The sequence below is a fragment of the Silvibacterium sp. genome, assembly GCF_047605705.1.
Taxonomy (GTDB): domain Bacteria; phylum Acidobacteriota; class Terriglobia; order Terriglobales; family Acidobacteriaceae; genus Silvibacterium.
Window position 1 is genome coordinate 1 of sequence record NZ_JASGFD010000022.1, and the last position, 56,542, is coordinate 56,542.

At 62.3% G+C, this 56,542-nt stretch carries 53 protein-coding genes; 20 read left to right on the forward strand and 33 right to left on the reverse strand.

From position 1 onward, the window contains the following. On the reverse strand, window positions 1–203 hold a 203-nt coding region (locus QM649_RS09775), incomplete at its 3' end, for a hypothetical protein (protein ID WP_415198848.1). A 224-nt stretch (window positions 204–427) separates the two neighbouring features. On the opposite strand from QM649_RS09775, the gene QM649_RS09780 reads away from it, so the two are divergent. Then, the gene (locus tag QM649_RS09780; RefSeq protein ID WP_415198849.1) at window positions 428–2,551 is read left to right on the forward strand and encodes a CocE/NonD family hydrolase; all 2,124 of its coding nucleotides are present in this window, start codon (window positions 428–430) and stop codon (window positions 2,549–2,551) included. Window positions 2,552–2,590: 39 nt separating this feature from the next. Here QM649_RS09780 and QM649_RS09785 read toward each other — a convergent pair whose 3' ends face one another. After that, a complete protein-coding gene (locus QM649_RS09785; protein ID WP_415198850.1) occupies window positions 2,591–2,758 on the reverse strand; it encodes a hypothetical protein in 168 nt (55 codons plus the stop codon). Window positions 2,759–2,886: 128 nt separating this feature from the next. Continuing rightward, on the reverse strand, window positions 2,887–3,759 hold the full coding sequence (locus tag QM649_RS09790) for a helix-turn-helix domain-containing protein (RefSeq protein ID WP_415198851.1): 873 nt from the start codon (window positions 3,757–3,759) through the stop codon (window positions 2,887–2,889). A gap of 127 nt (window positions 3,760–3,886) precedes the next feature. Here QM649_RS09790 and QM649_RS09795 point away from each other — a divergent pair, with 127 nt between their 5' ends. After that, window positions 3,887–4,339, forward strand: coding sequence for a hypothetical protein (locus tag QM649_RS09795; protein ID WP_415198852.1), 453 nt, complete (start codon window positions 3,887–3,889; stop codon window positions 4,337–4,339). 139 nt (window positions 4,340–4,478) lie between these two features. On the opposite strand, the gene QM649_RS09800 is transcribed toward QM649_RS09795, so the two are convergent. Then, window positions 4,479–5,354 carry a bestrophin family protein gene (locus QM649_RS09800; protein ID WP_415198853.1) on the reverse strand — a complete coding sequence of 292 codons (876 nt, stop codon included), beginning with the start codon at window positions 5,352–5,354 and terminating at the stop codon, window positions 4,479–4,481. A gap of 236 nt (window positions 5,355–5,590) precedes the next feature. Between QM649_RS09800 and QM649_RS09805 the strand changes: the two genes are divergently transcribed. From QM649_RS09805 to cobA, 3 genes are read left to right on the forward strand one after another with little or no spacing between them, the layout of a single operon-like run. Beyond that, window positions 5,591–7,297 carry a nitrite/sulfite reductase gene (locus QM649_RS09805; protein ID WP_415198854.1) on the forward strand — a complete coding sequence of 569 codons (1,707 nt, stop codon included), beginning with the start codon at window positions 5,591–5,593 and terminating at the stop codon, window positions 7,295–7,297. 5 nt (window positions 7,298–7,302) lie between these two features. Beyond that, on the forward strand, window positions 7,303–7,932 hold the full coding sequence (locus QM649_RS09810; RefSeq protein WP_415198855.1) for a precorrin-2 dehydrogenase/sirohydrochlorin ferrochelatase family protein: 630 nt from the start codon (window positions 7,303–7,305) through the stop codon (window positions 7,930–7,932). Then, window positions 7,929–8,699 carry a uroporphyrinogen-III C-methyltransferase gene (cobA, locus tag QM649_RS09815; protein WP_415198856.1) on the forward strand — a complete coding sequence of 257 codons (771 nt, stop codon included), beginning with the start codon at window positions 7,929–7,931 and terminating at the stop codon, window positions 8,697–8,699. Before QM649_RS09810 ends, cobA begins: the two co-directional genes overlap by 4 nt. An 11-nt stretch (window positions 8,700–8,710) precedes the next feature. Here the strand turns inward: cobA and QM649_RS09820 are convergent, their stop codons facing one another. From QM649_RS09820 to QM649_RS09855, 8 genes are all read right to left on the reverse strand, one after another. Further along, window positions 8,711–9,160, reverse strand: a complete 450-nt coding sequence (locus QM649_RS09820; protein ID WP_415198857.1) for a YraN family protein — start codon at window positions 9,158–9,160, stop codon at window positions 8,711–8,713. 74 nt (window positions 9,161–9,234) lie between these two features. After that, on the reverse strand, window positions 9,235–11,811 hold the full coding sequence (locus tag QM649_RS09825) for an AMP-binding protein (RefSeq protein ID WP_415198858.1): 2,577 nt from the start codon (window positions 11,809–11,811) through the stop codon (window positions 9,235–9,237). Between the two features lie 10 nt (window positions 11,812–11,821). Next, complete coding sequence (locus QM649_RS09830; protein WP_415198859.1) at window positions 11,822–13,294, reverse strand: RNB domain-containing ribonuclease; 1,473 nt, start codon at window positions 13,292–13,294, stop codon at window positions 11,822–11,824. A 62-nt stretch (window positions 13,295–13,356) separates the two neighbouring features. Continuing rightward, complete coding sequence (locus QM649_RS09835; protein ID WP_415198860.1) at window positions 13,357–13,716, reverse strand: hypothetical protein; 360 nt, start codon at window positions 13,714–13,716, stop codon at window positions 13,357–13,359. A gap of 29 nt (window positions 13,717–13,745) precedes the next feature. Continuing rightward, window positions 13,746–14,408, reverse strand: a complete 663-nt coding sequence (locus QM649_RS09840; protein WP_415198861.1) for a PspA/IM30 family protein — start codon at window positions 14,406–14,408, stop codon at window positions 13,746–13,748. Window positions 14,409–14,480: 72 nt separating this feature from the next. Continuing rightward, a complete protein-coding gene (locus QM649_RS09845) occupies window positions 14,481–15,908 on the reverse strand; it encodes a flotillin family protein (RefSeq protein ID WP_415198862.1) in 1,428 nt (475 codons plus the stop codon). Window positions 15,909–16,003: 95 nt separating this feature from the next. Next, a complete protein-coding gene (locus QM649_RS09850; protein ID WP_415198863.1) occupies window positions 16,004–16,588 on the reverse strand; it encodes a hypothetical protein in 585 nt (194 codons plus the stop codon). Beyond that, on the reverse strand, window positions 16,585–17,109 hold the full coding sequence (locus QM649_RS09855; protein WP_415198864.1) for a helix-turn-helix domain-containing protein: 525 nt from the start codon (window positions 17,107–17,109) through the stop codon (window positions 16,585–16,587). The genes QM649_RS09850 and QM649_RS09855 overlap by 4 nt, the downstream gene beginning before the upstream one ends. 210 nt (window positions 17,110–17,319) lie before the next feature. On the opposite strand from QM649_RS09855, the gene QM649_RS09860 reads away from it, so the two are divergent. The 3 genes from QM649_RS09860 to QM649_RS09870 are packed head-to-tail and all read left to right on the forward strand — an operon-like array spanning window position 17,320 to window position 19,848. Continuing rightward, window positions 17,320–17,664, forward strand: coding sequence for a PadR family transcriptional regulator (locus QM649_RS09860; RefSeq protein WP_415198865.1), 345 nt, complete (start codon window positions 17,320–17,322; stop codon window positions 17,662–17,664). 11 nt (window positions 17,665–17,675) lie between these two features. Continuing rightward, window positions 17,676–18,311, forward strand: coding sequence for a hypothetical protein (locus QM649_RS09865; RefSeq protein ID WP_415198866.1), 636 nt, complete (start codon window positions 17,676–17,678; stop codon window positions 18,309–18,311). A gap of 40 nt (window positions 18,312–18,351) precedes the next feature. Beyond that, window positions 18,352–19,848, forward strand: a complete 1,497-nt coding sequence (locus tag QM649_RS09870; RefSeq protein WP_415198867.1) for a hypothetical protein — start codon at window positions 18,352–18,354, stop codon at window positions 19,846–19,848. Here the strand turns inward: QM649_RS09870 and QM649_RS09875 are convergent. Next, window positions 19,835–20,743: a DUF72 domain-containing protein gene (locus QM649_RS09875; protein WP_415198868.1), complete on the reverse strand. Its 909-nt coding sequence runs from the start codon at window positions 20,741–20,743 to the stop codon at window positions 19,835–19,837. The genes QM649_RS09870 and QM649_RS09875 overlap by 14 nt on opposite strands. A 253-nt stretch (window positions 20,744–20,996) precedes the next feature. On the opposite strand from QM649_RS09875, the gene QM649_RS09880 reads away from it, so the two are divergent. Beyond that, window positions 20,997–21,380: a hypothetical protein gene (locus QM649_RS09880; protein ID WP_415198869.1), complete on the forward strand. Its 384-nt coding sequence runs from the start codon at window positions 20,997–20,999 to the stop codon at window positions 21,378–21,380. Between the two features lie 51 nt (window positions 21,381–21,431). Here QM649_RS09880 and QM649_RS09885 read toward each other — a convergent pair whose 3' ends face one another. Further along, window positions 21,432–22,487 (reverse strand): family 43 glycosylhydrolase, encoded by a 1,056-nt coding sequence (locus QM649_RS09885; protein WP_415198870.1) that lies wholly within the window; start codon window positions 22,485–22,487, stop codon window positions 21,432–21,434. A gap of 135 nt (window positions 22,488–22,622) precedes the next feature. On the opposite strand from QM649_RS09885, the gene QM649_RS09890 reads away from it, so the two are divergent. From QM649_RS09890 to QM649_RS09900, 3 genes are all read left to right on the forward strand, one after another. Next, window positions 22,623–23,417 (forward strand): glucose 1-dehydrogenase, encoded by a 795-nt coding sequence (locus QM649_RS09890; protein ID WP_415198871.1) that lies wholly within the window; start codon window positions 22,623–22,625, stop codon window positions 23,415–23,417. A gap of 26 nt (window positions 23,418–23,443) precedes the next feature. Then, entirely contained in the window at window positions 23,444–25,177 is a 1,734-nt protein-coding gene (gene treZ, locus QM649_RS09895) for a malto-oligosyltrehalose trehalohydrolase (protein WP_415198872.1), read from the forward strand. 154 nt (window positions 25,178–25,331) lie between these two features. Beyond that, on the forward strand, window positions 25,332–26,174 hold the full coding sequence (locus tag QM649_RS09900; RefSeq protein ID WP_415198873.1) for a hypothetical protein: 843 nt from the start codon (window positions 25,332–25,334) through the stop codon (window positions 26,172–26,174). A gap of 20 nt (window positions 26,175–26,194) precedes the next feature. Here QM649_RS09900 and QM649_RS09905 read toward each other — a convergent pair whose 3' ends face one another. The 4 genes from QM649_RS09905 to QM649_RS09920 all read right to left on the reverse strand — a co-directional run bounded on the left by QM649_RS09905 (window position 26,195) and on the right by QM649_RS09920 (window position 31,891). Next, window positions 26,195–26,722: a VOC family protein gene (locus QM649_RS09905; protein ID WP_415198874.1), complete on the reverse strand. Its 528-nt coding sequence runs from the start codon at window positions 26,720–26,722 to the stop codon at window positions 26,195–26,197. Window positions 26,723–26,827: 105 nt separating this feature from the next. Further along, window positions 26,828–27,199 (reverse strand): 50S ribosomal protein L20, encoded by a 372-nt coding sequence (rplT, locus tag QM649_RS09910; protein WP_129206979.1) that lies wholly within the window; start codon window positions 27,197–27,199, stop codon window positions 26,828–26,830. A gap of 172 nt (window positions 27,200–27,371) precedes the next feature. Next, a complete protein-coding gene (rpmI, locus tag QM649_RS09915; protein WP_415198875.1) occupies window positions 27,372–27,569 on the reverse strand; it encodes a 50S ribosomal protein L35 in 198 nt (65 codons plus the stop codon). Window positions 27,570–27,730: 161 nt separating this feature from the next. Further along, entirely contained in the window at window positions 27,731–31,891 is a 4,161-nt protein-coding gene (locus QM649_RS09920; protein ID WP_415198876.1) for a beta strand repeat-containing protein, read from the reverse strand. 312 nt (window positions 31,892–32,203) lie between these two features. Between QM649_RS09920 and QM649_RS09925 the strand changes: the two genes are divergently transcribed. Next, window positions 32,204–33,097, forward strand: coding sequence for a TIGR03435 family protein (locus QM649_RS09925; RefSeq protein ID WP_415198877.1), 894 nt, complete (start codon window positions 32,204–32,206; stop codon window positions 33,095–33,097). 93 nt (window positions 33,098–33,190) lie between these two features. Here QM649_RS09925 and QM649_RS09930 read toward each other — a convergent pair whose 3' ends face one another. Further along, on the reverse strand, window positions 33,191–33,748 hold the full coding sequence (locus tag QM649_RS09930; RefSeq protein ID WP_415198878.1) for a DUF2393 family protein: 558 nt from the start codon (window positions 33,746–33,748) through the stop codon (window positions 33,191–33,193). 255 nt (window positions 33,749–34,003) lie between these two features. On the opposite strand from QM649_RS09930, the gene QM649_RS09935 reads away from it, so the two are divergent. Continuing rightward, on the forward strand, window positions 34,004–34,135 hold the full coding sequence (locus tag QM649_RS09935; protein WP_415198879.1) for a hypothetical protein: 132 nt from the start codon (window positions 34,004–34,006) through the stop codon (window positions 34,133–34,135). Window positions 34,136–34,157: 22 nt separating this feature from the next. Here QM649_RS09935 and holA read toward each other — a convergent pair whose 3' ends face one another. The 4 genes from holA to QM649_RS09955 form a co-directional block, all read right to left on the reverse strand. Beyond that, on the reverse strand, window positions 34,158–35,291 hold the full coding sequence (gene holA / locus QM649_RS09940; RefSeq protein WP_415198880.1) for a DNA polymerase III subunit delta: 1,134 nt from the start codon (window positions 35,289–35,291) through the stop codon (window positions 34,158–34,160). A 43-nt stretch (window positions 35,292–35,334) separates the two neighbouring features. Further along, window positions 35,335–35,853, reverse strand: a complete 519-nt coding sequence (gene lptE / locus QM649_RS09945; RefSeq protein WP_415198881.1) for an LPS assembly lipoprotein LptE — start codon at window positions 35,851–35,853, stop codon at window positions 35,335–35,337. A gap of 126 nt (window positions 35,854–35,979) precedes the next feature. Next, the gene (locus QM649_RS09950) at window positions 35,980–36,252 is read right to left on the reverse strand and encodes a DUF4242 domain-containing protein (RefSeq protein ID WP_415198882.1); all 273 of its coding nucleotides are present in this window, start codon (window positions 36,250–36,252) and stop codon (window positions 35,980–35,982) included. Between the two features lie 399 nt (window positions 36,253–36,651). Further along, a complete protein-coding gene (locus QM649_RS09955) occupies window positions 36,652–37,731 on the reverse strand; it encodes an aldo/keto reductase (RefSeq protein WP_415198883.1) in 1,080 nt (359 codons plus the stop codon). A 104-nt stretch (window positions 37,732–37,835) separates the two neighbouring features. On the opposite strand from QM649_RS09955, the gene QM649_RS09960 reads away from it, so the two are divergent. Both QM649_RS09960 and QM649_RS09965 read left to right on the forward strand, forming a co-directional pair. Next, complete coding sequence (locus tag QM649_RS09960; RefSeq protein WP_415198884.1) at window positions 37,836–38,120, forward strand: type II toxin-antitoxin system RelE/ParE family toxin; 285 nt, start codon at window positions 37,836–37,838, stop codon at window positions 38,118–38,120. Window positions 38,121–38,152: 32 nt separating this feature from the next. Next, window positions 38,153–38,500 (forward strand): HigA family addiction module antitoxin, encoded by a 348-nt coding sequence (locus tag QM649_RS09965; protein ID WP_415198885.1) that lies wholly within the window; start codon window positions 38,153–38,155, stop codon window positions 38,498–38,500. A 218-nt stretch (window positions 38,501–38,718) separates the two neighbouring features. Here QM649_RS09965 and ftsH read toward each other — a convergent pair whose 3' ends face one another. From ftsH to QM649_RS10000, 7 genes are all read right to left on the reverse strand, one after another. Further along, the gene (ftsH, locus tag QM649_RS09970) at window positions 38,719–40,635 is read right to left on the reverse strand and encodes an ATP-dependent zinc metalloprotease FtsH (protein WP_415198886.1); all 1,917 of its coding nucleotides are present in this window, start codon (window positions 40,633–40,635) and stop codon (window positions 38,719–38,721) included. Window positions 40,636–40,994: 359 nt separating this feature from the next. Continuing rightward, on the reverse strand, window positions 40,995–42,500 hold the full coding sequence (locus tag QM649_RS09975; RefSeq protein WP_415198887.1) for a hypothetical protein: 1,506 nt from the start codon (window positions 42,498–42,500) through the stop codon (window positions 40,995–40,997). Between the two features lie 66 nt (window positions 42,501–42,566). After that, the gene (locus QM649_RS09980) at window positions 42,567–43,361 is read right to left on the reverse strand and encodes a glycosyltransferase family 2 protein (protein WP_415198888.1); all 795 of its coding nucleotides are present in this window, start codon (window positions 43,359–43,361) and stop codon (window positions 42,567–42,569) included. A 334-nt stretch (window positions 43,362–43,695) separates the two neighbouring features. After that, complete coding sequence (locus QM649_RS09985) at window positions 43,696–45,096, reverse strand: acetyl ornithine aminotransferase family protein (protein ID WP_415198889.1); 1,401 nt, start codon at window positions 45,094–45,096, stop codon at window positions 43,696–43,698. A 176-nt stretch (window positions 45,097–45,272) separates the two neighbouring features. Then, window positions 45,273–45,452 (reverse strand): hypothetical protein, encoded by a 180-nt coding sequence (locus tag QM649_RS09990; RefSeq protein ID WP_415198890.1) that lies wholly within the window; start codon window positions 45,450–45,452, stop codon window positions 45,273–45,275. A gap of 384 nt (window positions 45,453–45,836) precedes the next feature. Further along, entirely contained in the window at window positions 45,837–46,781 is a 945-nt protein-coding gene (gluQRS, locus tag QM649_RS09995; RefSeq protein WP_415198891.1) for a tRNA glutamyl-Q(34) synthetase GluQRS, read from the reverse strand. A gap of 231 nt (window positions 46,782–47,012) precedes the next feature. Next, window positions 47,013–48,350, reverse strand: a complete 1,338-nt coding sequence (locus QM649_RS10000; protein WP_415198892.1) for a DNA polymerase Y family protein — start codon at window positions 48,348–48,350, stop codon at window positions 47,013–47,015. A 244-nt stretch (window positions 48,351–48,594) separates the two neighbouring features. On the opposite strand from QM649_RS10000, the gene QM649_RS10005 reads away from it, so the two are divergent. Both QM649_RS10005 and QM649_RS10010 read left to right on the forward strand, forming a co-directional pair. Beyond that, window positions 48,595–48,765, forward strand: coding sequence for a hypothetical protein (locus tag QM649_RS10005; protein ID WP_415198893.1), 171 nt, complete (start codon window positions 48,595–48,597; stop codon window positions 48,763–48,765). Window positions 48,766–49,089: 324 nt separating this feature from the next. After that, window positions 49,090–50,838, forward strand: coding sequence for a S53 family peptidase (locus QM649_RS10010; protein WP_415198894.1), 1,749 nt, complete (start codon window positions 49,090–49,092; stop codon window positions 50,836–50,838). Window positions 50,839–50,888: 50 nt separating this feature from the next. On the opposite strand, the gene QM649_RS10015 is transcribed toward QM649_RS10010, so the two are convergent. Together QM649_RS10015 and QM649_RS10020 are read right to left on the reverse strand one after the other, a co-directional pair. Further along, window positions 50,889–51,782 carry an MBL fold metallo-hydrolase gene (locus QM649_RS10015; RefSeq protein WP_415198895.1) on the reverse strand — a complete coding sequence of 298 codons (894 nt, stop codon included), beginning with the start codon at window positions 51,780–51,782 and terminating at the stop codon, window positions 50,889–50,891. 2 nt (window positions 51,783–51,784) lie between these two features. After that, entirely contained in the window at window positions 51,785–54,052 is a 2,268-nt protein-coding gene (locus QM649_RS10020; protein WP_415198896.1) for a DPP IV N-terminal domain-containing protein, read from the reverse strand. A gap of 299 nt (window positions 54,053–54,351) precedes the next feature. Here QM649_RS10020 and QM649_RS10025 point away from each other — a divergent pair, with 299 nt between their 5' ends. Continuing rightward, window positions 54,352–55,119 (forward strand): zinc ribbon domain-containing protein, encoded by a 768-nt coding sequence (locus QM649_RS10025; protein ID WP_415198897.1) that lies wholly within the window; start codon window positions 54,352–54,354, stop codon window positions 55,117–55,119. Window positions 55,120–55,165: 46 nt separating this feature from the next. Further along, on the forward strand, window positions 55,166–55,711 hold the full coding sequence (locus QM649_RS10030) for a 5' nucleotidase, NT5C type (RefSeq protein WP_415198898.1): 546 nt from the start codon (window positions 55,166–55,168) through the stop codon (window positions 55,709–55,711). Window positions 55,712–55,763: 52 nt separating this feature from the next. On the opposite strand, the gene QM649_RS10035 is transcribed toward QM649_RS10030, so the two are convergent. Then, entirely contained in the window at window positions 55,764–56,537 is a 774-nt protein-coding gene (locus QM649_RS10035; RefSeq protein WP_415198899.1) for a helix-turn-helix domain-containing protein, read from the reverse strand. Window positions 56,538–56,542: the final 5 nt, after the last annotated feature.

Sequence of the window (56,542 nt, forward strand, 5' to 3'; positions counted from 1 at the left end):
TAGGTCGAGTTGCCGATCGGCTCGAGGAAGCTGCCGAAGATCGTACGCGGAATCCTGTAATCGGCTGTCTTCGCCGCATCCACGTGCACAGTCACCGTGGAAGGCACCGGCGCGGTCTCCGTCACCTGCGCAAAGAGCGTCAGCGAAAGCGAAGCCACAGCGACTGCGGCCATCGACGCACGAAACCAGCGGGGAATCGTCATACCGTCTCTCCTGAAAAACAGAGGCATCCAGAAACCAGCTCGAATCCGACATCTGCGCGGGCAAAAGCGGAGACCAAACGCTCGCGATTGTAACCGCTTTCAAAATCCTTCGTAAACCTCGCGCTTTTGCGTCGAAAAGCATGCAGGTCAAAACACAACGTCCATTTAGACTGGACCTTCTTCGTCGCCCGCCTGCCATCGCTTATCCAAGGAGCCATATCCTAATGCACGACTGCCCTCTGTCGCGCCGCGCTGCCCTCGCCTTCACCGTCGCCGGCCTGCTCTTCTCCCATGCGTACTCTTTCGGGCAGAGCAGCCTCGACCGCTTCGCCGGACAGTACAGCGAAGCCTCCGAGCCGGAGATCGTCTACTCCATCTTCGCTGCGGGCGATCACCTCACGATCGAGACGCCGCGCACCGCTGCGATGACGCTCACGCCCGCGGGCGGTGATGCTTTCACGGCGGAGAACGGCAAGCTGCGCTACGAGTTCGTTCTCTCCGGCGACAAGGCCACGGCCATCCACTGGACACACAGCGTGCGCGGCATCCCCACCCCCTCCGAGGCCCTGCGCGTGGGCGATAGGCCCGAGCATAACCACTTCCGCCCCTATGTGCGGCAGGATGTAATGATCCCCATGCGCGACGGCGTGAAGCTGCATGCTGCCATCCTCCGGCCCACGGACACGAATGAGCCGCTGCCCTTCATGATGCAGCGCACACCTTATGGCGTGGACGGCTACGTACCCGATCGCATGAACTCACAGTTCACCGAACTGGCGCAGAGCGGATACATCTTCGTGATGGAGGACATTCGCGGTCGGTACGAGTCGCAGGGCAAGTTCGTCATGATGCGGCCCATCGCGGCGCACCATGATCCGCAGTCGCACGACACGAAGGACACCGACGAGAGCACGGACACCTATGACACGGTCGCGTGGATTCTCAAGAACGTCCCGAACAACAATGGCCGCGTCGGTGTGGCCGGTGTCTCCTATCCCGGATTCCTCGCAGCCGAGGCCGGCATCGATCCGCACCCTGCAGTGAAGGCGATCTCACCCCAGGCGCCGATGACGGATGTATGGATCGGCGACGACTTCTTCCACAACGGAGCCTTTCGCCAGACCTATGGCTACGACTATATACTTGGCATGGAGTCGAGCAAGGAAGCCACCTTCCAGCCGCTCAAGGAAGATGCCTACGACTTTTTCCTGAAGGCCGGATCGTTCGCGGCCGCAGGCAAATCCGGAGTGGATGATCTGCCGACTGGCAAAGCCTTCATCGAACACCCTTCGTATGACGACTTCTGGCAATCGCGCGCGGTGCAGCCGCATCTGGACCGCGTGACCGTGCCTACGCTCGAGGTCGGCGGCTGGTGGGACCAGGAGGACATGTGGGGACCGCAGGCCGAGTACGCCGCGCTCAAACCGCATGATGCGAAGAACGAAGTCTACATCGCGCTCGGCCCCTGGAACCACGGCCAGTGGACGCTCACCACGCGCAAGCTGGGCGCAGTGGACTTTGGATCGGCGACCGGCGATTGGTTCCGGCAGCACGTCGAAGCGCCATTCTTTGCGCACTACCTCAAGGATCAGCCCGGTTTCGATGCCGAGAGCGCCATCAGCTTCCAGACCGGCTCGAACGTATGGAAGCAGTATCCAGTGTGGCCGCCGAAGCAAGGGATCACAGCGCGGAAACTCTTTCTCGAAACAGATCACACGTTAAGCTTTGACAAGCCTGCGTCCGAGACGGCCTTTACCGCCTACACGTCCGATCCTGCTTCCCCCGTGAACTATCGCAAGCGGCCTATCGAGGCGACCTATGCGCCAACCGGATCGCACTGGTACTACTGGCTGGTCGAGAACCAGAAGCCCAATGAGACGCGCAGCGACGTAGCCACATGGAAGACGCCGATCCTCGATCACGATGTCACCATCACCGGTGACATACTGGCCGACATTGTCGCGTCGACGTCAGGCACCGATTCCGACTGGGTCGTGAAGCTTATCGACGAGAACCCGGACGATGCGGGTCTGGGCGACATGGCCGGCTATCAACTCATGGTAGTCGACGAGATCTTCCGCGGCCGCTATCGCACCGGATACGAGCACCCGGAGGCGATTCCGGCAAACAAGCCCGAAGAGTACAAGTTCAGCCTGCACGGCGCGGATCACGTATTCAAGAAGGGGCACCGCATCGAGGTGCAGGTGCAGAGCAGCTGGTTCCCGCTCTATGACCGCAACCCGCAGACCTTCGTACCGGACATCATGAAAGCGAAGCCTTCGGACTACAAGGCCGCCGAGCAGCACATCTATGCGGGCTCGCATATCGTGCTGCCGGTGGCCGAATAACACTCGCGGGGCAAGAGCGGCTACCGCTTGTGGCCGCTCTTACGAGCGCTTTCCGTTCTTCTGCTCGATCCCGAGGAACTGCTGCTTGAAACGCGTCCGAAACTGCTCCATCGTGGTGGGCTTGCGCAGCCCGAACCACAGGATCAAAGCCCCCATCACCATCAGGTGAGACAACACGATCAGCGCGCCAACAATCTCCAGAGCCATGGCGATCTTCCTCTCTTTCGCCGGCCAGGGCGGAGTGAAGTCCGTCCTGCCATGCCTCTGTTATAGGCCGCATGCATGGGCGCCTGTGTCTGTTCCTGCGGTGTTGTATCGATTCCTGCGAAATATCCTCAGCCGCGCTGCTGACGCCATGCCGTCGGACTCAGGCCGGTAATTCCGCGGAAGGCGCGCGCGAAGTGCTGCGATGTCGCGAAGCCGGTCTCCGCTGCAATCTCGGCCATGCTCTGCGAACCGCGCTCCAGCAGGATCCGCGCGCGACGGATGCGCTCTCCCATCACGTAACGATGCGGGGTAAGCCCGGTAGCCTCGCGAAAGCTTCGGGCAAAATGGAAGACGCTCATTCCGGCGATCTCGGCCAGTTGCTCCAGCCGCAGCGCCGCGTGGCTGTGCTCATGGATGAAGTCGATCACGCGCCGCATCTGCCGGTTGGAGACCCTGGGTACAGCAGTATGAGCCGCACCATATTTGCGCAGCAGCGCGACCGTGAGTGACATGCCGAGCAGATCGCCGTAGAGCGCTCCGGTCTCCCAGCCCGAGGACATCTCGCGATCGATTTCCGTCAGCAGCAGGCGCAGCTGGCGATCCTCGAAGTTCCAGCGATTGGCGAAGCCGGTCGATATCGGCATATGCAGTTCCTGCGCCGCGCGTTGCACCATTGCAGGGTCTACCGTAACCACCAGGCGGCGTGATCCGGCAGCCCAGCGCAGCCGATCGCGCGTGCCAGCATCGAGCAACATCAGGGAACCGGGACCGGTGCGCTCCTGGCCATGCCTGCCGTCACTCCACCACTCCATCTCCACCGGGCTGCTGGTCTGCATGTGGAGGCACAGCGAAGTGTGCTCGTGCTCGGGAATTTCAACCGCGCCGACGATATGCTTCTCTGCATTGAGGCCACGCCATGCCAGGTGCGCGCTGCTCTGCTCCGGACGCCCCGGAAGCAGCGGCACAACCCGATCCTGTCGGATGACTGAGATGCGACTCACGCGCGACTCCTCTCTTCCATCATGCACCCGAAGCGGCATCGCGAGGAGATCTCTTCCGGAAAGAGCGGTGCTATGCTGGTGCGCAATTGCCACTTGCTGTCCAGCCTGATCCGTCTGGAGTTCCTGCATGAAGCCGCTCGCACGTCCTGCAGCCTTCGCCCTCGTTGCCTCGTTCGCCCTTTATGCCACCGCGCAGTCTTCTCTGCCCAAGGCTGTATTTACCGCGAAGACGATTGCCATCATCAACGATACGAAGACGGGCGAGGTCTCCGACGGAGCGCTCGATCAGCTGAATCGCTGGGGACACTTCAAGATCATCGACGATCCGGAAACTGCCGACATCGTACTGCGCTTCGACCACAAGAATGAGCGCGACGGCCGCAACACGCAGAAGACCGACGACACCGGTAAAACCACGGACTGGGGCTACACCATGACCTTCTCATCGGAGGTCCACATGCACGCCTATCTCAAAGGATCAGACACGGCGTTCTATTCAACGAAGAGCAGTGACGGAAAGAAGAAAGGCGGACAGGCCTGCGTCAGCAGCTTCGAGGATGCCTGGCTGGCCCAGCGCTAACTGCTGCTCCGCGCAGGGTGACCCGCTTCGGCACCCACCCCCCGCTGGTCGCGATCTACATCGAAACACGCGGAACCGAACGAGATACGTGACACCGAATCTCTCTCTTTCCATGCTTCGCGCGGGAAGAAAGCGAAACTTAAATCTCGGTCACTTCAAGCACAGCCCGCTCGATATTACCGCTCATCACCTCGAGCGGCAGGTCGTTGAAGTCCGTCCCGAAGGGATTTTCCAGCTCGCTGGCCAGCGTCTCGAGCGCGATAAACGTGTACGCGATGAAGGTCGCCATCACCGGCGTCAGCAGCCCGATCGTATCGAGCAGGCCAAAGGGCAGCAGCGCGCAGTAGATGTAGACCGTCCGGTGGATGATGACCGAATACCCATAGGGAATCGGCGTGTTGGCGATGCGCTCGCAGCCGCCAATGATGTTCGCCAGCTCGTCCAGGTTGCGGTCGAAGGCGGACAGCGTCATCTCGCCAAAGCGTTCCTCCCGCTGACGCGCAACCACCCATTCCGCCATCCGCTCTGTCAGTGCGATAGGCCGGAAGCGCGCGGCCTGCAGTCGCGCGCAGGTCTCAGGCAAGAGCAGACGCCCCAGCTCCGGCATGGCATCCGTGCCGCGCAGCTGGTGCTCGAGCGCATGTGGACAGGCCGTCAGCAACGCCGCCCACTCTTTCAGCCTGTCGTCATCGGGATCAAGCCCCGCAAGCGTTCTTCCCTGCCTCGCCAGGGCGCGCAGAGTGTTCATCAGCGCACCCCACAGCTTGCGGCCCTCCCAGAAGCGGTCGTAACTGGCACTGTTACGAAATCCGAGGAAAATAGAGATCGCCACGCCGATCAGCGTGAACGGCGCCACGTTGAGATCGATATGAAAGCGGCCGAGGCGGCCGCCGGTGTAGACCACCGCACACGAGTACAGGAACATGATCCCCAGCCGGGGAAGAATCTCCCTAAGAACCGAGCCCTGCCACTCGAAGAGCATCAGAAACCAATGCTGTTTCCCCTGCCGTTTCATCGTGGTACCGATTTTAACGGGCGTTGGGATCTCTTCGCGCCCGCGTCCCCGCTTGCCGCTGCCTGCTGGCGCAGTTATCCTTGGAGTATGCGGATCCATATCAACCCGGCTTGTCTCTGTCCTGCATGTTGTCCTGTGCCGAGCCGGACACGCGTGTAGCTGCACCCGAATCGCCACACGCTCCGCCCGGCCCACCGCAACGGTGGGCTTTTCATTTTTGAGAACAAAGAGACGAGATGACGCAGACGACACCGACCCCGCAGGCCGCACCGAAAGAGACCAAAGCCCAGCGCATGGAGCGCCTGAAGCGCGAGAAGAACCCCTGGGAGGTCTTCGATGAAGTCCGCACCTTCGCCCGCGAAGGCCGTTCGAGCGTCGTGCCCGAGTGGGCAAACGCCTACTTCAAGTGGTGGGGCATCTACACGCAGGGCGACGGCGCAGGCGTGACCGGCGGCAAGGGCGGCGAAGGGCTGACCACCGAATACTTCATGCTGCGCATCGGTATCCCCAACGGCATACTCAGCTCGCACCAGCTGCGCACCATCGCCGATCTCACGAAGAAGTACGCACGCAATCTCGCCGACATCACCACGCGGCAGAATATCCAGCTGCACTGGCTCACAATCGAAGACATCCCCGAGATCGTCGACACGCTCGACAAGATCGGCCTCTCGCCCAAGGGCGCTTGCGGCGACGTGGTCCGCAACGTGACCGGCTGCCCGCTCGCCGGTGTCGATCATGAAGAGATCGCCGATGCCTCCGGTCTGGCCGTCGAACTCGCACAGGCGCTGGTCGCCAACCCCGAGTTCTACAACCTGCCGCGCAAGTTCAAGATCTGCGCCACCGGGTGCCCGGTGTGGTGCTCGTACCCAGAGATCAACGACATCGCCTTCACCGCCGTGAAAAATGACGTGGGCGAGGTAGGCTACACCGTGCGCGTGGGCGGCGGGCTCTCCAACGAGCCGCATCTTGCCGTAAAGCTGAACGCATTCGTTCGTCCTGACCAGGCTGTCGCTGTCGCCGGTGCGATCACCTCCATCTTCCGCGACCAGGAAGTGCTGCGTGAGAGCCGCGACCGTGCACGCATCAAGTACCTCTTCATGCGTGAGAACTGGACCGCCGAAAGCTTCCTGGAGGAGATTGAGCGCCGTCTCGAAACCAGGTTTGAGCCTGCCGCACCCGAAGTGCTGCCGCAGGACACGCTGCGCGACCACGTGGGCATCCACGCGCAGAAGCAGCCCGGCCTCAGCTATGTGGGCGCATCGGTGCTGCGCGGACGCCTCACGGGCGATCAGCTTGCCGCCGCAGCCGACCTCGCCGAGCAGTACGGCAACGGCCAGCTCCGCGCGACCATCATGCAGAACCTGATCTTCGTGAACATCCACACGTCCGAGGCCGGCAAGCTGGCCGAGGAGCTGGGTAAGATCGGCCTGCAAGTGGACGGCACCAACTTCTGGCGTGGCACCATCGCCTGCACCGGCACCGAGTTCTGCAAGCTCGCCATCAGCGAGACGAAGAGCTTCTCGCGCTGGCTGGTGGAAGAGCTGGAAGGCCGCCTGCCCGGTTTCGATCAGCAGCTCAAGCTGCACGTGACCGGCTGCCCCAACAGCTGCGGCCAGCACTGGATCGCCGACATCGGCCTCGAAGGCAAGAAGGTAAAGCACGAAGGCAAGATGGTCGACGCGTTCTACTTCTGCGTCGGCGGAGCCGTCGGCGCACACGCCGCAATCGCGCGCCCGGTGGGCTATCGTGTCCCGGCGACCGAGGTTCCCGACGCGCTCGAGCGCCTGCTCAATACCTATCTGAACGAGCGTAACGAAGGTGAGAATCTGCGCAGCTACTTCTCACGCCACGAAGCAGACGCCATCCGCGCCCGCCTCGCAGGCGAAGTCCTCGCTCCGGTAGAACGCGACACCGCAACCCGCGCCGGATACGGCGAATAAGCGCTATGAATCTTCTGCCGATTTTTCTTAAGCTCGACCGTCGCCCATGCCTCGTCATCGGCGCGGGCACGGTCGCGCTGCAGAAGATTCCGGCACTGCTGCATGCCGGGGCGATTGTGCGCGTCGTCGCGCCGCAGGTTCATCCTGAGATTGCCGCACTGGCCGCAAGCGGCCACATCACGCTCGAAGAGCGCGGCTATCGCCCGGAAGATCTCGACAATCTCTTTCTCGTCATCGCCGCTACCAACGATTCCGCGGTCAACACGGCCATTTACGAAGAGGCCCTGCGCCGTAACCTGCTCTGCAACTCGGTCGACGATCCGCCGAACTGCGATTTCTACTTCGGCTCAATTGTCACGCGCGGAGACCTGCAGATCGCCATCTCGACCGCGGGCGAAAGTCCAGCCTTCGCGCAGAGGCTGCGCAAGGAGATCGACGCACAGCTCCCGCCAGACATCGGCCCGTGGCTGCGCGACATCGGCGAGCAGAGGCGCGAGATCCTTGAACATTACGAACCCGGGGAAGACCGCAAGCTCCTGCTTCATCAGCTCGCCCAGCGCCCCACCTGCGAGCCTGCTACCTGCCCGGCGCAGAAGCTTGCGCTCGCAGCGAAGCGGGAGGAGGTCCGCGCATGAGGAACGGCCGCGTCTCTCTCATCGGCGCCGGTCCCGGCGATCCTGACCTGCTCACAGTAAAGGCTGCACGTCTGCTGGCCGCCGCAGACGTCGTGCTCTACGACGATCTCGTGCCTGCCGCCATCCTTGCGCTCGCCAACCCGGACGCACTCAACATAAGCGTGGGCAAGCGCTGCGGCACCAAGAAGATCACACAGGAAGAGATCAACCAGCTGATGGTCGAGAAGGCGCAGGAAGGGCTCTCTGTCGTGCGTCTCAAGAGCGGAGATCCGCTGGTATTTGGCCGCGCCGCCGAGGAGATGGATGCGCTCCGCGCGGCGGACATACTCTTCGAAATCGTTCCCGGTATCACTGCGGCCTTTGCCGCAGCAGCCGCCCTGCAGTGCTCGCTGACGGACCGCCGCGCTGCCTCGGGTATCGTCTTCCGCTCCGGTCACCATGCGCCGGACGCCACCCTGCGGCACATCCACGACCCCGCCGCAGCCACACGCATCGTCTACATGCCGGGCCGCGACTTCAACGCCATCGCAGCGGAATGGCGTGCCGAAGGCCTGCCGCCGGAATTTCCGTGCGTCGCGATCTCCCGCGCCGCACAGCCGGATCAGCAGATCGCCGTGAGCACACTCGCCACGCTGCCTGCGACCGAATCCGGCCCCGCGCCGGTACTGTTGCTCGCCGGATGGGTCTTCGCTGAACTGAGCGCGGACGCCTCCGCCATCGAGCCCCTGATCCAGAGCGCGCTCGCGGAGATCGAAACCCCTGCCTAGCGATATCGCGTTCAGCGCCAGCCGAAGGCGCCGCGAAAGTGCTCGAACTCCGGCGACTTTCCCGGCTCGCTGTACACCGACACCACGTCGAAGCGCACCGGGACATCTTCTTTCTGTAACTGCTTCAGATACTCAAAGGCCAGCCGCGAGAGCGTCTTCTGCTTGTCATGATCGACCGCTGCTTCGGCAGGCGCCACGGTGCGCGTCGTCCGCGTCTTCACCTCGATAAAACAGAGCGTATCCCCATCCCATGCCACCAGGTCGAGGTCTCCCCGCGCGCGCGAAGAGCGCCATCGCCGCGCCGTAACGACAAAACCCTGCCGGCGCAGGTGAAAGAAGGCATCCCGCTCACCACGCTCACCCGTCGCCAGGTGCTGCGTCCGCTGTTCGCTCTCCGCGCGCCGCTGCGCAAGCCGCTCGAGCGACGAGAGAGAGCAATCAAAAAGGTCTAGGAGAAACACGCCGCCATTCTGAATGAACGGCGGCGAATCTCATACAGTACTTTGGTTATGGCGCTGTGGAATTTCGCGCCAGCCTAGCGCAGCAAGCGCTCGATCTCTGCGCGCAACTGTTCGGTGATCTCTTCCGCCGAGAGGCCCGGCTCAAAGCGCAACGGCGTGCCCACCACCACCCGCAAGTTCCCGGAGCGGAACCACCGCTCACGCCCAGCCTTCATCGCCCCAAGGCCCGCCAGGGCCACCGGAAGCACCGCGGTCTTCGACTCCTGTACCAGCAAGCCGATGCCGGGCCGGAAGCGTTGCAACGTGCCGTCTGAACGATGCCCCTCTGGAAAGACAAGCACATTGAATCCCCGGTCAAGAGCCTCACCCGTATGCGCGAAACTGCGGCGAAAGCCTGCGCTCCGCGGCAGGGGAAACACATTGAACACCGCCGTCACCACGAGATACGTAAGCGGACCCAGCGTATCGAGAAACACATTTCCGAAACCTCGCCGCGCGCGCCAGTCCTTCAGCATATTCGCTGCCATCGCCGCCGCCATCCGCCGCCGCATCGCGCCCGGTAGCGCGTAAAGAACCAGCGGCATGTCATAAGTGCTCACATGATTGGCAATCAGTAACAACGGCTGTGACGAATAGAGCGGTACCGTCCGCTTCACCTGTGGCGCAGCCAGAAGCCATACCAGCGGGCGCAGCACCGCTTCGATAAAGAGAGCCCGGCCCAGGCGCATCGGCAAGGACCACGGCCAATGCGGATAGAGATCGCGTTCGCGATGCGAAGCTGCCGCCACCGAAGTAGCGGGTTCGGCATCACCTACGGCAGGAACAGCTTCTACTGCAGCCACAGGCGCTGTCCCCGCGACTCCAAGCAGCCTCCGCAGCTCTCCCAGCGTCTCCACCTGCTCCAGCTCCTGGTCGCCCAGAGCTATTCCGAAGCGCTGCTCGAGCTCTGCCTGCACCTGCACGCGTCCCAGGCTATCGAGGCCCAGATCCTCTGCGAGCCGCGCACCTTCATCCTGCCGCGAGGGCTTTGCGCCGGTGATACCGAGAACCGCAGCCAGTACCGCATCGCTATCTGTCACAGATACAGTGGCGTTTTCCTCCACGGAGACAGCATTCACCCACTCTGCCACCTTGCCACGCCGAATCTTTCCTGTTGCCGTGCGCGGGAAATCGAGCTCCGGCCACAGCCGCCAGCGCCGCACCCGCTGGAACTCAGCGAGACTTGTATTTGCTCCTGCGATAGCCTGCTCCGCTTCTTCTCGCGAGCCACGCACCAGCAACACCGCTACTGGCTCCGGCCCACGCTGCGTGGCCTGCGCCACCACCACTGAAGCCTGCACACCGGGCTGCGCATCCAGCGCACGCTCTACATCTTCCGGATGCAGATTCAGGCCCGACGACGTCACGATCATCTGGTTCTTGCGGCCGAGAAATCGTAGCTGCCCGCTTTCGTCGCGCTGTGCCAGGTCGCCAGTAGAAAGCCATGGCGATTCTGCCTGCTCCAACCGTCCGTTGCGCCAGGTCGAAGTCGACACCATGTCGCCGCGCACGCGCACTTCGCCATCCTCGCCAATTTCCACATCGCGTCCCGGCAGCACCTTGCCCATCGTGCCCTTGCCTACCTTGAACGGATGGTTCAGCGAAATCAGCGCGGCGGTCTCGGTCATGCCATAGCCTTGCACCAGCGCGAAACCCAGCGTATTCCAGAACTGCTCAAGATCCGCCGGCAGCGATGCTCCTCCGCAGACGAAAGCCCAGAATTTGTAACCAAATTTGCGATGAATTCCCCGGAAGCGCCACCAGCGCCTCCACACTTTCTCGCCCTGTGCAGCGCCCAGATCCTGCTGAAGCTTTGGGAACTCGGCCAGCAGCGCCTCCCGCAGCAGTTCGAGCACGCGCGGCACCGCGGCCAGCACACTGATGCGCTCACGCCGCGAGATTTCCATCAGGCGCCCGGCCTGCAGGCGCGATTCGAAGTGCACCTCGGCCGCCAGCAGAGGCGGAATCCACAGCGCCATGAATTGCCCAAAGACGTGGCTCAGCGGCAGCGTATGCAGGAACCGCAGCGGATGCACGTACTTCTCATATTTCAGATACTTGCCGATCTCGCGTTCGATCGGCGCGACACTCGCGGCGATGTTGCGGTGCGTATGCACCACGCCCTTCGGCTCCGCCGTCGTGCCTGAGGTGAAGAGAATCTGCAACGGCGTATCGGACCCAAGCGAAGGGTCAGGCTGTTCCGGAGCACTCGCCACTGCCAGCCGCTCGGAAAAGCGCTCGAAGGGTATCCGCTCGCCATCCAGCGACGCGAGCAGTTCCGCATCCCCGACGATCAGCTTCGGCGACGTCTCGGCAACCACTCTGCGCGCGAAATCCGCAGCCCCGGCCGCGTCGAGCGGCACTGCGATCACGCCCCGCAGGATGCAGCCAAAGAAAGCGCCGATCCACTCCGGGCCGTTCGCTCCCCACAGAACAACGCGCTCCCCTGCGCCGACTCCACGCCGCCTCAGCTCTACTGAAAAGCGATCGGCAAGCTTTGCCAGCTCGGCATAGCTCGTCGCTACACGGCGATTGCCGCGATACGTAACAACCGCGGTTGCATTTCCATGACGACGCCAGTCGTCTACCAGGGAGGCCAGTTGCGTGCGCATGCTTCTTCCCCTACGCCCGCGCAAAGTCGATGAAGCCATGTGCCGCGTCCGTGTGCACCAGCTTCACGTCGATCTTGTCGCCCACATCGAGGCCGCTCTTGCCTTGCACCAGCATGCCATCCACGCGCGGAGTGAGTGTACGCACGAACGTTCCATGCTCATTCACGCCGGTCACAATCGCGTGGAAATGCTGGCCGATGCGATTGGACAATGCCACGGCGGCCATGCGCTTCTGCATCGCCCGCTCCAGCTTGCGCTCCGCGGCAGCCTTCACGGTGCAGTTCGCGGCAATGGCAGACAGCTCTTCATCCGTATATGGACTGGGCGCACCCGCGATCATCGCCTTCAGCAGACGCTGCGTTATCAGGTCCGCATAACGACGATTCGGCGCGGTCGAGTGAGTGTAGTCCTCCACCGCAAGGCCGAAGTGCCCCACCGGCTCACCGCCCGACCGTTCGAGCACATATTCGCCGGGACCCAGCAGCTTTACGATGGCCAGCGACAGGTCGGGAAAGCGATCGGGATCCGCCTCCTTGCGCGCGCACAGAAACTCGTTCAGCGAGATCGGATCCGGATCAGCCGGCAGCTCCGTGCCATACTCCGCTGCCAGCGCAACAATGCGATCCCAGCGCTTCGGCACGCGCACTACGCGACGGATCGAAGCAATCCTGTGCGCTGCCAGCGTCCGCGCCACCACGCCGTTCGCCGCAATCATGAAGTCTTCGATCAGCTCCGTTGCAGGATTGCGCAGTTCGCTTCCGAGATGAATCTCGTCACCCTTGATCGTAGATTGCGTTTCGGCCAGATCGATGTTGAGCGCACCATGCTTCACGCGCTCGGCACGGAGCCGCTGCGCGATGCCATCCTGCAGCCGTAGTTGTTCCTGCAACTCAGCAGAAGCCGCAACCTTCTCGGGAGCCTCACCTCGCCCGGCCAGCCATGCGCCCACAGCGGGATACGCAAGCTGCGCCTTGTTCCTCACGATCGCCGGATAGATGCGGCTCTCCGCAATACAGCTCTCGGTGCGGCAGACATTCGCGTCGAGCACGAACTCCGTCACCATGCACAGCCGGTCTTCGCCTTCGAGCAGCGACGTCAGTCCCGTCGAGAGCTCCTCGGGCAGCATGGGGAAGTTCTTCACCCCGGTATAAAGCGTCGCCGTCTCCTGCTGCGCATAGCTATCGATGGCCGAGCCCTTCGGCGCGTAGGCATCCACATCGGCAATGCCGATGCGCACCCGCGTACGGCCATCCGGCAGCGTGTCTGCGTACTCAATCTGGTCCAGGTCACGCGAAGTATCGTTATCGATCGAGGACCATAGCAGGCCGCGTAAATCTTCGGCTCTCGGGTTCAGAGGCATGGGCCGCGAGAGGATCTGTTCGACCTCGGCCTTCACCTCCGCCGGAAAATCCGGCTCGAATCCCTGCTCAATCACTGCCTGCCGTGCTGCCGCTGCGAGGTCAAACTGCGCGCCCGTATGCATACGCCTCAACCCTAGCACGTGGCCGCACTCCCGCGCATCCGGAGCGGCCAACAGGCCCGTCGTTACGATGCATCGCGATCGAGGTGGCCGAGGCTCGCCCGCGCCGCATCGGCCACCGCAGCGTCCTCGCAGGCCAACACCAGCGCCTGCCGGACCACGGACAGGTCCATTCGCTTGCGCAAGGCAGCCAGTTCCCCAAGACACTCTGCCGCAGCGCATCGAATCTTCGCATGCGGCGAGGCCAGTGCCGCAAGGCAGACCTCCTGCGCCTGCTTCCAGTCTTCGTTGCTCTTTACCGCGGAGTTCAGCGCCTTCGCCATTACGCCCGACTTCGCGCCATCCAGATTTGCGCCGTGCAAGGCCTCGAGCAGCTCTCGCAGCGGGATTCCCTCGGGCGCACTCCATCGTCTCTCGCTCGACATAGATCCTCTCTCTTTGTTTGACACCACGGTTATGCCGGATGTTGCGCCTTCAGATCCTTTAACAGCGCGTCGATATGTTCTTCGCGTTCGAGTGCCGCAAAGCGGTCCTCTAGCGAGTCTCCGCCCGCAAGCTCTCCGTGCGCGACATTCTCCGCCTCGGCGCTAACAATACGCGTACGCATCTTCTGCAGGCTTGCCGCGTGATCCTTCGCGTCAGCCTTTTGCTGTGCCTGGTGCGCGCGTCCCACCACCTTCGCCCGCCGATGCTGCGCGATCAGCATCTCGCAGCGCGAGCGCGTCTCGGCCAGCTTCTGCTCCAGCTTGCGCAGGGTCGATTTCAGCGTCTCGGCCTCGGTCTTCTGATCCTCAAGCTGCTCGGCGAAGCCTTTCGCCATCTGCTCGCTGCTCAACACACGCTCCAGCGCCGCACGCGCCAGGTCGTCAGCATCCTTTTTCACCGCGAGCTCGGCCTTGCGCTTCCACTCCTCGGCGGCAGCCTCGTGCTCTTTCCGCTTCTTATCGAGCACATGCTGATCGGCAAGCGCAATCGCCACCTGCGTCTTCACCTGCATCAGCTGGTTCTCCATGTCGAGAACAAGCTGCTTCATCAGCTTCTCGGGGTCTTCGGCCTTATCGACCAGGTCATTGAGATTTGCCCGCAACAGCGTCGCTACCCGCTCCAGCAGTGCCATATCGTCCTCCTTCGCGTGAATGAATAAAAGGGATGCCGCGGCGGAGACTCTCTCTCCGCCGCGGCTGTAGAGTTACTTCACTTCAGGCGACGAGCCATTACCATTCGGACGTGGCTTCATCGCGGTCACATTCGACATCAGCTCGCGCATATCCATGCCCGAAAGAGCCTCGAAGAGCGCCGGAACCTGCGCGGCGATCTTCGTGAAGTCGCCGGTGAGCTTGTTCACGCCCGTCGCACCGTCGTTGCCGGTCGAGACGATCGTGACCTTGTCCACCTTCGAGAGCGGTTCGGACATCGCGCGGACCACGTCGGCCATGTTGGTGATGATGCGATCCACCACCGCGGCCTGGTTCCACTCCTGGTACGCCTCGGCCTTCACGTTCATCGCCTTCGCCTCGGCCTCGCCCTTCTGGAAGATCACCGCAGCCTCGGCCTCACCCTGCATGCGGATCGCCGACGCACGTCCTTCGGCTTCCATGGCAAGGCGCGTCTTCTCAGCAGCGGCCAGCGCTTCAATCCGCTGACGCTCCACTTCGGCCTGCTTCAGCACTGTCGAGATGAGCTCCTTCTCGTGACGCAGAATTTCCGCTTCCTGCACCTTGATCTGCTGCTCCTTCTCCACCTGCTGCACCTTCACCTGCTCTGCGGTCACCTGCTGCTGCATGATGTTGGTCTGGATCTCGTAGGCCTTATCAGCCTGCGCCTGCTGGCGGCGGCTCTGCTCCTCGTACTGCGCCTTCTGGATATCGAGGTCGCGCTGCGCCTCGGCCTGGCGTGCAAGCGACGCTGTCTCTGCGATCACACGCTCCTGGTCCGCTGCAGCCTTCGCTACCGCCGACTCGCGCAGCGCATTCGCGCGGCGAATGGCAGTATCGCGCTCGGCCTCGGCCGCGGCTACGTCCGCATCACGGCGAATACGCACGATGTCCGGACGGCCCATGTTGGTGATGTACTCGTTCTTGTCGCGCACTTCTTTGATCGTGAACGACACCACCTCCAGGCCCATCTTGCTCAGGTCGTCCGAGCAGGTCGAGCGCATGCGGTCGGCCACCATCTCCGGCTCCTTCACAATCTGCTCCACCGTAAGCTGACCGATGATGCCGCGCAGATGGCCTTCCATCACCAGGCGAATCAGGCCTTCACGCTGCGACGGCGTCTTGGTCAGGAACTGTTCGGCCGCCGTCAGGATCGACTCCTGGTCGCTGCGCACCTTGATCTGCGCAACAGCTTCCACCGTCACGGCCACGCCCTGCCTCGTGTACAAATCCTGCTGCGGCGCAACGTCGAAGCCCATCAGTTCGAGCGAGAGCTCACGGCAGTTCTCCACCATCGGGAAGATCACCGTGCCGTGGCCCTTGATCACGCGGGGTCCGCGAAAACCATAGACGATCAGCGCTTCGTTCGGGCCCGCCTTGCGAAACATCTTCGCAAGCATCGCGAGCAACAGAATCACAGCCAACAGAGACAATCCAACGATCACAACGACAGTATTTGTCATAACGGCCTCCTGATCCTTTCCATCAGGAAAACAGCAAATTCGGTTTAGACCTCTACCTCTGAAACTTCACTTGCCAGACAATTCGGGCCAGGGCGCTACACCCTATCTCCTGCGCCCTCGAGTTCATCCCACCGGCGAACCCAGGCGATGCCCTGCTCATAACGCATCACCACCACTTCGGTTTCGCGAGAGATGGCCTGCCCATCCTCGCTGCGGGCCACGGCGAAACGCCGCGCGCCGTTCTGCGAATACTGAATCTCCCCCGTGCCGTGCTCATGCACTGTGCCGGTCACCTTCGCCAGCACGCCGACGATATCGGTATCCGCCGCGGTCAGTTCGCGCTCCCGCGGCAGCAGCACCTTGGTGAGAAACCAGAACAGCACCGCACCGCCCGCAAGTCCCGCAATCGTCGCGGCTCCCAGTACTATCGGCGTCAGAAACCCACCGTAGCGATGCAGCAGATACCCGCAGCCTCCGAACCAGCTGAGAAAGCCTGCGATCGTAAAGCCGTTGATCGGGCTCACGCTGTGACCGCTGCTGCCATGTGCATGTCCGGCATGGAGATGAACATGTCCGAAATGCAGGTGCGAGAACATCCCCAGGCATGACAGCACCGTGAACGACAGCCCCAGCGCAAAGCACACCAGGTAAAACGCCTCCCACGGAAATGCTCCGCTCATACTCCGGACTCCTTTCCAGTCCGCTTCTTCTTCACCACCGCTTCTGGCTCGTGCCTCGATGGCCGCAGCACCTCGAGCAGCCGTTCCACCAGCCCCGGCGCCTCGATCACCGCCTCCATCAGCAGCAGGCACTCCCGCGTGTTCTGGTGCTTGGCCAGCGTCAGCAACGCCTGCCTTAACGGCGCGTCCCTGCGAAAGCGTTCCGCGCCGCCCACCAGCCACAGATCCAGCTTGTCTTCCAGCGTCCGCGCGTCGCTCATCAGCTCTGCGTGGTAGCCTTCCGGATCGTCGACCAGGTAGCCAGGATGCACTTTGAAGAACTTCGCAAGAAGCTGGCGGGTGGCATTGGTCAGGTGCGGCCTTGCCCCGCTCTCGATCTGCGAGAGGTAGCTCTGGCTCAGCGATCCGCCCACTTCGGCCTTGATCGCCTTCACCAGCTCCTGCTGCGTCATGGCGCGTTCCATGCCGCGCAGGTTTCCCTCCACCTCGCGCAGGTAACGGATTTTCTCACCCAGCTTCATTGCGTCTTCCTTGCCTTTCCTCCACGGCGCCCGGGTTCGAGCCGCCTTGGTTTGCTTCGGTACATCAGACCGCCGTATTGCAATCCGCAATAACTCTATCGCTGATTGCAATTTTCGCAAGAAAACCTTGGTAACCTTTCCACTCCCGTCCGGAAGCCGCCCGAAATCTTTCTGTTGCGGCTTTCTAGTTTCTTCATTATTTTTGAAGAAATGCTTGGGCAAACGAAAGACCAGACATCGCTCGGCGAACTCGAACTGCTCATCCTGCTGGCGCTCGTCCAGCTTGGTGATCAGGCTTACGGCGTCAGCATTGCCCGCGAGCTGACCCGCTATCGCGGCCGCGAGATGGCATTGGGCAGCATCTACGCGGTGCTCACGCGGCTCGAAGAGCGCGAGCTTGTACTCTCCATGCTCGGCGAGCCTACTCCCGAACGCGGCGGCCGCGCCAAGCGCTATTTCGAGCTCACGCGCGAAGGATTGCGGGAACTTCATCGCACCCGGCGGGTTCTAACCGAACTATGGCGTAAGCTCCCAGCCCTGGATCCAGCGCTCTAAGGAGAAACCTTGTGAAGCTACCGCCTCTCACCCGCTGGCTGTTAAGGCACTGCACTCCTGCTCCAATCCAGGACCAGCTCGCCGGCGATCTTCTCGAAGAGCTGCACGCGGGCCGCTCGCGCTTCTGGCTGTGGCGGCAAACATTGACCGCCGTCGTCATCGGCAAACGCCCAGTGGCGATGCACTATGCGCAGGTCGCGCTCTTTTCATTCGTTGCGTGCATCCCCATTCCGATGCTCATGATGAGCTGGCATCACAATGCCTTCTTTCAGACAGTCTGGGAGCGTGCGATTCAACTCGACTGGCCCACCTCGGCCATCACCACTCTGCTGCTTGAGCTCGCGCCTGTGCTCCTGCCGTTCTGGGCTGCGATCGCCATCTACGTTCTGTTCCTCTCTACCAGGCGCCGCGCGTTCCCAGCCATCCTCCGCGGTTGCCTGACCACGCTTCCGGCCTTTCTCTTCGCAGGCTTTCTGCTGATGCATGTCTTCGGGCTACACGGCACTCAGCACAGAGCCATGCCAGGGAGAGAAGCCCTTCCCCCGCTCTCGCTCCCGGCAGTTCTTTACTTTGTGCCCAGCCTCTTTCTCTCCCTCATCGCGGCCCTGCCGTTGCCGCCCAGACAGGCACTTCGCACAGCCCGATAGCACGATCCAAAGCACGATATCCCGACAGCGAGTTGCCGCCATGCAGACGCTCCGAGAATCCGTCCCCGAAACCACCTCCGATTCCGCCTCCCTGCGCGCCGTCTCCTTTGCAGGCACCTTCGCCGCACTCACCGCATCGCTGCTCCTCTGCCGCGTACCTGAGGCGCATCCCGGCACGCTCTCCGTGCATGCTCTTCTCGTCACCGCCTGCAAATATCTCTTCGTGCCGGCCATCGTCGGTCTCGGCGCAACGTGGCTTTACTTCCAGTTCTCCGTCCCGTTGCCTGCGAAGGTCTTTCGTTCGCTGATCCGCTGCCTCTGCGAAGCGTGGCTCTTCTTCCCTGCCTTCACACTTCTGCTCTGGGAGAACTCGCCTGCCCTGCTCGCGCTCGCTCCGATCGCCGCCATCGCCGTCACCCTTTCGCTCGAACGATTTCTTCCCGCACCACCGGAACCCGCGCTCCTCGCATCCGGCCAGATCTTCGCCACGCCTCCGCCTCTGCCCTCGCGCGGCCGCGCCCTCTTCACTGCACTCGCGCTCGTAGCCGCCATTGCCGAGACCGCGGACGACGATCTCGCAACCGCGGGCTTCATCCTTGCTCTCGTCTCGTATCTCCTCATACGGCAATGGAGCACCCTGACAAAACGCAATGACACCCTCAGTCCGCAGCAGGAACGTTCTCCCGAACACCCTCCCGGACCAGTCCCTCCCGGTCCAGTCCGTCTCGGCACCAGCCTCATCCTCGCGTTGCTGCTCACCGTGGTTGCCCTGCTGCCCTGGCTCAGCAGCAGACGCCTCTCTGCGCATATGCTGCTCGGCCCGGCTCCCGATGTGAAGAATCAAAGCCCGGCACATGCCGACGCACCCATGCTGGCCGCCGACGGCTGGCACGCCATTGCGCTGTGGCCATTTCCGCCGAAGAAGGACAAACTTCCTCCCATCCCGCACACCTCGCTGCAGGCCGCTGCGAACTTCACGCGGCCGCTCGTTATCCCCTTCAACGGCGCGTATCGCTACTTCCAGACCACCGGCGCGTGGAGGCCTGAGCGAGCGCACACCGCGCACGGCAGCCCGCTCAATGTCGACATCCACTCCGTCGGCGCAGAGCCCCTCTTCGAAGAAGCACACCAACTCCTTGCGCAGCCGATCGAGACCAGCTGCTGCCGCTCCATCGAGGTCACCATCCGCAACGGCGACAACAGCCACGGCGGTGTAGTCCTCGGCCTTGTCCTGAGAGACTCCACGCAGCCTGAGCTGCCACCGGATCCCTACAATCCGCATCCCGCTTACACCGTGAACGGCCCGCGCAGTGAAGTGAGCGAGCTCGCGCTCACGCCGCAGCCCGTCATGACCAGCTTCCCCACCGGCTTCACCATCAAAGCCGCGCCGGTTTCGGAAACACTCACCTTCAACATCCCAGCGCAGCCGCGCCTGCGCCGCTTTGACGAGATCAGCGTTGTCTTCCTGCCTGAAGCCAGGCGCTCCGAAAGCGGCGCGAAGATCGCCGTGCAAGAGTTCCAGCTCATTCCGCGATGACGCGCGACTGCGTCTGGCGATCCCACGCTATTCCCAATCTCCGCATGAGTCCCTGCGCGTCCTTCGGAGCACGCACCTTCGCATCGTTGTCGAAGTAGACGAAAACATCGCGGCCGGACTTGCGCTTCGCCGCCTCCTTCGCGCTCGCATGACGTCCTTTTACGTCGCCGCCCGCAGCCCACCTGTGAATGCGATCCGCCCACGTATCCAGTGCCTTCGGCCCATAGCCGCTCTTGTACAACTCTTCTGATCCATGCAGACGCAGGTAAAGAAAATCCGCTGTCACATCCATCAGCAGCGGCCACTCGACGGTGTCGGCGCATACCAGCGCCACGTTGTACTTGCGCAGCAGCCGGATGAACTCCTCGCAGACGAAGCTTTCATGCCGCACCTCCATCGCATGACGCAGCCTCTGCTTCTTCTCTGGTTGAAGAAAGGCGCGTCCTCGCAGACGTGCCTCGTGTCCGCGCGCCAGCTCCGCCGCCTGCAACGTATCGCGCGGTAGTAGCTGCAGAAAGGGCTCGATGACCTCAGGCTTAAATATGAAATTCGGCGGAAGCTGCCACAGCATTGGACCGAGCTTCTCCCCAAGCGCCAGCGGCCCCGAGGCGAGAAAGTTCGCCAGCCCCTGCTCTGCATCCCGCAGCCTGCGCATGTGCGTGATATAGCGCGAGCCCTTCAGCGCAAAGACGAAGTCCCGCGGCGTTGCGTCGCGCCAGGCCTCGTAACTCGCTGGCCGCTGCAGGGAGTAAAAACTGCCGTTGATCTCAATCGAGGGGAAATGCTCGGCCGCATAAGCAAGCTCACGCTTCTGCGGCAGCCTTTTCGGATAGAACACGCCGCGCCAAGGCGCGTACGTCCATCCCGAAATACCGATGCGAATGCGGCCTGCCATGCCTGTTAGGAATACAGACACCCGGTGCCGGGTGGCCCTCGCCTTCGATCCTGTCAAGACTCGGCTAGCCCGATATCCCCTGCAAACATCGCCCCTGCCGCAAGTTAGCAGCCAACCGTCGCTGGCATGGAATTTCCCGCTTCCGCCCTACCATGGAATTAGGGACATACTTCCTCCAAAGAGCGCGGCCTGCGGGTCGCGCTCTTTCTTTTTGTCCTCACCGCGGAGGGAGAGAGACACAAGGAGATAGACCATGACCAACATCCTCAAGAAGTTCGGCATCGGCATCGCCGACTTCGGCAAGTGGATCGCCGAGGCGATCACCGCCACCGTGCACCTGGCCGAGAAGATCGAATCGATCCTGAAAGCCGCCAAACCGCTCGAGCAGCCCTTTGTGGAAGGCCTCGCGACCGTCGTCGGCGATGTCGAAGCGCTCATCGCTGCATCGGGCACCGCTGTCTCGGCCAACGGCCTCAACTTCGCCGCCGACACCGCTGCGTACCAGCACTTCCTCGCGCTCGTCGCCGACTTCAGGAAGCTCGCCCCGATCGTCACCGAGGCTCTCGACATTCTTGAAGGCAAGCCTGTTTCGACCGCGGCCTCCACCGCAACAACCAGCACCACGGCAGCCGGCTAAGCAGCAAAAAGCCCGGCCATCTTCGGCCGGGCTCTTCTGCTCCTGATTTTCTTACTCTTTCGTCCCTGAGGGCTTGGGAATCGCCTGCCCCAGCGGGACCGGCTTGCCAAAATCCGGCGTGCCATCTGCGTTCCAATGCACTGGCTGCGCCCGCGGCGACCGCTTGCCGTCGCATCCCTCGTCCGCCTCCGGATTTGCGTGGTAGATGATCCAGTCCTCTTTGCCGTCCGGCGACTGAAAGAACGCGTTGTGCCCCGTCCCGAAGGCATGCGCCTCAGGGGACTGGCGGAAGACCGGATCCGGCGACTTCTTCCACGACCTTGCATCGAGCAGGTCGCTCGATTGCTCAGCCGAAAGCATGCCCAGCTCGTAATAATTCGTCCAGCAGCCGCTCGCCGAGTAGACCAGGAAAATCCTGTTGGCATGTTCAAGAATTTCCGGCCCCTCGTTCACATCCACATGCGGCACGGGAACGATCCGGTTCTGCGGATCGAGATCGCCGACCTTCTCCCACGGATACTCCGGCGTCGACAGGCGCACGCGCTTTCCCTCGATCGTCCAGGGATTTTTCAGCCGTGCGATGTAAATGTTCTGCACGCCGTTCGTATCCCCCGGCCAGCCCGCCCAGATCACATAGTTCTTCCCGCCTGACGTAAATACCGAAGGATCGATCGCCCACTTGTCCGAGCCGTCGTCGAGCTTTCCCTTCATCGTCCACTCACCCTTTGTCGGGTCGGGCGAGGCATTCTCAAGTACCCACACGCGATGCCCTTCGTTCTCGCCTGCATCCGCCGCAAAGTAGAGGTACCACTTGCCGTCGAGCCAATGCAGCTCCGGCGCCCAGAGCTCCTTTGAATAGGGCCCCGTCGACGGCGGCGTCCACACCACCGTCTTCTCCGCGTTCCGCAGATCGGTGATGTCCCGCGTCTTCCAGATCGTCAGGTTCGAGCCGGTCGAGTTCATGTAGTAATAAAAGCCGTCCCGCGAGGTCACCCACGGATCGGGGCCAACGGACAGCAGAGGATTCGTGAAAGTCGCCGCCGACTGCGCGACAGCAGCGGGTATGGAGCACAGACAGGCAAGCACGACAGGCAGCAGCCGTTTCATTTTTGTCCTTTTCGTACGGGAAGTGCTTTCTTGCGCGACGCCAGACTACACCCATCCCGCCGCGGCCCGCATCTCAAGGGAGAAAGCCGCACGCACGCTCCCGGCACCCATTCGCCTCTACCAAGGAGACTTCGCATGTCTTTGCTCCCTCAAGGGAATCAAGACGGGCTCGCAGGCCGCACCGCCATCGTCACCGGATCCAGCTCAGGCATCGGCCAGGGCATCGCACTTCGCCTTGCCCGCGAAGGCGCGAATGTCGTGATCAATTACGCGGGCCATGCCGAAAGCGCCGAAGAGACGCGCCGGCAGGCCGAGGCCGCGGGCGCGAAGGCCATCGTCGTTCAGGCCGATGTCTCGAAGGTCGACGCGGTCCGCACTCTCGTCGACGAAGCATGGAAGGCCTTCGGCAGCGCTGATATTCTCGTCAACAATGCAGGCATGGAAAAAAAGTCCGATTTCTGGGAGACATCCGAGGAAGACTACGACCACGTTCTCGGCGTGAACCTTAAGGGACCGTTCTTTCTCACGCAAGCCTTTGTGCAGAGGCTGCGCGCGGCCAAAAAGCCCGGCCGCATCATCAACATCAGTTCGGTGCATGAGGATATGGCCTTCCCCGGCTTTGCCACCTACTGCGCCAGCAAAGGTGGCGTGCGCATGCTCATGCGCGACCTCGCCGTCGAGCTTGGCCCGCTCGGCATCACCGTGAACAACGTCGCGCCCGGCGCCATCATTACGCCGATCAACAAGTCGCTCCTCGAAGACAAGCCCAAGCTCAATGCCCTGCTAGCCAACATCCCTCTTGGACGTCTCGGCTCCGTCGACGATGTGGCGAACCTCGTCGCGTGGCTCGCTTCCGACGAGGCAGCCTACGTCAACGGATCGACCTTCACCATCGATGGCGGCCTTTCCCGCAATTATCACGAGCAGTAACTACACCTGTTAAGGAACGAGTACCCATGCACACCTTTCGCATCTGGGCTCCGGCCGTAAAGTCTGCCTCTGTCCTCATTGATGGAACGAAGACTCCACTTACCCAACAGGAAGGCGGTTGGTGGCAGGCCGACGTGGCTTCCGCTGCCCCCGGCACGAACTACCAGTTCCTCCTCGACGACGATGATTATGCTGTCCCCGATCCGCGTTCGGCATGGCAGCCCGAAGGCGTGCACTGTCCCTCGCGTGTCTACGATCAGAACGCCTTCGCCTGGACCGACACGAACTGGAAGCCTCCTGCATGGCCCGCGGCTGTCGTCTATGAGCTGCACATCGGCACCTTCACCGTGGCGGGTACACTCGACGCTGCCATCGAGCGCCTCTCGTATCTCAAGGCTCTCGGCATCACGCACGTCGAGCTCTGCCCCGTAGCCAGCTTTCCCGGCGCGCACGGATGGGGCTATGACGGCGTCGATCTCTTCGCCCCGCAGGAATCCTACGGCGGACCCGACGCGCTCAAACGCTTCGTCGATGCCTGCCACGCGCAGGGCATGGCCGCAATCCTCGACGTGGTCTACAACCACTTCGGCCCCTCGGGAAACTACGTAGGCCGCTTCGGCCCCTACTTCACCGCCAACCACCACACGCCCTGGGGCGATGCGGTGAATCTCGAAGACGGCGGCAGCCACGAGGTACGCCGCTTCTTCATCGACAACGCACTGCTATGGCTGCGCGACTACCACTTCGACGGCCTGCGCCTCGACGCCGTGCATGCCTACATGGATCGCTCCGCTATCAATTTTATGGAGCAGCTCTCCATCGAGGTCGCCGCGCTCGAAGCCGAGAAGGGCCGCGAGTATGTGCTCATCGCCGAGAGCGATCTCAACGATCCGCGGATCATCGCTCCGCGCGACGAGAATGGCTATGGCCTCGATGCGCAGTGGAGTGACGACTTCCATCACGCCATCATCGCGCTCCTTACCGGCGATCGCGGCGGCTACTACGCCGACTTCGGCACCGTCGCCGATCTTGCCAAGGCCCTGCGCCACGCGTTTGTCTACGACGGCCAGTTCTCGAAGTATCGCGACCGCAATCATGGCCGCCCCGCGGCAGGCGTGCCCGGCTGGCGCTTCCTCGGTTACGCGCAGAACCATGACCAGGTGGGCAATCGCGCGCAGGGCGAACGCCTCTCGCACCTCACCACGGAAGGCCGCACGAAGATCGCCGCCGCACTCGTCCTCACCGCGCCCTTCGTGCCCATGCTCTTCCAGGGCGAGGAGTGGGCCGCGTCCACGCCCTTCCAATACTTCACCGATCACGAAGACAAGGAGCTCGGTCGCCTCGTCTCTGAAGGCCGCAAGAAGGAGTTCGGCGCCTTTGGATGGGATCCCGAAGACGTGCCCGATCCGCAGCATCCCAGCACCTTCGAGCGCTCGAAGCTTCACTGGGAAGAGCTCTCCGATCCCGCGCATGCAGAGATGCTCGACTGGTACAGGCAGCTCATCGCCCTGCGCCGCGCCACACCGGAACTCACCGACGGTGCGCTCGATCAGGCGGAAGCTGCCTTCTCTGAAGAGGACAAGTGGCTCACAATACGCCGAGGCTCTGTCTTCGTGGCCCTCAACCTCGGCAAAGGGGCGCGCACCATCACCGCCCCAGCCACGGCGCATGCACTCGCGCTCTCGGAAAACACGATTGCTCTCGAAGGCACGGAAATCACTCTGCCGCCCGACAGCGTCGCAATCGTGAAACTCTCATAACGAAAGGGCCAGCAGGGTATTGCGATCACTTTATCCTGCTGGTCTTTTTCGCAAGCACCGGCACTGCATCCGGATCAGTGCAACTGAGTTTTAGCGCAAAGGCTTCGGCCACGGATTCAGCTTGGATTCAGGATCAGGCAGCTACCCTCACAGCATGGCCCTTTGTTCCGCTGCCCGCATCTCTTCTCGGCTGATCCTCCCATGGCTCTTCTCGATCTCCTGCCTTCCCGGCTTCGCGCAGGATGAGACACCCCAGCAGATCGTGAAGGATCTCGCTTATAACGAGGTGCAGGACCGCGCCCAGCAAAGCCACTGGCTCTATCACGTGGAACGCAATGCCGAAGGCCACACCCGCTCCGAAATCCAGGTCGAATCAGCCGCTGGCCCGGTCTTCCGCCTGCTCGCTCTCGACGGCCAGCCACTGACCCTGGAGCAACGCAAGGCCGAAGACGCCCGCCTCGCAAACTTGATCGCGCATCCCGATCAGCAGAAGAAGAGCGCGCAGGCCCATGAGCAGGACGAGGAGCGCCTGCAGCGCCTCACCGCCCTTCTGCCCGAAGCCTTCACCTATACCGAAGCGAGCCGCGACGCGAAGACCATCCGCCTTCTCTTTGTGCCGAACCCCGGCTTCCATCCATCCAGCATGGAGGCTCGTGCCTTCGCCGGCCTATCCGGCATGCTGGAGATCGACGCCGCGCAGAAGCGGCTCGTGCGTCTCGATGGCACGCTGATTCATCCAGTCGACTTTGGCTTCGGCCTGCTGGGCCGCATCGAGCAGGGCGGTACCTTCACCCTCGCACGCACGCCCGTCTCATCCACACATTGGAAGACCAGCCGCATCGCCGTCCATGTGGATGGACACATCATCCTCTTCAAGAGCGTCAGCAAGCAGCAGGACGAAATCCGTTCGGACTTCCATCCCGTGGCCGATCACCTCACGCTCGCAGAAGCCGTGAAGAGGCTCGACGAGGCCGCACAACCCGCACCCGCGCAATAAGCCACCGGATCGGTTACGAATTAAAGATCCTTCGGACCTTCGTTCAACTCCGGCGCCGGTTCGGAGAGCAGTCCGTGCAGGTCAAGGCGGCGCGAATACATGGCCAGGTCGCCATTCGCCTTCCGCGGCCACTCCGCCTGCGGCCGATCCCAGTACAGCTCCACGCCGTTTTCATCCGGATCGCGCAGGTAGATCGCCTCACTCACGCCGTGGTCGGCCGCGCCATCAAGCTGGATGCCCGCGCGCAGCACCCGCCGCACCGCATCAGCCAGAGCAACCCGCGTGGGATAGAGAATCGCCGTGTGATAAAGCCCGGTCGTGCCCATCGGGGGAGGCGAACCGCCCAGGCTCTCCCAGGTGTTCAGCCCGATGTGGTGGTGATAGCCGCCGGCCGAGAGAAATGCTGCTTCCGAGCCGAAGCGCTGCGTCACCTCGAGTCCCAACACCCCGGAATAGAAGCGTATGGCGCGGTCGAGATTCGCGACCTTCAGATGCACATGCCCGATCCGCACACGCGGATCTGCCTGATACGGCGGCTGCTCACTCATCCCACTACTGTACTGGTTGGAAAGAGCGCGAAAAAAACCAAAGGGCGCGGAATCCTCCGCGCCCTTTATGGCCTGTTGCTGCACGTTTGTGAATGTTGATACGACTTAGGCTGCGGCCTGCTCGCCGAGGGCGGCCTTGGCCTGACCCACCAGCGCCGTGAAGGCGGCTGCGTCGTTGATCGCGATCTCGGACAGCATCTTGCGGTCCAGCTCCACACCGGCCTTCTTCAGGCCGTTGATCAGCTGCGAATAGCTGATGTTGTTCAGCTTGGCGGCGGCGTTGATACGCACGATCCAGAGCGAACGGTACTGGCGCTTCTTCTGCTTACGGCCGCTGTAGGCGAACTTCAGGCCGCGCTCGACGGCTTCCTGGGCTGCCTGGTAGAGCTTCGATTTGGTAAGGAAATAACCACTCGCCCGCTTAAGAATCTTTTTGCGGCGATCACTGCGCTTTGTTCCACGTTTGACGCGGGGCATTGCTTGTTCTCCGTTTCAATTTCGGTTGCGCGGCTGGAGGCAGGGAACACAGGTTCCGGAACCTCTTCACTCGCTGGTGAATCCCAATCTCTCGGACATTCCGCTCTGGAACATCCGGGGGCCGTTCCTACCGGCCCATGTACGTTTCGAGCCTAGGCTCGAGGCGTACCGATCAGGCGTAAGGAATCATGCGTGCAACCTTCGCGTGGTCGGCATCCGAGACCAGGGCGGAATGGCCCAGCTTGCGCTTGGTCTTGGTTTCCTTCGACGTGAGGATGTGACGCATCTTCGACTGACCGCGGACGATCTTGCCCGTGCCGGTCTTCTTGAAGCGCTTCGCGGCGCCTTTATGGGTCTTCAATTTGGGCATGGTTATCCTGCTTGAAAAGAACGTGCGTGCAACATCAACCAGTATAAGGCAACCGGGCCGGCTTGGCCAGCACTTCCCCGCCCTTCACCCCGCCAGAACAAAAACCGGGCAGAGAGCCTGCGCTCTCCGCCCGGTTCCGTTCCGTTCCGATTAGGTTTGCCCTACTGGACCGTGACCGTGAGCGTATTCGACGCCGAGGAGCCCGGATTCACCGATCCCAGGGTCACCGTTGCCGACTTCGCCACATCCGAGGCAGGAATAGCAACCGTTACCTCGGTCGCGCTCACCCAGGTCGTAGTCCGGGCCGAGCCACCCCAGGTCACCGTCGCCCCGGGCAGGAAGCCCGAACCGGTCACCGTGAGCGTCTGGTTGCCGCTGCCCGCGGTGATGGTGCTGGCGCTCACCGAGCTGAGCGTCGGCGCGCTGGTCGCCACCGCCTCAGCTGGAAGCACGAACGGTCCCCGCAGCAGCAGGATCTGCGACGTCGGGTTGCCGGAACTATCCTCGCTGGGCAGGATATAGGCCAGTCCGTCCTGCCCCCAGCGCGTGCCCGGAACCGCAACCTCTCCGCTGAAAGGCACCTGTACCTGGGTATCCAGAGTGTAGTGCTGTGTATCAAAACGCTGCAGGTACATGCCGAACTCGGTGGAACCACTCACAACCGCAGCGAATGCTTTGTTCTCCACCTGATAGGGCACGATACTGCCGGCATAAACGTAGTTGCTGTACGGCATCTGCGTACCTACCGGCAGCAGACCGAGTTGCGAGGGAGGTGTGGTCGAAGGATTGACCAGGCCACCACCCGCCCCAAAGACCACATCGTCGTCGAGAGCGATCTTGCCGCTGAAGCCTCCCATGCCGTTCAACGTGGTGCCATCCACCAGGGTCACGCCGTTGGCATCGATGGTGTACCGATAGAACTCGGCGCCGGAGGTGTAGCCGTCGTAAGCATAGAAATGCGTGGCATCCGCGAAGACCGGGAAGTCTCCGGAATAGCCGCTGCTGACGTTCTTCCTGAAGGCGCTTGTGCTCCCAGAGATATCGAGCACCCCGATCCCATAGAAAGACTCCAATTCGACGGCCAGACTTGTATCCGAACCCGGCACCGTCGCGATAGCCTCCGCTGCCACCCCTGAAGGCTCACTCGACGCACTGGTAGGGAGAGGCACCGTGAGATCAAGCGCCTGGGTCTGCAGGTTGAAGCGTCCCAGGCTATCCGCGCCGCTCAAACCGATGTACATGTAGTTGCCGTCGCTGGTCTCCGAAAGCAGGTTCGGTTCGCTGCCTACCGTAACCGGCGTGCCCACTGCGCCCGTTGTCGGATCGATGGAGACGATACTGTTGCCGGTGAGCTGCTGCGAGGTGCTGGGAAGCACAGCGTAGAGCTTGCGGCCGTAAGCGTCATAGGCCATGGCATTGGCCGGCACACTTACGAGCTGATAGATCGTGAACGGCAGCACGGACGAAGTGCCACCGCCGGGCGTCCCGTTCTGCACCGAGACCAGCGCATAACCGATTCCAGCTACTGACGAGGATGGGACGCTGACCGTCAGCTGACCGCTGCCCACGTAGGTCGTGGCCAGGGCAGTACCGTTCCAGAGGACCGACGACGATGGCGTGAAGCCCTCACCGTCGATCGTGAGCGTAAACGCAGCCGACCCGGCCTGCACCAGCGCCGGAGAAAGTTGCGTGGCTACCGGCGCCGGGTTGAACTCGCTGCCTGTCGCCGTAACGGAAGCGGAAGCCTGATTGTTGGAGGTGTTGGGGTCGTAGCTGATCGAGGCCAGCGTTGCCGAAGCCTCGAGCGCGCCCGCAACCGTCGGTGTCGCGCTAACAGACACCGTTACCGACGAGCCGCTGGCAATTGTTCCCAGGTCGCAATAGTAGATGCCCGCGCCGCTGCAGCTGCCGGCAGAGGCCGTCGCGACGCCTGCGATAACCCCCTCGGGCAGGGTAATATTCGCGGTCACGCCCGTGGCGCTATTCGGACCGCTGTTGGTCACTGTCACGGTATAGCTCAGCGCGGTGCCGGTGGTAGCAGATGCAGGAGCAGACACGGCCACGCTGACATCCGCAGGTGTACTGCTGTTGTCCTTCACGATTGCCCCACGGAAGACCAGCAGCTGGCTGGCGGTATGCAGCGCCAGTCCATCCGTTCCCCAGCGGATCAGGTCGAGAGGAGTATTGCCCAGGCTCGCTACCGGCAAGGTCGCGATGGGATCGTAGGTCGTCTCGTTATAGGAGACGATTTCGTTGGCGCTGCTTGAAATGTAGTAGGTAAGCGGGGCGATCCATACCGTATCGAGCGAGGAATCGGATACGATCGGCCCCACCGCGGCCACCGGATTCGTGTACCCGGACTCGGTGAGAGAGAACTGGCCCGCCTGCGCTCCCGTGCTCGCGTTGTAAGCCAGGCCTTCCGGAACGTAGAGCAGGCCATTGTCATACTGCATTGTGGAGCCACCGGTCCCGGTCCCGATCTGCTTCACCGCCGACACACCCGTCGAGTCAATGGTCAGTTGGTAGAGATAGGAGCCAGCGGCGTTCGACATCCCGTACAGGGTCGAGGCCGAGCTGCCGAAGGCGATCGCACCGATATTTTCGTCAAAGTAAGTGGAGATGCCGGAGCTGGCGCTGGTATTCGTGCGCGCCACACCGGAGTCATACACAGTGACAATCCCGGAGGTGGCATACACCGCCACCGAATTCGCCGAACCCGGCACCGGCGCAAAGCTGAGTGCCGTATACGGAGGGTTATAAACTCCCGGTCCGCCACCCAACAATACTGGTGTTCCCACCGAGCCGGTCGTCAGGTTTACCTGGACAAAGCTGCCTGCGCCGTCGAGGCCAACGAAGAGCTGCGTGCCGTCCGTCGAGAGCGCCATGCGGTTCGGATTGCTGCCCACGAAGATCGTCTTCTCGATCACGCCGGTTGTCGGGTCGATAGCCACAACGCTGTTGCCCAGCCCCTGGCCCATCGCACCCGGCACCGAGGCATAGATATATCCATCCGTCGCGCGGTACACGATGTCGTTCGTCTGCAATGCCAGGTAGGTATCGAAGGGCTGTGTTGCCGGAGCCGTTGTGCTCTCCGAGGAGACCACGCCGATCGTGGCACTCACGAAACCCGCCAGGTCCGTCGCCGGCACAACCGCCGTCAGCTGCTCCTGGTTCACATAGGTTGTCGCCAGCGCAGCTCCGTTGAACGTAACGATGGAGTCCTGGTAAAAGTTCCCGGAGTAGTCCGTCACCGTGATGGTCGTATCCGGACTGCCTGCAGGCACGAGGCTCGGGCTCACGCTCATCGTGCCCGTGGTGTTCGCGGCAGCCACCGTCATCGTCACCGTGTTCGAGGTGATCGTCGGTGAACCCGGGTTGGTCACAACGAAACCGACCGTCCCTACCTTGGCAATCAGGCTGGCAGGCAGAGTCGCACTCACCGAGGTCGACGACTGGCTGGTAATGGTCAGCGACTGCCCATTGGCCTGGACTGTCGCATTCCCCTCAAAGTTCGTTCCCGAGAGATAGATGGTCTGGGCCGCGCTGCCGACCGTCACTGAGTTCGGCGAAAGTCCCGTAATCACCGGCGTTGTCGCCAGAATCGAGAGCCCCACCGGCGTCGTCGGATCGATGCCCGGATTCGCCACCGAGATATTGCCGATGCCGCCGTTGGCCGTGTCCGCGGCCGTCAGCGCCACCTGCAGCGTGCTGTTGTTCACGTAGGTCGTCGGGTGCGCGGTGCCGTTCCACAGCACCTGCGAGTTCGCCTCAAAGCCGCTGCCGGTCACTGTCACCGTGACGGCCGTGCCCGCGGTAATGCTCGAGGGCGAGATGGACGCAACGCTCGGCGTGGGCACGGTGATGGTGTAGCTCTGCACCGTGGACGTACCACCGCCCGGCGTCGGATTCGTCACCGAGATTGAAGCGCTTCCATCTGCGGCCAAAAGAGAAGCCGGCACGCTGGCCGTGAGCGAGGTCGCGCTCACGTAGGTCGTCGCCAGAGCCGTCCCATTGAAATTGACCACCGAGGAGGCAATGAAGCCAGTACCCGTCACCGTCAGCGTCTCCGTGGCAGAGCCCGCCACTACGCTGGAGGGAGAAATCGAAATGACGGAGGGCTTCGGATTCGTGCTCGAAGAGCCGGAAGAGGTCCCACTACCAGAAGAGGATGTGGTCGAGCTTCCGCCCCCGCATCCGGTGAGGATCAAAGCAAAAACAAGGGAAAGAACAGGCAGGTACGTGCGGGGTCGTGCGACGTTCAAGGGGCCTCCAACGGGTAGAACCAGGACAGAGATCGAGTGGCAAGGAGCAAGGTGAAACAAGTGACCGACCGGTCGAGGGGGGATTCGAAGCGGGGGTGGTGAATCGAAGAATACGGGCTAACGTGACAGCTGTAAATGCAATTTCCTGCAAATTTGCGAGCGTTCCATCACCCGTGCTCGTCTATGTGGAGAATCGCAAGACAGCGCCAAATCCCTTCCAAAATTCGCAGGCGCCAGGGTCGGCCACCGAGATCCCATCCAGAGAGATTCCCTGTACCCGCAAGTCTTGAGAGCTAAGGCGTAAATTGCGAGGCATTTTCCCAGCCGGATCGTAAAATCGGGCCACGCATTCTGGAAAGGCTCCTCATAACGATGAATTCCAGACGGGTCCCGCATCTCCTCGCCAGCTATCTGCTCATCCTTGCCTGCTGCGTCCCCTGCGCCCTGCATGCGCAGGCCGGCGGATCGGAGCCATCGGCCTCCGCCTCATATGTACCAACCATGACGTTCGATGTTGTCTCGGTAAAAGAGAACAAGCCCGATCTCACTGCCGGCTTCATGGTTGGAGGAAACTTTACCGGGAACTCCGGCACGTGGAACCTGACCAACAACAACGTCGGCAACCTGCTCGGCTGGGCCTACGGCGTGTCTTCGCATCAGCTCGAGGGTGTTCCCGCATGGGCAGACCACTCGTATTACAACGTGGAAGCGAAATGCGATCCGGCGACCGACGCCAAGCTCGCCGCCCTGACTCCAAAGGAAAGAGAGATGGAACGGCAGCACATGATCCAGGCTCTGCTTGCGGACCACTTCAACCTGAAAGCGCACTGGGAGACGCGCGAAGCTTCGGTCTTCTATCTCACCGCCATCAGGAGCGGATCAAAGATGCACCCTGGCGGCTCGATGCCGCCGTCCTCCGAAGAATTGAAAAACTTCGGCGGCCATCCGATCCCGGAGATCTATCAGCGCGGTGACGGCAAGCGTGGCTATGAATACATCGGGCACGGCGCACATATGGCTATGCTGGCAAGCGATCCTCAACTCGCTCTGGGAACCGATGTGATCGACAGAACCGGCCTCACCGGAACCTACGATTTTGATCTGCAATATGGCCCGAGCAACGATGCCGAGCGCGCAGAAGATCCCGACCTCTGGCCTCCAATCCCGGAAGCCATCGAGGAGCAGCTGGGCCTGAAGCTGGAGCGAGCGAAAGGCTCCGTCAGAATGCTCGTCGTCGACCACATCGACCGGCTATCGGAGAATTGAGCCCCATTCGCATTCGAAAACCGCGACCAACAGGAGTGGAGGCCGAAGGCCAGACGGCCAGTCCACGAATGCGATTCGCCCTGAGCGCAACAGCTAACGCGTCTCGACGCCGATGACGCGGAGTTCGGGGTACTGCTGGTTCCAGCTGTCCGGCACGTGGTCGAAGATGAGATGGAACTCCCGCGTCTCGCCCGGCTTGATCGGCGCGGCCGACACCGGCTCGGTGTCCACGTAGGGTTCGCGCATGCGGACCAGGTTCAGCGGCATCGTGCTCTTCTGCGCCAGCACGTTGGTGAAGTCCTTGAACGCCACCTGCACCGTCACCGCGGTCACCGTCTTCGCGCCCGTGTTCGCGATGTTGCCATCGATGTAGGTCAGCTGCGCGCCCGCCATATTCGAGGTCTGGCTCATCTTTACGTCGCTGATCTTCAGGCTCGCCGCGTAGGGGTCTGGAGCCGCGAGACCGGCTCCGCCAGGGTTCGCAGGCTGCGCATGATGGCTCACCACCAGCAGGCCGCCCACCACCAGTACGATCAGCACACCGGCAATGATCCAGGGCAAAGGAGAGCGTGGCTCCTTCGCGGCCTGATCCACGGGGCTGAGAAAGCTGTTCTTTACGTCGGACTGGGGCTTCGATTCACCGGTGGCCATCAGCGTGATTTTACCGCGCCCGCTTCACCGGATGCAGCGCCCGGCATCGATCCAGATTCAGATTTGGGCACAGATTCGGGCTTAGACCGGGGCTCACAGGAGGGCGACCCACCGGTAACCACTTTGCAAATTGTTGACTTCTGTCAACGAATTGCGCATCGAAACCGTCGCACAATACATCAAAGCAGAAGCTCCTTTTGCAATTCTTTTCCAGGCCATAACTCTGACGTAAGTGTCTTCAGGCAGCACCAGAAAATGAGAAAGCTTCGCCATTCATCCACGTCGGCTCTGCGTGCTCCGCGCTCCTCGCGCGACACGGCCGATTACATCTACCAGGCCGCCACGGTCGCGGCTGCACTGCTCCTGCTGCTCAGCTCCGCGCTCTAACGCGAAGCCCGGCGCAGACTCCCTACAACTCCATCGCATATTGCAGGCTGCCATCCGGCTCGCCCGCACGCGGCTCGCGCGTCAGATCGAAGACCAGCCGCTCCAGCACCAGGGACTTATCCGGCGGCTGCGAGCGCAATTCTAGATCGGCACGCGCGATCAGCCGCAGCGCACGCGTGATCTCGCGGCTCGACTTGTAGCGCCGCGCCTGCTTGATCAGGTCTTCGGCCGCGAAGGGCGGCATGCGGAATCCCTGCCACAGCGCCTGCCAGATCGTACGGGAATCGCGCACCCGCTTCTCGAGGATCACCAACATCTGGCGGAAGGTTCTGGCCAGCATGTAGAGGTGCCCGATCGCCGAATCCTCACCACCGTCCGAAGCATTGAGCAGCCCATGCAGCAGCTTGAGCGCACGCGCCGTGTCGCGCTGCGAGATCGCGTCCGTCAGCTCGTAGAGCGAGCGCTGTTTGGCGGCGAGCACCATCGTTTCCACATCGCCCAGCGTTACCAGCTTCTTTTCGCCGGCAAAAAGCACCAGCTTGTTCCATTCGCTGGCGATCAACATCATGTCCGCGCCCAGCGCGTCCGCCAGCTCACGGGCCGCATCGGACTCGAAACGCACCCCGGCCCGCTCACTCTCGCCGAGAATCCACTTCAGCGCGTCCGCCTCGTCCACACGCGCCAGCTCGATCACGCCGCACCAGTCGCCCAGTGTCTCGCGGATGCGGTCGTAGCGCGTCTTGTCTTCCATGTCCATGCGCCGGGGATCGGACGGGATGCGCAGATGGTCGGCCACAAACAGTACGAGACTTTGCGGGTTCGGCGCGCGGAAATAATCCTCGATCGCCGCGAACTCGTCCTTCTTCGATCCGCGCGTGTAAAGGTGCTTGAGCCCGCGCACGAAAAACACCTGGAACGGGGCCATCAGCGACGAGGTCCGCGCCCGATCCAGCACCTCGAAGATGTTCACTTCCGCGAGATCGAGATCGGAGAGGCAGAAGTCCCGCATTTCCGCAGGCACAAACTCTCGCAGCACTGCCTGACGGCAGCGCTCATAGAGAAAAATCTCGTCTCCGGCCAGCACGTAGCCCGGCCGCAGACGGTTTTCCTTCACTTCAGCTAAAAATCGGTCGGTCGCCGCAAATCCCGCGCCCATTACAAGCGCTCCTTTGCCGGCGCCGGATTGGAATCAAGGCGCATCAGAAGGATTCCAGAATATCGGAGACCATCGCCTGCGCAAAGTCCCTCGAAAGCCTCTGGATCGCCGCCGGGTCCTCCTGGATGAACGTCACCAGGTCATCCGAGGTCTCATACTGCTGCCGGAAGAGGTAGGTCGAGTTCTGGTAGAGCACGCGGTGATTGCGGTCGGTCAGCACGATCTTGGCGCGCACCGTCACCTCGAAGCTCGACGACTGGCCGGTCTCCGAGTTGTAGGTCAGCGGCACCACCGAGAAGGCAGTGATCGTGCCGGTCAGCGTGGCATCCGTATCGGCATTGCTTGCCGGCGTAACCCGGTAGGAGGTGCGGCTGGTCAGCTCCTTGATGGTGGCCTGCGTAAACTGCACCTCCACGTGGTACGACTGGGAGGCGTTGACGAAGATCGGCACAGCCAGCGTGCGGACATTCGAAGGCAGGTGACTCGCCTGGCCGGCCGTGTGATAACCGCAGCCAGTGAGTCCGATCAACAGGCAGGAGAAGACAGCGAACACGAAACGCATGCTCTTTTATTGTCTCAGGGACCGGGGCTGCGCGGCGCATGGAAGCAGCCTCACTGGCCAAAAGATCGCGGCGTGAGCGCTCACGCCGGGGGACCCCCTCCAGACGATCGTTCCGCTGCCATCCTCTCAATCCGCCGTTGTTGGATCGATGATTGCATGCACCCGCGAGACCCGATTGGCCGGGAAACCGCCCCGCTGCGCATGCTCCCGCACCAGCGCCTCGTCCGGCGCGATGTAGACACAGTAGATCTTGTCGGCGGTCACGAAACTCTCCACCCACTGCACCTGCGGCCCAAGCTCGCGCAGAACCCCGCAGGATGTTTGCGACACAGCACGCAACTGATCCCGGCTCAGCTCCCCGGCTCCGGGGATCTCCCGCTCGATGATGAATTTCGGCATGCAACACTCGCACGCGGCATCGTTTCAGCAGTGCCATCCGGCCGCGGAGAGCACTTTACGCCGGAATGCTGCGGCAGGCAAAGCATCCTCCCACCCCATGACGGGACGCCCATGTCTCGCTGCTGGGACATGGGGGCGCACATCCAGGCTGCATCGACATATTCTGCATGCCTGCTTTTTTGCAGGATTTTTCAAAAGAAATTTGTCATTCCGACCGAAGCGAGACAGTTTGCTGGCTCGCGCAGTGGAGGAACCTGCGGTTTAGCCAGCCTATTCGAGAATGCCCTGAAGCCGGCAGCCTCACTGCAGGTTCCTCCACTGCGCTCCCTGCGGTCGCTTCGGTTGGAATGACAACTTCGAGGTGAGAAATAGAGCCGCCAAACAATATGTCGATGCGACCTACCGAGGCATCAACCGGAAGAACAGCGCCTGCTTTGCCACCGGCTCGACCTTCGCCTCGAGAGTGGCCATCTGCGCCTGGCTCAGCGGTGTAAACGCACGCGCAAGCTCGGCGCACTCTTCCACCTGCGCCACAGAGTCGCACCCAATGATCGCTGTGCTGAGCGGCAGCGAGAGGTTGTAAAAGAATGTCTCGCGCTTGCTGAGCGTGCCCGGCGTCGTCGCGATCGCGCCCGTACCCTCCCAGGAACGCTTCTGCTCCTCTATTGGCGGGGGCGTCCAGCTCGACAGGATGCGCCCGCGTGCCATCACCTTCATGCCGATCACACCCATCTGCTTTTCCACCGCCAGCGGCAGCAGGTCTTTGGCAAAGGGATAGTGGTACCGGTCAGCGGCGTTCACACCAAACAGAACCGTATCGAACGGAAAGCGGCGGATGCATTCCATGAGCGCTTCGGGGCGGAAGCGACCGGTCACGCCGAGGTTCCGCACGATTTTCTGCTCCCGGGCCTCGATGAGCGCCTCGAGCGCGCCGCCCTTGCCGAAGATCTGGTCGACGTCTTCCTGTATGCCGACGTCGTGCAGCTGCCAGGAGTCGACATAATCGGTATTGAGCAGCTTCAGCGAGAGCTCGATATTCTTCAGCGCGGCATCACGCGTCCGCTCCTTCGTCTTGGTCGCGAGAAAGACCTTCTCCCGGCTGCCCTTCAGGCCTTTTCCGAGATATTGCTCGCTCCACCGGTCGGGTCCACCATAAATCGCCGATGTGTCGAAGTAGTTGACACCCAGCTCGAGCGCTCGCTGGATGATCGGCACCGCGACCGCCTCGTTGTTGATCTTCTCCAGCGCGCCCTGTCCACCAAGGCCGAAGATCGCCACCCGCGCGCCCGTCCTGCCCAGGTTGCGCGTGGGCATCAGGCCCTGCACCGGCTCATCTGCCCTCAGCGGATCAGCATTGCCCGGGCGAGTATCGGCAAGCGCGGCGGAGGCAGACAGTCCGGCAGCGATGGAGGCTCCGGTCTTCAGAAATGTACGGCGATTCGAGCGGACGGCATCGGGCAGCGGTTCAGTTGGTTTCATCGGATCTCCAGCGTCGCCCGCAAGTATATGCGTTGCATCACACGGTTCGCTTGGCACGCATTTTACCGCTCTACATATAACGCATTACGTTATATGACTGCCGTATGATCCGGTCTTTCAAAGATGCCGATACGCTCGAGCTCTTTGAAAAGGGCAGGAACCGCAGGTTCGCCAATTTCGGCGGCATTGCAGGCCGGAAGCTACTCATGATCGAGGCAGCCGTGCAACTGGCCGACCTCAGGATTCCTCCGAACAACCGGCTCGAAGCTCTCAAGGGGAAGCGCAAGGGACAGCACAGCATTCGCATCAACGATCAATATCGCGTGTGTTTCATCTGGAAGGAAGATGGAGCGCACAACGTTGAGATCGTCGACGATCACGACGAGTAACCGATTACGGCACCGCATTTGGGGGTAGGGACATGGCGATCAAGCGCCCGGAAAAGGGTTGGAATGTCGATCACGTCACGGAACACCCGGGAGTGATTCTCAACGAGGAATTTCTCCAGCCCATGGGCCTCTCGCAACACGCCCTGGCGATGAAGATTCATGTGCCTGCGACTCGAATCGGTGAGATCGTGAAGGGCCGCCGCGCGATAACCCCCGAAACCGCCATCCGCCTGGCATTGTTTTTCGGAACCAGCCCGGAGTTCTGGCTGAACCTGCAACAGATGCACGATCTCTCCAAGGTGCGCTCCGAGCGACTGAAAGAGATCGAGCGCGAAGTGATGCCCGGCGGAATGCTGGCAACCGCAGCTTCGGCGAAGTAAAGAGGTTCGAAGAATCTCACTGTGGCCCATGCAAGCCCGCTCGTAGCCTGAGGGGCAGGCACAGAAGCCAGAGAATCCATTCCCTCCCAGCCGACTCCTCCCTGCCGGGAGAAAGGCAGACCTCTCAAGTCGCTTCGCTCTTTTGGGATGACAGAGCGTTGGCGAAACAAAAAGCCCGGCCTTTCGGCCGGGCTTTTGGGGGTTGCGGTGGGGTTCGTTTATGCGGGCGAGGGGCTGCCTTCCGGGAAGCTCGAGCCACGGCCCGGCTCCGGACGGAGCACCTGCTGCGTATCGCCGCTCGGGGCGCCAGCACCGCCGCTCGGCTTCACCGGGGGCAGATCCTGGCCGTCGACGATCAGGCGGATCTCGTTCGCATCCAGAGTCTCACGCTCGAGCAGAGCGTTCGACATCTTGTGCATCTTGTCGTGGTTGCCGTCGAGGATCGCGTAAGCCGAACGATAAGCTTCGTCCACCAGGCTGCGGACTTCGCCGTCGATCTGCCGCGCCGTCTCTTCCGAGAAGTCACGGTGCTGTGCGATCTCGCGGCCGAGGAAGATCTGCTCTTCCTTCTTGCCGAAGGTCAGCGGACCGAGGCGGCTCATGCCGTACTCGCAGACCATCTTGCGGGCCATTTCCGTGGCGCGCTCGATGTCGTTGCCGGCGCCGGTCGTCATCTGCTTGAGGAAGATCTCTTCCGCGATACGGCCGCCCATGAGGATGGCCAGCTGCGTCTCGAGATAGTCCTTGGTGACGGTGTGCTTGTCGTCTTCCGGCAGCTGCATCGTCACACCCAGCGCCATGCCGCGCGGGATGATGGTGACCTTGTGCAGCGGATCGGCGTGATCGCGCATGGCGGCGACGATCGCGTGACCGGCCTCGTGATACGCCGTGACCCGCTTCTCCTCATCGGAGAGCAGCATCGAGCGGCGCTCGGCGCCCATCAGGACCTTGTCCTTGGCGTGCTCGAAGTCGAGCATGGCCACGGCCTTGCGGTTCTGGCGGGCGGCGTTGAGGGCAGCCTCGTTCACCATGTTGGCCAGGTCGGCGCCGGAGAAGCCCGGTGTGCCGCGAGCCATGACGCGGAGATCGACGTCCTCGGAGAGCGGAACCTTCTTGGCGTGCACGCGGAGAACCTCTTCGCGGCCACGGACATCGGGACGGCCGACGATCACGCGGCGGTCGAAGCGGCCCGGGCGCAGCAGCGCAGGATCGAGCACGTCCGGACGATTGGTCGCGGCGACGAGGATGACACCGTCGTTCGACTCGAAGCCGTCCATCTCGACCAGCAGCTGGTTGAGGGTCTGCTCACGCTCATCGTGTCCACCGCCGAGACCGGCGCCGCGATGGCGGCCGACCGCGTCGATTTCATCGATGAAGATGATGCAGGGAGCATTCTTCTTGCCCTGTTCGAAGAGGTCGCGGACGCGGCTTGCGCCGACACCGACGAACATTTCGACGAAGTCCGAACCCGAGATCGAGAAGAAGGGCACATTGGCCTCGCCGGCGACGGCGCGCGCCAGCAGGGTCTTGCCGGTTCCCGGAGGTCCGACGAGCAGCACACCCTTGGGGATGCGGCCGCCCAGACGCTGGAACTTCTGCGCCTCGCGCAGGAATTCGATGATCTCCTTCAGCTCTTCCTTGGCCTCGTCGACACCGGCCACGTCCTTAAAGGTGATCTTCTTTTGCTGCATCGAGAGCAGGCGCGCCCGGCTCTTGCCGAACGACAGCGCCTTGTTTCCGCCCGACTGCATCTGGCGGATCATGAAGAACCACAGCGCGCCGATGACGATGACCGGCGAGAACTGGATGAGGATGCTCCACCACGCGCTGCCCTGGTTATCCCGGATGCTGACCTTCACATGGTTCTGGTCCAGGATGTCGTACAGGTGCGAGTAATTCAGCGGAATCGTGGTGTGGAAGCTGCCGCTCTTATCGCCTGCAAGCTTGCCGTGCGCCTCGTTGCCAGTAATGGTCAGGTCTGTGATCTGCCCGTGCTGAGCATCCTGAAGAAACTCGGAGAAGGCAATTTCCGTGTCCGCGCCATGACCGGTGCTCCGCTGGAAGACCTGCCACAGGACCACCAGGCACGCAAAGATGAAGACCCAGAAAATGATCTGCTTGACCGTTGAATTCACGAAGAAACCTCATTTCTCATGCGGCGAAAAAGCGAAACGAGAGAAGTCAGATGCAGATTTCCCTGCCCGGGAAACCCGTCAGCTGCCTCTCCGTCTTCTCCATTCGACGCCCTAAGCGGCAAGGAAGTAGCGCAGGCGACAAATGTATTTGCAGTGGTATGAATCGCCAGGTCCGCGGACTCCCTCGTCACTTGCCCTAGATTCTACTCCTTCATTTCGGCTGTCTTCGCATGCAATTCGCGTTCCGGCCGGAAATGCGGCATTCCAGCCGGTCTCCTTCGGCTTGCGATGACCTTTCAGAGCCTCGGGTGAAGGATTGAACTTATTGAAAATAAATCTATTTCGGCCGATTACCGCCGTCAGTTCGTCCGCACATACAGCCGGTAGCCGATCGATCTCTGCTCGAACATCGGAAACTCCCGCTCCGCGTACAGCCGGTAGTGCTCGCCGAGATAGGCCTGGAACTGCGGCCACAGCGCCAGCTTGTCGTAGCTGAAGCGGTCGCTCGGGTAGAGCCCCACCGTCACCACCATCACCTTGGGCGGATTCTGCTCCATCTGCGCCCAGAAACGCTGCTGACTTTCCGTCACCACCGGGCTCGGGCGACGATTGAAGACGAAGTAGTCATAGGCCAGGCCAGTTGCCTGGACCAGCTGCATCCGGTAGAGCACCGTGTCGCATTCGGCCGAGGTGGCCAGGCATTGCACATGTCCGGAGAGCCCCGCGCCACCCAGCGCCTGCAGATCTGCCGTCAGCCCGTGCTCATAATCCTCGGACCAGGGCCGCTTCGCCGCCGTGTGCGCATAGAGCGGAGCCAGCACTACGCCATAGCCGACCGCAACGACCGCCAGCCACCGGACGAATCCCTGCCGGCGCATGGCGCGAAAGAAGATGATCCCGCACCACAGCAGCGTGAAGGCGATCATCGGATAGCGGTGATACGGCGTCCCCTTCTGCTGGTAGAAGTACGAAAACACGCCGAAGGCAATGCCGGTCAGCAGCAGCCGGTCCTCCCAGCTTTGCCACGCACGCAGCGCAAGGGTCAGCACCAGGGCCAGCACCGACAACGTCAGGAACGACGAGGTCGAGCAGTTCTGCAGCATCCAGTGCAGATCGAAATCTCCAAGATGCGCGTAAAACGGCAGCATCTCGTGCTCCTCGCGCAGGAAGAGCCCAAGCACGCCCTCGTGCACCAGGAACTCTCCGACGATCGCAAACGCGACTGCCATCCCCGTCAGCCCGGCTACCAGCGGCTTCCACAAGGGTTTCTGTTCGCGCCGGAAGGCCAGCGCTCCAACCACCACCAGCAGCAGGGCCATCGGCAATGGAATCGGTTTGATCGTCGCTGCATACCCGGCACACAACCCGGCAAAGAACATCGGCCAGGCGCGCCCGCGCCTGAGCACGGAAAAGACGGCAGCGTAGGACACAAGCAGCAGGGCGGCAATCACCAGATCGCGCTCACCCGTCTCCCCCATGCCGTCACGGCCATGGAAGAGCGCGAAAAGCACCGCGCTGAAGATGCCGGACGCACGGCTGTAGGGCCACGCAATCGCCACCATCGCGCCACCGATCCCCAGCATCAGCAGCACATCGAAGATGCGCCACGCCAGCGCACTCCAGCCCAGGGTCCCCAGAACCGCGAAGTGCACGAGGTAGGTGCCGGGCATGTTCATCTCGATGATGTCCCGGTAGGGCTTCATCCCATGCTTCATCAGGAAGATGAGATAGCTCAGTTGCGGAGCGTCGTTGACCAGAGCCCAATGCCAGGTCTTGTCGACGAAGTAGCCGAACCAGAACAGCAGGAACAGGCACATCGCGGTCAGCACCGCGCGACGGATCGCCTCCGGGCGAGAGGCGGTCATCGACGGCGCCGCGCCTGCGGGGAGCGGAAAGGAATTCGAAGTCGTAGCCAATTGCTCGCCTGGGGTTTACGAAAGGTAACAGTGTTCCGGGATCGAGTGGGTGGTCAGCCGTTCCTTCGGCTCGTCCTCCAGAAAGGACGGGTTGCTCAGCCCCATCTTCTTGAGGCGATAGTCCAACGCCGTCCGCATCACACCGCAGCCGTAAATCACGCTGCGCCGGAAGTTGATCGACGAAGCCTCAGGAAAGTAGCGCGTCGGGCAGGAGATTTCCCCCACGCGGAAGCCGAAATAGAAGGCCTGCGCGATCATCTGGTTGTCGAAGACGAAATCGTCCGAGCAGCTCAGCAGCGGCAGCCGCTCCAGTACCCTGCGGCTCCAGGCGCGATAGCCCGTGTGATACTCCGAAAGCTTCTGCCCCATCAGCAGATTCTGCGCCAGGGTAAGCGCACGGTTCGAAACATACTTGTAGAGCGGCATACCGCCCTTGAGCGCTCCGTTGCCAAGGATGCGCGAACCGAAGGCGCAGTCATACTCCCCGCTGGCGATAAGGCCGGCCATCGCGCCTACCAGGCCCGGCGCGTACTGATAATCCGGATGGAGCATCACGACGATGTCGGCGTCCGAAGCGAGCGCCGCCGTATAGCAGGTCTTCTGATTGCCGCCGTAGCCGCGATTTTTGTCATGGCGGATGGTCTTGATACCAAGACGCACCGCCAGCTCGCAGGTATTGTCCGAGCTCGCGTCGTCGGTGAGGATCAACTCATCCACCACGCCGGGCGGGAGTTCACGCACGGTGCGTTCCAGGGTGAGTCCCGCGTTATAGGCTGGCAGGACGACAGCAACACGCTGCTGATGAATCATCCACGCTCCAATTCATTCCAAGGTCTTAAATTCGGCCGGTGTTCCCCGGCTATGATTCTCTACCTATGACTGACGGAAGCAGCGGGAATTTGTTGCATCTTCTGGATGGTCGTAGAGGTTATTTCCTAATAGATGCAAAAGGATAGCGTTTCCAACGGTCGAGCTGCTGAAAAATCGGGCCGAAGACGAAAACGCCACGCGCGGACGAAAAACAGGTGCCCACCTCCCGTTGTGGGAAGCGGGCACCCTGTGTATTCGCTATTCTCCAGCGCCCATTCCAGCCGGAGTTGGCTTGAATGGGGTGGCACAAAGTCCTGCACCACGGCGATCCTGGCTACTTGCCCTGTTCCGCTTCCACGATGGCGATGCTCTCCTCGAAGATGTCGAGGGCGATCGTCGCCTCGTGCTCGTTGAGCACGAGCGGGGGAGCCAGGCGGATCGAGGTCTCGCCGCAGCCCAGGATCAGCAGTCCGCGCTCGAAGGCCAGCTCGACAATGCGGTCGCGCCATGCCCCGGCAACTTCCTTCGAGTGCTGATTCTTCACGATTTCGACGCCGATCATCAGGCCGCGTCCGCGCACATCGCCCACAATGCCGTATTTCGACGTCCACGTCCGCAGGCGCTCCAGCATCAGGTTGCCGATCTTCTCTGCGTTCGCAATCGCCTCGCGGTCAAGGATGTCCATCGTCGCCAGCGCCGCGGCAATCGCCACGGGATTGCCGCCGAATGTCGATGCGTGCGAACCCGGCTTCCAGTCCATCACATGCGCCTTCGTCATGCAGATGCCGAGCGGCATACCCGAGGCAATGCCCTTCGCCGAGCAGACGATATCCGGCTCCACGCCGGTGTGCTGGATGGCCCACCACTTGCCCGTGCGGCCCGCGCCGGACTGCACTTCATCCGCCACCAGCAGGATGCCGTACTTGTCGCAGATGCGGCGGAGTTCCTGCATGAAGATCGTCGGCGCAACAACGTAACCGCCCTCACCCTGGATCGGTTCGATGAAGATCGCGGCGACTTCCTCGGGCGGCAGCGTGGTCTTGAAAAGGCGGTCTTCGATGTAGCGTGCGCATTCGAGCGCGAAGGCGTCCTTCTCTTCCTGCGAATCGCCGCAGCCGCGGTACTCATAGGGATAACGCACGTGCGTCACGCCCGGCACCAGCGGAGCGAAACGGCGGCGCTGCTGCGGCTTTGAGGCGGTGAGCGAAAGAGCGCCCATGGTGCGTCCGTGAAATGCGCCGAAGAAGGCGATCACATGCTGGCGGCCGGTGTGGTAACGCGCGATCTTGAGCGCGCATTCGACCGCTTCCGCGCCGGAGTTGCCGTAGTAGAAGCGATGCGGCCCCTTCATCGGCGCAATCGCCGAGAGGCGCTCGGAGATGGTGACCAGCGATTCGTAGTAGAAGTCGGTCCCCGACATGTGGATGAGCTCAGCGGCCTGATCCTGAATCGCTTTGACGACTTCGGGATGACAATGTCCGGTCGAGGTCACGGCGATGCCGGCCGCGAAGTCGAGGAACTCGTTGCCGTCCACGTCTTCCACGCGGATGCCGCGGCCGCGCTTCGCCACCATGGGATAGGAGCGTGTGTAGCTGGGCGAGATCAGCCGGTCATCGTCGGCCACGATGCGCTGCGCGTTCGGGCCGGGCAGCGGGGTCACCAGCTTGGGCCCGTACTGGGCGCGGATGTCGGCGCTGGCTGTCTGCTGCGTCATGCTGGCTGTCGAGGTGCTCATAGCTACGTCTCTCCTTGATCCCGCAGAGTCCCCTACGGGATGATCTGGGGCCCGAATCACCGTGTGACTGGGCGCATTGCCGGAATATTTCGTTGTATGAGAGAGGGTCTTCTTCCGGTCGCCGGGCGCTCGCGTGGGAGCGTCTCTGCAAAGAGCGCAGCGGCGGGCAGCGGCGACTAGTCGCTGCCGAAGAGGCTAGGTCGCGTGCTGGTAGGCAGAACGCGCAGATGCTTCAGGACACGCAGGTGCTTGCGGGGGGAAATCGCGCGCGCATAGGCCCGGCTCCAGCGACGAGTGCTGGCGAAGATCACCGGATTGGCCGCGGACATCTGCATGGCTGGCGTTTGCCAGAGCATAGCACAGGACTGCTACTGCGCGTAGAGCGATCCGCCTTCGGCTTCCGCTCCCTTTGGTCGCGGGCGAGGCTTTTGCCGGGTGCCCCACGGTGGCCCATGCAAGCCTTCTGTTGGCTTGAGTGGGGAAACACAGAAGCTGCTCACCACGAAGAAATCCTGTCCCTCCCGCCCAAGCGAAGGTTGGACGGCGAAGGTTGGACGGGGCGCCCGGATCCTCACTTGTTCCTGAGAACCGCAGGTTCCTCCACTGCGCTCGCGTTGCTCGCTTCGGTCGGAATGACAGGTTGTTTTCTAAATCTCGAACTCCAGCCTCTTCGCCTCCGAGCAGAATCGCGACCAGAGAGAGCGGAGGCCGAAGGCGGCCTCTTCTCCGCAGAGCAGAGGCTAGTCTCTGGGAGCGATCCTGCTCGGCATGCCCAGCAGCGCCATGCGCAGATCGCGCGGATCGCGTCCCATCTCACGCAATGTGCGCAGGGCCAGCGAATTATGCCGCTTGGCAAGACGATTGCCATCCTTATCGCGGATGAGCGGGCAGTGGAACCAGCGTGGCGGTTTGAAACCCAGTGCTTCGTAGAGCAGGATCTGCCGCGCCGTCGACTTCAGCAGGTCTTCGCCGCGCACCACCTCGGTGATGCGCATGGCCGCGTCATCCACCACGCAGGCCAGCTGGTAGGAAGGCACATCGTCGCGCCGCCACACGAGAAAGTCGCCGAAGTCCTTGCCTGCGACATAGCGTTGCGGCCCGAGGTGGACGTCTTCGAACTCGATCGCGCGGCCATCGGGCACGCGAAAGCGCCAGTTCACGCCCGCGGGCTCGTCGTAGTGGCGCGGCGCTTCGTCCTGCCCCGGCAGGCCGGCCATCGCCAGCCCGGACATCACCGGCAGGGGGCGGCACGTGCCCGGATAGCGCGGCTCGTCGTCCTCCTCACCCTCATGCGGCGCGGAGATCGCGGCAAGATCCTTGCGCGAGCAACGGCAAGGATAGATCAACCCTGCATCGCGCAGCTTCCGCCACGCCTCAAGATAGAAAGCCCGCCGCCGGCTCTGGCTATACGGACGATAGCGTCCCCCTAGCTCCGGTCCCTCCTGCCAGTGCATGCCGAGCCAGTGCAGATCCTCGACCATCGCGGTGACAAACTCGGGCTTCGCCCGCTGCGTATCCAGATCCTCGTTGCGCAGCACCAGCACACCGCCCGCATCCTTCGCCCGCTGATACGCCGTGAGGAACGTGGCCGCGTGCCCCACATGCAGCAGGCCGGTGGGCGAGGGCGCGAGGCGTCCGCGGTAGGTGCGCTGTTTGTCGGCCAGGAGCGAGAGCGGATCTAGCATTCGGGGATTGAAGGGTAGCGGCGAAGCGAGAACACCCCGTTCGCCTGCTTATGCCTATTATCTCCTGCACCTGTCATTCCGACCGAAGCGTGAGAAGGACCTTCACTCCCACACTTAGGCCAACAGAAGGCTTGAATCGGCCACCGTGAGATCCTGCGAACCCGATCCTCGCTCTTTAAGTCGCGACCAGAGGGAGCGGAGGCCGAAGGCGGATCGCCCTGCGCGAAGCAGTTACTCGAATAAGTCCGGAATGTTTGTGAATGCGATGCGCGTGGGCGCGGCGGCCCGCGCCAGCAGCATGCTCGCTGGCATCAGCGTCGTGAGGCCGTACTTGTGATTGAGCGAGTCCATCGCCGTGGTCAGGCGCGTGCGCCGCGATTCTCCCTCAAGGTTTCCGAAGAGGTCGAGCGTGTGCAGATGGTCGGGCACCAGGTTCCCCAGTCCTACGCCCACGTAGAACGGCTTCCGGTGTCGTGCGTCCTTCGGACATCGCTCCCACAGCTTGCACAGCGCCTCCACCAGCGTCTGGCTGTCCTGGCATTCGACCACGGACATGCCCTGCGACCATCCCTCCTGCGGAATGCCGGAGTAGTGCAGCCGATGCGCTTCTTCTTTCGGGACCACGAACTTCACGGAGACGGAGATGCTCGTCGTCCACAGCCGCGCCGCGCGCAGACGCATTGCCGCCTTGTGCAGCAGCTTGTGCGCGACGGCATAGCAGCCCTCCGGGGTGCGCAGCGCGGGAGGCAGCACGTGGCTCTGGCTGATCGACTTCTGGTGCTCGAGCGCCGCATCCTGAAAGTCCTCGCCGCGCAGCCAGTGCCAAAGCTTTTCTCCCTGGATGCTGCCCCAGGCGTGGTTCATCTGCTCGCGGTCGAGCCGCAGTAACTGTTCCATGGTCCGGATGCCGGCCATGTGCAGCCGCTTCTCCATGCGAGCGCCCACGCCCGGCAGGTCGCGCAGCGAAAGATGTTCGAGCGCCGCAGGCAGCAGGTCCGGCGTGAGCGCAACCAGGCCATCCGGCTTCTCCATGTCGGACGCGATCTTCGCCAGGTAGCGATTCGGCGCGAGTCCGATCGAACAGCGCAGTGTCTCACCCACCTGCTCGCGAAGAACCTGCTTGATGCGCTTCGCCAGCGAGAGCGCTGCCCGCAGCGGCTGTTCGCGGCCGATCAGGCTCGACGCCATCTCATCGATCGAAAGCACCGCCGAGACCGGCACACACTGCTGCACCGCTTCGACGATGCGATTGTGATAGTCCACGTAGATTCCGTGCCGCGCTTCGACGAATTGAATGCCCGGGCACAGCCGCCGCGCCTCGGCTACCTGCGTGCCCGTCTTCACGCCGAAGGCCTTCGCTTCATAGCTCGCGGCGATCGCGCAGGTGGTATCGGCCATCACCGGCACTACTGCCACCGGCCGCCCGCGCAGCTCCGGCCGCATCTCCTGCTCGACCGAAGCAAAGTACGAATTCAGATCGAGAAAGAGCCAGCGTACGCGCGGCTCGCCCGCTGCCGCCGCGTCTGCGGAAGAGGAACCGGAGAGCGCGGAGTGGGCGGAATCAGGCATACATATATTTTCGCCTTTTATTCTCCCATACGCAAATCTTCTCGCGCCTTTCTTCGCCGGGTCGATATGTCAGGAGACGGGGCGACGGGATAGGCCAGCAGCGATCTACTCCGGAAGTTGTAGGACGCTGCGGCAAATTCCTACCGCTCTCGTCTAACACAGTGAGATGATGGGTCCACCCCCATCATCGCTGTTAGGAAACCATCCGGCCCCATTTGGATTCTTAATCAGCGGAGTCGCTCCTATGTGGTTCACTCGCATGCATGACATTCTGGGACACCTGACGCGGATCAGTGATTATCTTCCTGCGTTTCTGGTGACCATCGGCGTGGCAGTGCTCATCTGCTGCGCGGTCGGTTGCACCTGCAGTCCGTGCAAGGAAGAGGACGATCTCTTCCATCACGAGACACTGTAGTCGCCCGGCCCTCGCGCTTCCCCGCGCCCCCACGCTGTCGCCAATCCCTTGCCATCCGCAGTAACGTCCCCCGCGACATTCCTTTCTTGTAAATTTCATCCTGTAACTGCGCTCACCTTCACGCATCCAAACGACTTACACAGGGATATCTGCACCTGTATCCAGGCGTACGACTACACCGGGAGACAGATTCAGGTAAAGTGTTTCGCGTCCCCGGTCAGCAGTCCCGCCAGCCTGCAGTTCCGCATGCGGAGCCAGCGCTATCCGCGCCTGCTTCGCGAACCTCGTCGGTAGTTCTTCACCCCCGGAAGGTGACCCCGAATCATGACGAACGCCAGCACCAAGCGCACGACTCTCGCTCACAGCGAACGCAAAGCCCCGCATAACGCCACCGCCGCCGGCGCGACCTCGCCGCAACAGGTCATCACCGTCTCGGTCATCGTGCGCCGCAAGAATCCCCTTCACCTGCACGAGCTGAAGAAGCACCTCTCGCACCAGGAGTTCCTCGAGAACTACGCCGCCAACCCGGCCGACTTCGATCAGATCCGCCGCTTCGCCCACCAGCACGGTCTCAGCATCGACGAGTCTGCCTCGAGCCTCGCCCGCCGCACCGTCGTGCTGCGTGGCACTGCTGCTGCGCTCGAAAAGGCCTTCGGCGTAACGCTGCAGGATTACACCACCGCAACCGGCCACAAATTCCATGGATTTACCGGCACGCTTTCGCTGCCCGAAGAACACGCTTCCATCGTCGAAGCCGTCCTCGGCCTCGATGCCCGTCCGATTGCGAAGCCCCATATCCGCCGCCAGCCGCGTGGCGTGGCTCCTGCCGCGGCCGCGCAGAGCAGCTTCAATCCCAACCAGGTCGCCGCGCTCTATGGATTCCCCAGCGGCACCGGCGCCGGACAGACCGTCGGCATCATTGAACTGGGCGGCGGCTACAGCGCCTCCGGCCTCGACACCTACTTCAACAATCTCGGCATCACCCCACCCACTGTCGTCGCGGTCTCCGTCGACGGCGGCGCAAACACGACCGGTAGCGACGCCGACGGCGAGGTCGATCTCGATATCCAGGTGGTCGGCTCGATCGCCACCGGCGCGACGATCGCCGTCTACTTCACGACGAACACCGACCAGGGCTTCATCGATGCCATCACCACCGCCGTACACGACACGACCAACAAGCCATCGGTGATCTCGATCAGCTGGGGCGGTCCGGAGACCAGCTGGGCGCAGTCTTCGCTCACCGCGCTCGACGAAGCCTGCCAGTCGGCCGGAGCCCTCGGCGTCACCATCACTGTGGCGGCCGGCGACGGCGGTTCGGTGGACGGCACAAACTCGAATGTCGTCGACTTTCCCGCTTCGAGCCCGTATGTGCTGGCCTGCGGAGGCACGCGCATCACAGCCAGCAGCACTGCCATCACCAGCGAAGTGGTCTGGAATGACGGCTCAGAAGGCGGCTCGACCGGCGGCGGCGTCAGCACCGCCTTCTCTGTGCCCACGTGGCAGAGCGGCCTGAGCGCCACCACCGGCAGCGGCCAGGCCAGCGCGCTGACCGGCCGTGGCGTACCGGATGTCGCCGGCGATGCCTCGCCCGCATCCGGATATAACGTGCTCGTCGACGGTCAGCAGGTGGTGGTCGGCGGCACCAGCGCCGTTGCGCCGCTGTGGGCGGCATTGATCGCCATCGTCAATCAGCTCAAGGGCTCGAGCGTGGGCTTCGTGAACCCAACACTGTACGGCGCGGCCTCGGCCTTCAACGACATTACCTCGGGAAACAACGACATCTCCGGCGGCAACGGCGGCTACGAGGCCACCACCGGCTGGGATGCCTGCACCGGCCTCGGCTCGCCGAAGGGTGCAGCGATTGCCGCGGCGCTCGGCGTCACCGGAGGCAGTGGAAGCACAGACGGCGGAACATCCGGCGGTGGAACGACAACCGGTGGAGGTACGACCGGGGGTGGTGGCACTGGAACCAGCGGGACGGGCAATGGCGGGACTGGAACCGGCACGACGACGGGCTCCGGCAAACACCACCATCACCCCAAGCACGGCCATGAGGAAGGCGCTGCCTGAGAACAGGCGCCGGGTGCCCAGGTCTCGATTCTGAGACCTGGGACCAGCCTTTACCGTTCCAGCTCCGGCTTGCCCTTTTCATTCCAGCGCACGTATCCCATCGGGCGATCATGATCGTGAGTGAAGAGCACCAGCCACCGCTCCGGGATGGCGCGCGCGTAGAACCGCTTACGCTCCTCGATCACCCGCAGTGGATCGAGATCGTATCCCATGCCCCAGGTCACATCGAGATGCGCGCTGGTGGGAATCAGGTCCGAGATATAGCAGGCATGCTCGCCGCCTGACTCGATGTGTACGGCCATGGTCTGCGCCGTGTGTCCGGGAAAGCATTCAACCGAGATGCCCGGCACAATCTCCTGCGCCTGGCCTGGCTGCGCCTCAATGAGCGTCATCTGCCCGCTCTCAATCAGCGGATCATAGTTCGCGCTGATGTAGCTCACTGCATCGCGCTCAAGCTGACGATGCCCATGATCCACTTCGCCCTTGTGCGCGAAGTAGCGCGCGTTGGGGAAGGTCGGAACAACCTTCCCCGCATCGGTCAGCGTCGTGTTCCAGCCGCAGTGGTCGAAATGGAGATGCGTGTTGATCACCACGTCCACCTCTTCGAACCGGATGTTCGCCGCCGCGAAGGAGGAAGGCAGAAGCTGCTTCGCCTCGACGAAGCTTCGCTGCTTCTCGCTCATCTTGTTGCCGAGCCCCGTCTCGATCGCGACGACATGCTTGCCAGTGCGCACGACCACCGTGTTCAGCCCAAGCGTGATGCGGTTCTGCGCATCGGCCGGCATACGCTTCTCCCACAGCGTCTTCGGCACCACGCCGAACATCGCGCCGCCGTCGAGCTTGAACGCCCCATCGCTCAGCACCGTCAGCTCGAAGTCACCGAGCGCAGTGCGTGTGCGAATAAGGTCGTCAGGATGCGGCGCGATATGCATTGGAGCCTGCATCCTTACTGCTCCTGCTGCGGATGCATCACGTACTGCTCGAACTCCTGCAGCAGGCGCGTGTGATATTCGCCCTGCGCGGCAGGACCTGCGATCGAGTGCGTCTTGCGCGGGAAGATGTTGTAGTCGTATGGAATCCCCGCATCGATCAGCTTCTGGATGTACTGCACCGTGTTGCCCAGGTGCACATTGTCGTCCCCTGTTCCGTGGAAGATCACGATGTGTCCGCGCAGCTTCGCCGCCGAGTTCACATCCGAGTCGTCGCGATACGCCGCTTCATCCTGCGAAGGCAGCCCCATGTACCGCTCGGTATAAATCGAGTCGTAGAGGCGCCAATCCGTCACCGGCGCGCCGCTGCCGCCCGCGAGGAAGCGGTCCGAATGGCTCAGCGCGTAAAGCGTGAAGCTGCCACCCCAGCTCCATCCGAACCAGCCCATGCGATGCCCGTCGAGCTGCGGATATTTCGCCAGCACCTGATCCACCGACGCAAGCTGATCGGCCAGCTCTGCAGGTCCGAAGCTGTGATACGCCGCCTGCTCAAAGGCGCGTCCACGGCCGGCCATGCCGCGATTGTCCACGTGCATCACCGCAAAGCCATGTTCGGCCATCAGCTGATCGAAGTACCAGTTGCGGTTGCCGTACTTGTTCTTCGCCGTGCCCACGCCGGGCCCGCCATACGGGTTCACGATCAGCGGCACGCTCGCCGCAGACTTCTCACCCACCGGCAACTGCAGCGTGCCATAGAGCATCGTCTTGCCGTCGGCCGCGGTCAGCGTCAGCAGCACCGGAGGCACCAGGGTGTGTCCTGCGACCGGATGCGACTTCCAGAACGGCGTGCACTCGCCGGCGCCCGTGCAGTAGCTCACCACGGCGGGCGTCGTCAGCGTCGATGAGGTATCGATGAACGCGCCACCCTTCTGCGCAAACTCCGGCGCATGGAAGCCATCGGACTTCGTCACGCGGCGCTTGCCGGTGCCGTCCAGCTGCACCGCCCACACCTGCTGATCGCGCGGGTTGCCCTCGTTCGAGAGGTAGTAGATCGTTCCCTTCGCCTCGTCGACCGCCTTGATCTCGCCAACCTCGTACTCACCATGCTCGAGCTCGCCCGCGGGCTTGACGTCACTCCCCAGCGGATTGGCCGGATCGAATGTGTAACGGTAGATGTGCGTATAGCCATCCTGCCAGCCGGTGTTCAGGAACTGGTGATCGCCGACGAACGTGATGTCATAGGCAATGGTGAAGTACTTCGGCTCGGTTTCGGCCAGCACGCGCTTCACGCTGCCGCTGCGCGTGTCCGCAAAATACAGGTCGCGATGTTTATGGTCGCGCGTCAGCACCTCGACCCACACCACGTTCGCGCTCACCCAGCCAAAGCGCGGAATGTAGTCATTGTTCGCGCTCACCGGGATATTGAGCCACTGCGTCGCGCCGCCTTCGGCGCTCACCACGCCCACGCGCACACCGGGGTTTGGATCGCCCGGCTGCGGATAGCGCTGCTCGTCGACTGTCGCATGCACCGGGATCCAGTCGGTCAGCGGATATTCCGGCACCTTCGCCTCATCCATCTGCAGATACACAAGCTGTTTCGAATCCGGCGACCAGAAATAATTACTTCTCGTATCAAGTTCTTCGAGATAGACCCAGTCGATCTCGCCGTTCAGCAGCGTCGGTTCTTTCGTCGTGGTCAGCGCGACGGTCCCGCCGCCGCCCTTCACCGGCTGCACGTAGAGGTTGTGATCGCGCACGTAGGAAACCCGTGCGCCGTCCGGAGAAAACTTGGGATCGTCCCCGCTCTGCATGCCCGTGTTGCCGATGGTCGTGCCCTCGCCGCTTGCGAGATCGTAGTTCCACAACTCGCCGTCGGTATTGAACAGCATGTGTGTCGAATCGGGCGACCAGATGTAGTCCGGCTGGTTGTAGCGGCTGCGATGGTCGGCGTCCTTCTCACGCAGTTGCGCGTTCAGCAGGCGCGCAATTTTGCCCACCGGCACCAGCTTCGTCAGCTTGCCGTCCGCTGTGTCGATCTGCATCACGTCGCCGCTGTCGGCAAAGTAGGTTGCACGCTTCCCGTCCGGCGACCAGCTGATGTCCCCCGGCGCGTCGCCCGTCAGGTCATCGCTGCTGTAAATCTCCTTGATCGTCCAGGGATGATCCTTCTGCGGATGATCCGTCGGGGCAGAGCTCTGCGCTGCGAGAGGAAGCGTCAGCGCGAGAGAAGCGGATGCAGAAGCAAGCAGGGCAAGAGTCTGAAAGGAACGCAAAGCAACTCGCAAGATAACTCCAGGGCAGGAATTTCGCGATCCGGTTTTCCGCGCAGGGGCACGCAGCGGACCGCAAACGTTTGGCAAGGCCATTCTACCGGTCGGCCCGCGCTACGCGATCCCTGCTGGATCGACGAGCCCGCTTTGGACCGCCTCATCGCCACAAACCTGTCATCCCGACCGGAGCGAGACAGGTTTTTCGTCTCGCGCAGTGGAGAGATCCGCGGTTGTGCGCGAGCGAAAGAACCGCAGGTCCTTGTTTGACGCCGAGGCTGGCTCACCGCCGTCCGTTATAGACTGCTCTTCAGGTCATGAACGACGAACTGCTCTCACTGGTCCAGCTCCAGGAAACCGATCAGGCCATCGCAGCCCTGCGCACCGGGCTCGCGGCCCTGCCGCAGAAAATCGCAGCGCTCGAAGAAAAACTCGCGCGCCAGAAGACTGCCGTCGCCACGGCCGAACAGGCTCTCAAGGACGAGGACGCCGCGCGGCGCCGCATGGAGAGCGACCTCAAGGACCAGCAGCAGAAGATCGTGAAGTTCCGCGACCAGTCCTCGAGCGTCAAGACCAACGAGCAGTTCAAAGCGCTGCAGCATGAGATTGAATTCGCCGAGGCCGAGATCGTGAAGATCGAGGACCGCGAACTCGAAAGCATGGAGCGCTCCGAACAGCTGGAGCCGCAACTGGCGAAGTCGCGGCAGGAGTTCTCCGACCACAGCCGCGTGGTCGAGCTCGAGAAGGAAGCCGCGCAGGCCAGGACGGAAGAGCAGAAGCAGCGCCTCGAAGCGCTCGAGCGCGACCGCCAGCTCTACCGCTCGCAAATCACCGGTAGGAATGACGGCGACACCCGCCTCGCTACCTATGATCGCCTCACGAAGTCGAAGGGCACCGCGCTCGCCGCCGTCGAGAACCAGCGCTGCACGGCCTGCCAGATGGGCGTGCGCCCGCAGCTCTGGAATCAGATCCGCTCCGGCCAGCTGCTGCCCTGCGAAAGCTGCGGCCGCCTGCTGTATCACGACCGCGAAGAGGCCGCTCCGCCCGACGCCGCACCCGGCGCGCTGCGCAACAAAGCTCAGTAACGAACATCGAAGAAGCCCGCCACAGGGCTCGACAGGATGGGAACGCATGAAGCGTATCTGTATCGACATGGACGAGGTGCTGGCCGACACTCTCGCCGAACATATCGCCCGCTATAACCGCGATCACCAGGAAGCCATCACCAAGGGCGACCTTCGCGGCAAGTGGCTCTGGGATATCGTCTCCTCCGATCGCCATGAGCGCCTCGACGGCTACCTCCGCTCCGAGGATTTCTTCGAAGACCTGCCGGTGATCGAGGACAGCCAGCGCGTGGTGCGCGAACTGCTGAAGGATTACGAGGTCTTCATCGCCACCGCCGCCATGGAGTTCCCGAACTCCTTCGGACCGAAGTACCGCTGGCTCCGCCGCCACTTTCCTTTGCTGAACCCGCGTAACTTCGTCTTTTGCGGCGACAAGAGCATTCTCAATGCGGACTACCTCATCGACGATCAGCCGCTGCACTTCCGCCGCTTCCCGGGTGAGGGCATTCTCTACAGCGCGCCGCACAACCTGAACGTCTCCGGCTTTCGCCGCGTGGACAACTGGGCGCAGGTCGCCGCGCTGTTTGTGCCGCATCTCGTGCTGCAAAAATAGAAAGGGCGGACCGCGATGGTCCGCCCCTCCGTTTGATCCAGACTTGCAGCCGCTACACCCGCCGTGCTGCGCCTAACGGTTTCACCTGCATGATCTCGCGATCCAGCGGCCGGCCTGCCGGCGCCGTATTTCCGTTGGAATGCCCGTTCCCGCTCTTGCCATTCGCCACCGCCGCCGGACGCAACGTCGCCCCCTGCACCAGATGCTGCTGGTGCATGGTCACGATCAGCGCCACAGCCGGCTCCGATCCTGCACAGCGATAGGCATGCGGAGTGCTGGCGTCGAAATACACGCCATCGCCAGCCTCGAGCACGTGCGCCTTGTCGCCGTGGCGAATCTGCAACTCTCCCTGGAGCATGTAGAGGAACTCATAGCCCGGATGCACGTGCGGCCGGACCTCCTTGTCCTCCCGCAGCGGGATGAACTCCGCATAGTAGGGATCCATGTGCCGGTCCGGCACCATGTAGCCCAGGCTTTCAAAGTAATAGGTGGGGTCGTCCGTGCCCGTCTGCGGCAGGCGCACACGGTCCGTTTTCTTGTGAATCCGGAAGAGCGTGTGCGGCTCCGGCTCGAAGAAGTACGACAGGTCCTTGCTGAAGACCATCGCGATACGGGCAAGATTGCGGAGCGTCGGAACGACACGGCCGGTTTCGAGCTGCGAAAGAAAGCTCGCGGAAAGGCCAGTGTGCTTCCCCAGCTCCACCAGACCCATGGATTTCTTCAGGCGCAGCCGTTTGATACGCTCGCCAATCTTGCGTTCTGCGATAAAGGCTTCTGCGGTCTCCGGATCGATCGTCAGTTTGCTTTCTTCCTGCTTCATCGCCATATTTT

What these genes read in the sequence shown, in the direction of transcription:
- QM649_RS09780 (WP_415198849.1), top strand. Translation starts at nt 428, where the DNA reads ATGCACGACTGCCCTCTGTCGCGCCGCGCTGCCCTCGCCTTCACCGTC.
- QM649_RS09785 (WP_415198850.1), bottom strand. Translation starts at nt 2,758, where the DNA reads ATGGCTCTGGAGATTGTTGGCGCGCTGATCGTGTTGTCTCACCTGATG.
- QM649_RS09795 (WP_415198852.1), top strand. Translation starts at nt 3,887, where the DNA reads ATGAAGCCGCTCGCACGTCCTGCAGCCTTCGCCCTCGTTGCCTCGTTC.
- QM649_RS09800 (WP_415198853.1), bottom strand. Translation starts at nt 5,354, where the DNA reads ATGAAACGGCAGGGGAAACAGCATTGGTTTCTGATGCTCTTCGAGTGG.
- QM649_RS09805 (WP_415198854.1), top strand. Translation starts at nt 5,591, where the DNA reads ATGACGCAGACGACACCGACCCCGCAGGCCGCACCGAAAGAGACCAAA.
- QM649_RS09810 (WP_415198855.1), top strand. Translation starts at nt 7,303, where the DNA reads ATGAATCTTCTGCCGATTTTTCTTAAGCTCGACCGTCGCCCATGCCTC.
- cobA (WP_415198856.1), top strand. Translation starts at nt 7,929, where the DNA reads ATGAGGAACGGCCGCGTCTCTCTCATCGGCGCCGGTCCCGGCGATCCT.
- QM649_RS09825 (WP_415198858.1), bottom strand. Translation starts at nt 11,811, where the DNA reads ATGCGCACGCAACTGGCCTCCCTGGTAGACGACTGGCGTCGTCATGGA.
- QM649_RS09830 (WP_415198859.1), bottom strand. Translation starts at nt 13,294, where the DNA reads ATGCATACGGGCGCGCAGTTTGACCTCGCAGCGGCAGCACGGCAGGCA.
- QM649_RS09835 (WP_415198860.1), bottom strand. Translation starts at nt 13,716, where the DNA reads ATGTCGAGCGAGAGACGATGGAGTGCGCCCGAGGGAATCCCGCTGCGA.
- QM649_RS09840 (WP_415198861.1), bottom strand. Translation starts at nt 14,408, where the DNA reads ATGGCACTGCTGGAGCGGGTAGCGACGCTGTTGCGGGCAAATCTCAAT.
- QM649_RS09845 (WP_415198862.1), bottom strand. Translation starts at nt 15,908, where the DNA reads ATGACAAATACTGTCGTTGTGATCGTTGGATTGTCTCTGTTGGCTGTG.
- QM649_RS09850 (WP_415198863.1), bottom strand. Translation starts at nt 16,588, where the DNA reads ATGAGCGGAGCATTTCCGTGGGAGGCGTTTTACCTGGTGTGCTTTGCG.
- QM649_RS09855 (WP_415198864.1), bottom strand. Translation starts at nt 17,109, where the DNA reads ATGAAGCTGGGTGAGAAAATCCGTTACCTGCGCGAGGTGGAGGGAAAC.
- QM649_RS09860 (WP_415198865.1), top strand. Translation starts at nt 17,320, where the DNA reads ATGCTTGGGCAAACGAAAGACCAGACATCGCTCGGCGAACTCGAACTG.
- QM649_RS09870 (WP_415198867.1), top strand. Translation starts at nt 18,352, where the DNA reads ATGCAGACGCTCCGAGAATCCGTCCCCGAAACCACCTCCGATTCCGCC.
- QM649_RS09875 (WP_415198868.1), bottom strand. Translation starts at nt 20,743, where the DNA reads ATGGCAGGCCGCATTCGCATCGGTATTTCGGGATGGACGTACGCGCCT.
- QM649_RS09880 (WP_415198869.1), top strand. Translation starts at nt 20,997, where the DNA reads ATGACCAACATCCTCAAGAAGTTCGGCATCGGCATCGCCGACTTCGGC.
- QM649_RS09885 (WP_415198870.1), bottom strand. Translation starts at nt 22,487, where the DNA reads ATGAAACGGCTGCTGCCTGTCGTGCTTGCCTGTCTGTGCTCCATACCC.
- QM649_RS09890 (WP_415198871.1), top strand. Translation starts at nt 22,623, where the DNA reads ATGTCTTTGCTCCCTCAAGGGAATCAAGACGGGCTCGCAGGCCGCACC.
- treZ (WP_415198872.1), top strand. Translation starts at nt 23,444, where the DNA reads ATGCACACCTTTCGCATCTGGGCTCCGGCCGTAAAGTCTGCCTCTGTC.
- QM649_RS09900 (WP_415198873.1), top strand. Translation starts at nt 25,332, where the DNA reads ATGGCCCTTTGTTCCGCTGCCCGCATCTCTTCTCGGCTGATCCTCCCA.
- QM649_RS09905 (WP_415198874.1), bottom strand. Translation starts at nt 26,722, where the DNA reads ATGAGTGAGCAGCCGCCGTATCAGGCAGATCCGCGTGTGCGGATCGGG.
- rplT (WP_129206979.1), bottom strand. Translation starts at nt 27,199, where the DNA reads ATGCCCCGCGTCAAACGTGGAACAAAGCGCAGTGATCGCCGCAAAAAG.
- rpmI (WP_415198875.1), bottom strand. Translation starts at nt 27,569, where the DNA reads ATGCCCAAATTGAAGACCCATAAAGGCGCCGCGAAGCGCTTCAAGAAG.
- QM649_RS09925 (WP_415198877.1), top strand. Translation starts at nt 32,204, where the DNA reads ATGAATTCCAGACGGGTCCCGCATCTCCTCGCCAGCTATCTGCTCATC.
- QM649_RS09930 (WP_415198878.1), bottom strand. Translation starts at nt 33,748, where the DNA reads ATGGCCACCGGTGAATCGAAGCCCCAGTCCGACGTAAAGAACAGCTTT.
- QM649_RS09935 (WP_415198879.1), top strand. Translation starts at nt 34,004, where the DNA reads ATGAGAAAGCTTCGCCATTCATCCACGTCGGCTCTGCGTGCTCCGCGC.
- holA (WP_415198880.1), bottom strand. Translation starts at nt 35,291, where the DNA reads ATGGGCGCGGGATTTGCGGCGACCGACCGATTTTTAGCTGAAGTGAAG.
- lptE (WP_415198881.1), bottom strand. Translation starts at nt 35,853, where the DNA reads ATGCGTTTCGTGTTCGCTGTCTTCTCCTGCCTGTTGATCGGACTCACT.
- QM649_RS09950 (WP_415198882.1), bottom strand. Translation starts at nt 36,252, where the DNA reads ATGCCGAAATTCATCATCGAGCGGGAGATCCCCGGAGCCGGGGAGCTG.
- QM649_RS09955 (WP_415198883.1), bottom strand. Translation starts at nt 37,731, where the DNA reads ATGAAACCAACTGAACCGCTGCCCGATGCCGTCCGCTCGAATCGCCGT.
- QM649_RS09960 (WP_415198884.1), top strand. Translation starts at nt 37,836, where the DNA reads ATGATCCGGTCTTTCAAAGATGCCGATACGCTCGAGCTCTTTGAAAAG.
- QM649_RS09965 (WP_415198885.1), top strand. Translation starts at nt 38,153, where the DNA reads ATGGCGATCAAGCGCCCGGAAAAGGGTTGGAATGTCGATCACGTCACG.
- QM649_RS09975 (WP_415198887.1), bottom strand. Translation starts at nt 42,500, where the DNA reads ATGACCGCCTCTCGCCCGGAGGCGATCCGTCGCGCGGTGCTGACCGCG.
- QM649_RS09980 (WP_415198888.1), bottom strand. Translation starts at nt 43,361, where the DNA reads ATGATTCATCAGCAGCGTGTTGCTGTCGTCCTGCCAGCCTATAACGCG.
- QM649_RS09985 (WP_415198889.1), bottom strand. Translation starts at nt 45,096, where the DNA reads ATGAGCACCTCGACAGCCAGCATGACGCAGCAGACAGCCAGCGCCGAC.
- QM649_RS09990 (WP_415198890.1), bottom strand. Translation starts at nt 45,452, where the DNA reads ATGCTCTGGCAAACGCCAGCCATGCAGATGTCCGCGGCCAATCCGGTG.
- gluQRS (WP_415198891.1), bottom strand. Translation starts at nt 46,781, where the DNA reads ATGCTAGATCCGCTCTCGCTCCTGGCCGACAAACAGCGCACCTACCGC.
- QM649_RS10000 (WP_415198892.1), bottom strand. Translation starts at nt 48,350, where the DNA reads ATGCCTGATTCCGCCCACTCCGCGCTCTCCGGTTCCTCTTCCGCAGAC.
- QM649_RS10005 (WP_415198893.1), top strand. Translation starts at nt 48,595, where the DNA reads ATGTGGTTCACTCGCATGCATGACATTCTGGGACACCTGACGCGGATC.
- QM649_RS10010 (WP_415198894.1), top strand. Translation starts at nt 49,090, where the DNA reads ATGACGAACGCCAGCACCAAGCGCACGACTCTCGCTCACAGCGAACGC.
- QM649_RS10015 (WP_415198895.1), bottom strand. Translation starts at nt 51,782, where the DNA reads ATGCAGGCTCCAATGCATATCGCGCCGCATCCTGACGACCTTATTCGC.
- QM649_RS10025 (WP_415198897.1), top strand. Translation starts at nt 54,352, where the DNA reads ATGAACGACGAACTGCTCTCACTGGTCCAGCTCCAGGAAACCGATCAG.
- QM649_RS10030 (WP_415198898.1), top strand. Translation starts at nt 55,166, where the DNA reads ATGAAGCGTATCTGTATCGACATGGACGAGGTGCTGGCCGACACTCTC.
- QM649_RS10035 (WP_415198899.1), bottom strand. Translation starts at nt 56,537, where the DNA reads ATGGCGATGAAGCAGGAAGAAAGCAAACTGACGATCGATCCGGAGACC.